General features: G+C 46.0%; 32 protein-coding genes and 1 riboswitch (1 of these 33 running past the window's edge). Of the genes, 11 read left to right on the top strand and 21 right to left on the bottom strand.

Going from position 1 to position 52,294, the window contains the following annotated elements; all coding sequences use genetic code 11:
- The 15 genes from BUB19_RS12430 to BUB19_RS12505 all read right to left on the bottom strand — a co-directional run.
- On the bottom strand, nucleotides 1–454 hold the 5' end (the start) of the coding sequence (locus BUB19_RS12430; protein WP_073094857.1) for a sulfatase family protein. It extends 1,172 nt beyond the left edge of the window; 454 of the gene's 1,626 nt are visible here — the first part of the coding sequence; its start codon is at nucleotides 452–454; its stop codon lies off the left edge, out of view.
- Between the two features lie 56 nt (nucleotides 455–510).
- Nucleotides 511–2,070, bottom strand: coding sequence for a sulfatase family protein (locus BUB19_RS12435; protein WP_073094858.1), 1,560 nt, complete (start codon nucleotides 2,068–2,070; stop codon nucleotides 511–513).
- Between the two features lie 223 nt (nucleotides 2,071–2,293).
- Nucleotides 2,294–4,243 carry an MBL fold metallo-hydrolase gene (locus BUB19_RS12440; RefSeq protein WP_073094859.1) on the bottom strand — a complete coding sequence of 650 codons (1,950 nt, stop codon included), beginning with the start codon at nucleotides 4,241–4,243 and terminating at the stop codon, nucleotides 2,294–2,296.
- 29 nt (nucleotides 4,244–4,272) lie between these two features.
- Nucleotides 4,273–5,613, bottom strand: a complete 1,341-nt coding sequence (locus BUB19_RS12445; protein ID WP_073094860.1) for a sulfatase-like hydrolase/transferase — start codon at nucleotides 5,611–5,613, stop codon at nucleotides 4,273–4,275.
- Between the two features lie 11 nt (nucleotides 5,614–5,624).
- Nucleotides 5,625–7,076, bottom strand: coding sequence for a RagB/SusD family nutrient uptake outer membrane protein (locus BUB19_RS12450; protein ID WP_178371488.1), 1,452 nt, complete (start codon nucleotides 7,074–7,076; stop codon nucleotides 5,625–5,627).
- Nucleotides 7,077–7,168: 92 nt separating this feature from the next.
- Nucleotides 7,169–10,534, bottom strand: a complete 3,366-nt coding sequence (locus BUB19_RS12455) for a SusC/RagA family TonB-linked outer membrane protein (RefSeq protein WP_073094862.1) — start codon at nucleotides 10,532–10,534, stop codon at nucleotides 7,169–7,171.
- Between the two features lie 148 nt (nucleotides 10,535–10,682).
- Nucleotides 10,683–11,720 (bottom strand): FecR family protein, encoded by a 1,038-nt coding sequence (locus tag BUB19_RS12460; protein ID WP_073094863.1) that lies wholly within the window; start codon nucleotides 11,718–11,720, stop codon nucleotides 10,683–10,685.
- A 360-nt stretch (nucleotides 11,721–12,080) separates the two neighbouring features.
- Nucleotides 12,081–12,626 carry an RNA polymerase sigma factor gene (locus BUB19_RS12465; protein WP_218588563.1) on the bottom strand — a complete coding sequence of 182 codons (546 nt, stop codon included), beginning with the start codon at nucleotides 12,624–12,626 and terminating at the stop codon, nucleotides 12,081–12,083.
- A gap of 1,027 nt (nucleotides 12,627–13,653) precedes the next feature.
- Complete coding sequence (locus BUB19_RS12475; protein ID WP_084097245.1) at nucleotides 13,654–16,368, bottom strand: family 78 glycoside hydrolase catalytic domain; 2,715 nt, start codon at nucleotides 16,366–16,368, stop codon at nucleotides 13,654–13,656.
- Nucleotides 16,368–18,572 (bottom strand): metallophosphoesterase family protein, encoded by a 2,205-nt coding sequence (locus BUB19_RS12480; protein ID WP_073094867.1) that lies wholly within the window; start codon nucleotides 18,570–18,572, stop codon nucleotides 16,368–16,370. Before BUB19_RS12480 ends, BUB19_RS12475 begins: the two co-directional genes overlap by 1 nt.
- A gap of 3 nt (nucleotides 18,573–18,575) precedes the next feature.
- On the bottom strand, nucleotides 18,576–20,450 hold the full coding sequence (locus BUB19_RS12485; RefSeq protein ID WP_073094868.1) for a sulfatase-like hydrolase/transferase: 1,875 nt from the start codon (nucleotides 20,448–20,450) through the stop codon (nucleotides 18,576–18,578).
- Nucleotides 20,451–20,681: 231 nt separating this feature from the next.
- On the bottom strand, nucleotides 20,682–22,271 hold the full coding sequence (locus BUB19_RS12490) for a sulfatase (RefSeq protein WP_073094869.1): 1,590 nt from the start codon (nucleotides 22,269–22,271) through the stop codon (nucleotides 20,682–20,684).
- Nucleotides 22,272–22,500: 229 nt separating this feature from the next.
- Nucleotides 22,501–24,033 carry a RagB/SusD family nutrient uptake outer membrane protein gene (locus BUB19_RS12495; protein WP_073094870.1) on the bottom strand — a complete coding sequence of 511 codons (1,533 nt, stop codon included), beginning with the start codon at nucleotides 24,031–24,033 and terminating at the stop codon, nucleotides 22,501–22,503.
- An 18-nt stretch (nucleotides 24,034–24,051) separates the two neighbouring features.
- Nucleotides 24,052–27,534, bottom strand: a complete 3,483-nt coding sequence (locus BUB19_RS12500) for a SusC/RagA family TonB-linked outer membrane protein (protein WP_178371489.1) — start codon at nucleotides 27,532–27,534, stop codon at nucleotides 24,052–24,054.
- 155 nt (nucleotides 27,535–27,689) lie between these two features.
- The gene (locus tag BUB19_RS12505; RefSeq protein WP_073094872.1) at nucleotides 27,690–28,640 is read right to left on the bottom strand and encodes a FecR family protein; all 951 of its coding nucleotides are present in this window, start codon (nucleotides 28,638–28,640) and stop codon (nucleotides 27,690–27,692) included.
- 186 nt (nucleotides 28,641–28,826) lie between these two features.
- Here BUB19_RS12505 and BUB19_RS12510 point away from each other — a divergent pair, with 186 nt between their 5' ends.
- Genes BUB19_RS12510 through BUB19_RS12520 form a run of 3 tightly spaced genes read left to right on the top strand, consistent with a single transcriptional unit; the run spans nucleotide 28,827 to nucleotide 32,510 of the window.
- The gene (locus tag BUB19_RS12510) at nucleotides 28,827–30,146 is read left to right on the top strand and encodes a peroxidase (protein WP_073094927.1); all 1,320 of its coding nucleotides are present in this window, start codon (nucleotides 28,827–28,829) and stop codon (nucleotides 30,144–30,146) included.
- Nucleotides 30,147–30,148: 2 nt separating this feature from the next.
- A complete protein-coding gene (locus BUB19_RS12515; RefSeq protein WP_073094873.1) occupies nucleotides 30,149–31,561 on the top strand; it encodes a Dyp-type peroxidase in 1,413 nt (470 codons plus the stop codon).
- Entirely contained in the window at nucleotides 31,554–32,510 is a 957-nt protein-coding gene (locus tag BUB19_RS12520; protein ID WP_073094874.1) for a catalase family protein, read from the top strand. Before BUB19_RS12515 ends, BUB19_RS12520 begins: the two co-directional genes overlap by 8 nt.
- Here the strand turns inward: BUB19_RS12520 and BUB19_RS12525 are convergent.
- Complete coding sequence (locus tag BUB19_RS12525; RefSeq protein WP_073094875.1) at nucleotides 32,505–34,424, bottom strand: D-arabinono-1,4-lactone oxidase; 1,920 nt, start codon at nucleotides 34,422–34,424, stop codon at nucleotides 32,505–32,507. The two genes, BUB19_RS12520 and BUB19_RS12525, sit on opposite strands and share 6 nt — an antisense overlap.
- A 160-nt stretch (nucleotides 34,425–34,584) precedes the next feature.
- A riboswitch (TPP riboswitch) is annotated at nucleotides 34,585–34,680 on the top strand.
- 67 nt (nucleotides 34,681–34,747) lie between these two features.
- Between BUB19_RS12525 and BUB19_RS12530 the strand changes: the two genes are divergently transcribed.
- The 5 genes from BUB19_RS12530 to BUB19_RS12550 all read left to right on the top strand — a co-directional run bounded on the left by BUB19_RS12530 (nucleotide 34,748) and on the right by BUB19_RS12550 (nucleotide 39,635).
- Nucleotides 34,748–35,470 carry a class I SAM-dependent methyltransferase gene (locus BUB19_RS12530; RefSeq protein WP_073094876.1) on the top strand — a complete coding sequence of 241 codons (723 nt, stop codon included), beginning with the start codon at nucleotides 34,748–34,750 and terminating at the stop codon, nucleotides 35,468–35,470.
- Between the two features lie 4 nt (nucleotides 35,471–35,474).
- Nucleotides 35,475–36,530 carry an AIR synthase family protein gene (locus BUB19_RS12535; protein WP_073094877.1) on the top strand — a complete coding sequence of 352 codons (1,056 nt, stop codon included), beginning with the start codon at nucleotides 35,475–35,477 and terminating at the stop codon, nucleotides 36,528–36,530.
- A complete protein-coding gene (locus BUB19_RS12540) occupies nucleotides 36,527–37,192 on the top strand; it encodes a thiamine phosphate synthase (RefSeq protein ID WP_073094928.1) in 666 nt (221 codons plus the stop codon). Before BUB19_RS12535 ends, BUB19_RS12540 begins: the two co-directional genes overlap by 4 nt.
- Complete coding sequence (locus BUB19_RS12545; protein WP_073094878.1) at nucleotides 37,173–37,439, top strand: Trm112 family protein; 267 nt, start codon at nucleotides 37,173–37,175, stop codon at nucleotides 37,437–37,439. Before BUB19_RS12540 ends, BUB19_RS12545 begins: the two co-directional genes overlap by 20 nt.
- A 234-nt stretch (nucleotides 37,440–37,673) precedes the next feature.
- Nucleotides 37,674–39,635, top strand: coding sequence for a CASTOR/POLLUX-related putative ion channel (locus tag BUB19_RS12550; RefSeq protein WP_073094879.1), 1,962 nt, complete (start codon nucleotides 37,674–37,676; stop codon nucleotides 39,633–39,635).
- Between the two features lie 395 nt (nucleotides 39,636–40,030).
- Here the strand turns inward: BUB19_RS12550 and BUB19_RS12555 are convergent, their stop codons facing one another.
- From BUB19_RS12555 to BUB19_RS12565, 3 genes are all read right to left on the bottom strand, one after another.
- Entirely contained in the window at nucleotides 40,031–41,425 is a 1,395-nt protein-coding gene (locus tag BUB19_RS12555) for an MATE family efflux transporter (RefSeq protein WP_073094880.1), read from the bottom strand.
- A gap of 102 nt (nucleotides 41,426–41,527) precedes the next feature.
- Complete coding sequence (locus tag BUB19_RS12560) at nucleotides 41,528–42,601, bottom strand: agmatinase family protein (RefSeq protein WP_073094881.1); 1,074 nt, start codon at nucleotides 42,599–42,601, stop codon at nucleotides 41,528–41,530.
- A gap of 46 nt (nucleotides 42,602–42,647) precedes the next feature.
- Nucleotides 42,648–43,124, bottom strand: a complete 477-nt coding sequence (locus tag BUB19_RS12565) for a SixA phosphatase family protein (protein WP_073094882.1) — start codon at nucleotides 43,122–43,124, stop codon at nucleotides 42,648–42,650.
- A gap of 169 nt (nucleotides 43,125–43,293) precedes the next feature.
- Here BUB19_RS12565 and topA point away from each other — a divergent pair, with 169 nt between their 5' ends.
- A complete protein-coding gene (topA, locus tag BUB19_RS12570; protein WP_073094883.1) occupies nucleotides 43,294–45,639 on the top strand; it encodes a type I DNA topoisomerase in 2,346 nt (781 codons plus the stop codon).
- Between the two features lie 175 nt (nucleotides 45,640–45,814).
- On the opposite strand, the gene BUB19_RS12575 is transcribed toward topA, so the two are convergent.
- Entirely contained in the window at nucleotides 45,815–46,741 is a 927-nt protein-coding gene (locus tag BUB19_RS12575; protein ID WP_073094884.1) for a ThuA domain-containing protein, read from the bottom strand.
- Nucleotides 46,742–47,229: 488 nt separating this feature from the next.
- On the opposite strand from BUB19_RS12575, the gene BUB19_RS12580 reads away from it, so the two are divergent.
- Complete coding sequence (locus BUB19_RS12580) at nucleotides 47,230–49,692, top strand: TonB-dependent receptor (protein ID WP_073094885.1); 2,463 nt, start codon at nucleotides 47,230–47,232, stop codon at nucleotides 49,690–49,692.
- A 15-nt stretch (nucleotides 49,693–49,707) separates the two neighbouring features.
- The gene (locus BUB19_RS12585; protein WP_178371490.1) at nucleotides 49,708–50,991 is read left to right on the top strand and encodes a PepSY-associated TM helix domain-containing protein; all 1,284 of its coding nucleotides are present in this window, start codon (nucleotides 49,708–49,710) and stop codon (nucleotides 50,989–50,991) included.
- 1,072 nt (nucleotides 50,992–52,063) lie between these two features.
- On the opposite strand, the gene BUB19_RS24365 is transcribed toward BUB19_RS12585, so the two are convergent.
- Nucleotides 52,064–52,294 (bottom strand): hypothetical protein (locus BUB19_RS24365; protein WP_218588564.1); only part of this gene is annotated, 231 nt, incomplete at its 5' end.

The following is a 52,294-nucleotide window of genomic DNA, read 5'->3' on the forward strand; positions in this document are numbered from 1 at the left end:
GAAATAAATTCATCTGCTCATCCGGAATGGGCCAGTCCCAGCCCAAATGCCATTTGCCAATGCAGGCCGTTTGGTATTCATGCTGTTTTACCAGACTGGCTATGGTTAACCTATCCTGGTTGATCAGTGGCTTGCCGTACAGCCCTACAATTCCCTTTTGCAGTCTGCTGCGCCAGTGATACCTACCGGTGAGCAGGGTATACCGCGAAGGAGAACATACTCCTGATGAAGAATGAGCATCTGTAAAAGACATTCCTTCTGAAGCCAATCGGTCAATATGAGGGGTAGAAATTTTTCCCCTCGCAGGATTATAGGATTGAACATCACCATAGCCCAGATCATCAGCATAAATAATTACTAGATTGGGAAGTTGGTTATCTTTATTTTCCAGGTTGCAAGACAAAAAACCTGTGGCCGCGAAAAGAAATAAAGCGAAGATACTTTTTTCTAACATTTTTGAGTTCTTAACTGGTTATCATGTTATATAAAACCACTTGCCTGCCAATCAGATCAATCCCCCATCCAATGGAGTTGCTTCCAGGTTTCCGGTCCATCGTTTTTCTGAAGTGCTCCCGGAGTACTTCTGCCATTTTGTATATAAGCAGTAAGAAGGGACTTCAATTCTTCCACTTTGTCAGGATGGTTCTTAATTAAATTTTGCTCTTCTCCCGGATCAGTGTCAAGATTATACAACTGCATGGATGGTAGCCCTTCTAATTCTTCAGGGGTTCTCGGAAAACTCCAACCACCGGATCCCGGGCATAATATAAGTTTCCATTCGGCTTTTCGGATGGCAAAACTTCCATCTATGGAATGATGTACAGTTGCTTCTCTCAATGGTAGGCGTGCATCAGTACTGGTCAATAGTGGTAAAAAACTAAAGCTGTCTTCTCCTGCCTGGTCTGGTAATTTGTAATTAACAAGGTCTGCAACCGTTGCCATCAAGTCGGTGGTACATATGGTAGCGGATGTGGTTTGGGCTTTTTGAGTTTTTTCAGGCCAATGTACAATGAAAGGGACCCGGTGCCCTCCTTCGTATATATCAGCTTTGTGGCCACGATAGATGTAGCTTGGATCATGGTTGACCTTTTCAAGTTCCGGGAAACTGGCTTTCGGGGAACAGCCGTTGTCGCTGGTAAATATAAGAATTGTGTTGTCCAGTTCTCCCTGCTCTTCCAACGCCTGCATTATCTGACCCAAGACATCGTCTACCTGTAACATAAAATCTCCATACATATTGGTATTACTTTTTCCCATAAATTCGGTTGTAGGCAATATAGGAGTATGTGGGGCAGGAAGGGCAAAATACAGGAAAAACGGTTCAGGGGCATTGGACTGGGTTTGGATATATTCCACTGCTTTTTGGGTAAGGTGGGGCAATACCTGCACATGGTCAAAATTACTCCCGGTTGGGCCTTCTCTCCAAAACCCTTTATCGTCAACATTGACAGTAACCCTATCCGGAACAGCGGTAATTCTGCTGTCTTCTACATATACATAGGGAGGCATATCCAATGACCCGCTAAACCCATAAGAGTAAGTAAACCCAAGATCTTTTGGACCATTTTTTATGGGTTTCGTGTAATCAACTTCAAAGTTATTGGCCAGGTTATCAATATTGCTGGTATTTTCCTCAAAAGCCCAATCCCATCCCAGATGCCATTTCCCCACAAAAGCCGTATGGTACCCTTTTTCTTGAAGCAACTTTCCCACGGTAAGTCTGTCATTGGGTATGAGTGGTTTGGAATAACCTCCCAAAACACCGCTTTTTAAGGTCGATCGCCAGTTGTATCTGCCGGTAATGATTCCATATCTGGTAGGGGTGCAAACCGCAGAACTGGTATGTGCATCGGTAAATTTCAATCCACCATTAATCAACCGATCAATGTTTTTTGTATGGATTTTTGAATCGGGATTATACCCAGAAACATCCCCGATTCCCAGGTCATCGGCTAATATGTATACGATATTGGGATGATCTCTCGAATTGGAAGTTTGGGCACGGGTCTGAAAAGAAACAACCAATAAAACAAATAAAAACAAAGTTTGGGGTTTTTCTATTATATGCATAGTTGATTAATTTAGTTTTAAGATTGTTGTTTTTAATTTTCCAGTCATTTCCTTTGGGATAGCAGGATATCCAATTAATTGGATTTTTTGGATTTTAATGGGACACATGATCCATAAACAACACCCAAATAAACGCGAACGGAAACATTGATTTTATTTTATACATTTTTTACGATCAGGGTTAAATTTTTCCTGATATAAAGGCATAGGTGAATCGTGGATATCATTCAACATAAATGATGGAATCAAACCACTCTCCAATCAGCTCCCCATTTAAGGTGAGATCAAAACTTATTATTCCGACCCCGGTTGCAGCTGCTTCCGTTGCCTCAAGTTCAACCGGAAAAGATTTATTTCCTGGGTCGGAAATTTTTACCTCAATTACCTCAGGATCTGAAATGATTCCTTTTGGTGTCCTGATGTGCACCTTATAGATTTGGTCCTGCTCCACAAAATTTCGGATGACCACATTAACTCTTCCTGGTTTTCCATTGGTCAGTCTTTTCCTGTATGGTTCAGCTTTCACCCAAAAAGGGTCAAACCAAAACCGATAATCGGGGAAATTACTCAGGCTTTGAAAGGCTTCCCGTAACTCATAGGACCATTGTCGGTATCTCTCTATTAAATCCCGGGGATGGTCGATTACCACCGAATGTCCCCCAACAATCCGGTCGGGATTAAGTTTTGCTAAATATTCTGCTCCATGAATATATCCTTCTTCTAAAACGGTACTGTTATGGGCCACAACAGCAGGATTTCCCCTGTTATTGGGGGCAGGACGGATATTGTCCCCGGTGAAAGCCACAAGTTTGCCATCAATCATACCTTGAAGGCACATGGCAAACTCAGTTTGTCCGGGCATCCAATCAACGGTAAAAGTAAATTCCTCCCATTCAAAGGTTTCTCCGTCTTTAAACTCCCGATCAACCTCTAACGAATGAAAACCTTTATTATATCCCGGAATCATTGCTGAATAATTAAAATCAAGCGGTCTTTCGATTTGAGGTACCATCCGATCCAGTGCCCAAACCTCTGCTCCATACTTTTCTTTTAAAAATGGTACCTGCAGAAAATGGTCTCCGTGCATATGGGAAATCAAAACGGCGTCAATTTTTTTTAATCCCAACTTCTCCTCCATCTGCCGAATTGCAGTTTCTAATAAACCTTCGTCGATCAATCCGCAATCGACGACCAATGCCCTTCCGCTATCAGCAATGATGATCGTGAAATTGGGGAAGAAGTTGGCATGCCCCTTGAATTTATACACATGCGGGGACACTTGATTCACATAAGGAATGATAGTAGGGACAGACACCTCGTCCTCGATAGACGCTGCATAGGTAAATAACGGATATCCCTGAACCAATAAATCGGCCATATTGGCCAATTTTGCCTGGTAATCTTCTAATTGTCTCACTGGATCCTCCACTATCGCACCATGCGAAGGAAGTAATAAATGGGGGGTGAATTGTTTGACCATGGCCGCGGCATTGTGCAGCGCAAAAATTCCAGATGCAAAACCATAATCCCAATCAGTGTCGAAAAAATTATGCATGCGCCCCCCATCCAACATCAAATCACCGCTGAATACATTCCACCCTCTTTCCGTTTTGAGGAAATATGACATGGATCCGGGACTGTTCCCTTTGGTTTCCATACACCGAAACTCAAAATTGTGCCAGGTAAACGTATCCATTTTTGCAAAAGAACGATCCACCTGAATAGGGAATAATGCAGGCCTAACATAACTAGCGCCCACCACGGAAAAGGGATCACTATTGGACGGATCCATTTTTCTAAATGAAGTAGGTTTTTCGAAAAGCAGGCGTTCTTCTTCGGGAACCGCAACCTTTGCTTTCCATTTCTTTAAAAGGGGGTATCCCTGGCTCTGTTCTCGATGATGATGGGTAAACAGGACCCAATCTACTTTTTCTATCCCAATGTCACTTAAATGATCGAGTACAGATCCGTTTCCCAAATCAATTAATAAAGCCCTGTTATTATCCTTTATTACGTAAACATTACTGACATCCCTCCAGAGGTAAATATGGGTATCCAACTGCTCAAACTTGCCTACAAACTGCTCATTATGGTAATTTTGAGCTTTCAATCCTGTTAGAAAAGCAAGGAAAAGAAATATTTTAGATAATTGAAATAAAATGAATTTATTCATTTTCAGAGGCAATTTCAAAATTAAAGGGATTAGGTCAGGATCGTCTCTTCATTTAAACCAAATTCCCATTCTTCATAGGCTCTATTTAATTCTTGAAAAACATCGGGAAATTCTTCTTTTACATCAGTTGTTTCCTTAATATCTGTTGAGAGATTATATAATTTTGCCTCTCCATCTATTTTCACCAATTTCCAATTGCCTTTTCGAGCGGCAGCTTGATTTTTAAATCTCCAAAATACAGTCCTTTCCTCATTTTTTTGATCCGCTTTTTCCTGGGCAAAAATTCCGGAAAAATCCTTACCAGACAAATCCTTTGGTACCTCTAAACCCATCAGGCTGGTAATGGTGGGAAACAAATCCATGGACATTGCCAATTCTCCGGATTCTCCCGGACTTATTTTATCCTTCCAGTAGAAAATGGCTGGAACTCTATGTCCTCCCTCATATACCTGGCTTTTATATCCGCTAAAAGGAGCATTTGAACCTAAATTTCTGGTACCTCCATTGTCTGAACAGAATATAACAAGGGTGTTTTCCGCCAGACCGTTCTTTTCCAGGTAATCCAATACACCACCTACACTCCTGTCCAGCGCCTCTATCATTTCCTTGTAGGCGTTAACTTTGTCTTCCCGGCTTCCTTGAATAGGGAAATCACCACCTACCGTTCGGTCTGCCTTGTCATTTGGACCCTGGTAGGGAGAATGGGGTGCCCCATGCGCCAGATACAAAAAAAATGGATTATCCTTATTTCTTTCCTCCATGTACTCAAGTGCCTTACCTGTGATCAAATCGGTCAAATAGCCAGCTTCCTTTTGCAGTTTTTGATTATTCCACCAATCCTCGTATCCTTCCTGATCTATATGGCTGAAATAATCCACATTGCCACTTACAAATCCTACAAACTGGTCAAACCCTTGCACATTGGGACCAAATTCCGGCTTATAACCCAGATGCCATTTTCCAAAAAGCGCTGTAGCATACCCGGAGTCTTTTAGATACTCGGCTAAGGTAAATTTGTCCGGATCCATCCCACGGTCTCTGTGGCCCTTTGCCGTTATTACGCCTTCCACACCCGCCTCCTGTGGGTAAAGCCCCGTCATTAGTGAGGCACGGGTCGGACTACAAACGACCCCATTTGAATGGTAGTCGGTGAGCCTGGTACCAAAACGCGCCATACGGTCAATATTCGGTGTTTTTATTGTGGTATTCCCATAGCAACCGAGGTCATTATAGCCAAGATCATCTGCCATTATAAGGACTACATTCGGCAATGTACCTACTGGTTTGGTATTTACTGCATTATTGGGTTGGGAATTGCAGCCCCAACCCAATAATGCCAAAAGCCCCGTCACCAAAATGAGATTTTTCATATTACCTGTGATTAATATCCCGGGTTTTGTTCACCCAGTTGGGCGTTATTTACAAATTCTATAGAAGGGAGCGGGTAAAGAAAATATTCCTTTCCTGTAATTGGATGGTCCACCAAGCGCTGCTGAGGAAAATTAAGTCCGGTAAATTCCATTTGGTTTTGAATGACATCTCTAAGGATCCCATATCGGTTCAAATCAAAATACCTTTTGGTCTCGAAGGCGAGCTCTATTCTTCTTTCATCCCTCAATCTATCCCTAAAGGCTGCTTGATTGGGAAGGTCATCGCCGCTGAGAGCGGGAAGACCAGCATTGATCCTGATTTCATTAAGCAGCTCAAAAGCCTCTCCATCAGACTGGTAACCTATTTCATTCAAAGCCTCAGCTCGATTTAATAAAACTTCAGCATATCTGATCAAAGGAAAATTCCAGGTACTCAAGGATCTTGGGTCTTCCGTATTGTAATACTTATTGATATAATTGAGGCTCCCATCCGGCATGGAAGGATCTATAAAATTAGCCAAACCATAATCGTCAACGATTACATCTCTGCGCATATCCCCAACTTCGAATAATTGCATGATGCCGTTCCCCGAGGACAATCCTCCCCCTTCTCCATTCAGATTATCATCAGTTGGCAAAAGGAAAGCCAATCCACTGAGAAAATCAGGTGGAGCAAAGGCCACACTCTTGGAAGTAGTGGTCTGCCCGATTACCCCACCATACTGGACCTCAAAAAAAGAAGCTTCGCTATTTTCCTGCGATCCATTGAAATTATCCGCATAATTCTCTAACAAAGTGCCAGCCTCTATAAGGCTATTCGTAACCTGTGATGCTTCATTCCACTCTTCCAATTCCAAATGTACGGCAGAAAGAAGGGCTCTCGCCGAATGTACAGTTGGCCTGCCATTTTCCATTCCAATACCACCGGAATAATTTTCTGGTAAAAGGCTGATTGCATCATTTAAATCAGATTTAATTTGAGTATAAAGGGTCGATAAGCTTTCCCGGGGCAATTCAGCGTCCTCTCTCGTTTGGATCTCATTGATAATTAAGGGTACCTCCCCAAATAACCTGACCAAATTAAAATAATACAAGGCCCTCATGAATTTAGCCTGGCCTTCTACTGCATTCTCCATGACCGGACCTGAAAAATCCTCTACCCTGGATATATTATCCAGGACAGTATTGGCACGAGTAATTCCCGTATAGTGCAAACTCCAGGTTGTTTCAATATAGCCTAATGTTGGATCTACGTTAAAGATATCCGGCTCAGTTTCTTTTCTCCAGGTCCATCCATCATCACTAGCCAGATCAGTAAGTTGAAACATAACATTTTGGTACAAAGGATTTAAAGGCTGGTAAACTCCATTCACTGCGGTAATGATATTACTTTCGGTGGTAAATAGGTCGGCCATTGGAACAAGGCCCTCGGGTGCGGGTTCCAGAATAGATTCGCAACTCATGGTTAAAGCAGTTAATACTATTCCTATATTTTTAAGAAACTTATTGTTTTTCATCGTATTTTTAATTTCAATTTTATGAAAAATTAAAAAATTTAGAAAGTCATCTGAGCAGACAAGGATACCAATCTGGTTTGTGGATAAGGCGTATAATCTATTCCCGAAGATAACAAACTAGTCCTGCTGGACGCTTCCGGATCCAGTCCAGAATAATTGGTGAACATTAATAAATTGGTACCTGTCAACGTTAATTTGGTGCTTTGAATGGATTTTCCAACAAACCATTCCATGGGAAAATTATAGGATAAACTAAGATTTTTTAAGCGGATAAAATCTCCAGTTTCCAAAAACCGATCCGACACCATGGTCACCAGGGTCGTGGTATTACCTCCTTGTGAAGGCCTGGGAATTGTGCTACTCGGGTTTTCTGGTGTCCAGAAACCATTTACCTCGGCAAAATTCTGAACAAAAGGCACTCCCCGGGCCAACAGGTTTCTTGCAGTATTATAAACCTGGTATCCGCCGGCAAAATCAAAAAACACCGAAAGATTAAAATTCTTGTAATTGAAAGAGTTATCTATTCCTCCAAAATATTTTGGATGGGGATTTCCCACAAAGGTTTTATCGCCTGCATCAAATACTCCATTTCCGTTATTGTCCTTGTACCTGGGGTCACCAGGTACTGCACCAGACCAGCTTTGCGCCTCATCTTCTTCTCCCAATTGCCAGACTCCATCATATTGCCACATGTAAAAGGCCCCAACCGGATGCCCTGCTCTGGATAAATTGGCAGGTTGATTAGAAAGAGGTATATTTTGTCCGGGGATTTCCAGAGACTCTCCAATGGAGTTGGTACCAATATCCAATACTTCATTTTTATTAAAAGAAATGTTGAAATTGGTACTCCAGGCTATTGCTCCAACAGTGTTTCTGGAATTGACCGAAAATTCAAAACCGGAATTCAAAACCGAACCCAAATTCACAACAGGATCCTGTGAAACACCTGCCGTTAGAGGAATGGGTGTGGATACCAATAAATCCTGAGAAACCCGGTTATAATAATCCGTAGTAGCATAAATCCTACCCTCTAAGATGGAAATGTCAATTCCTGCATCAAATTGTTTGGTACTTTCCCATTGTAGAAATGGATTACCTATATTCTGTGGAGAATTTCCGATTACCAGACTGTTTCCGAATACGTAGGGAGTGGAGGCAGCCCGGGTAAGGAAAGCGAAGTTTCCTATTTCCTGATTACCGGTTAGTCCATAACTGGTCCTGATTTTCAGATCATCAATAAAACCGGAAGATTTAAGAAACTCTTCCTCTGATAGCCTCCACGCTATGGATCCGCTTGGAAATACTCCAAACCTTGTGGACGGACCAAATTTAGAGGAACCGTCCCTCCTAACCGTTCCAGTCAACAGTAATTTTTCGTCATAGGAATAGTTTGCTCTGAAAAAAGAGGATATTAGTCCGGAGCTTACCTTGGATCCGTTGGCATTAAAATTAATCTGATTGGAGAGTTGGTTTAGGGAGTTATTGACCGTTCCTGAACCAGTTATTGAACTATTATTGAAGATAAACTGCTGGGCAGAAAACCCAGCTAATAATTTGAAATCATGATTATCTATTCGTTTCTCATAATTGACAGTTGCATCTGAGACCCAATTGATCTCTTGTCTATTAGGTACCGTCACGCTTCCTTCCGGACGGGTAAACCTCCCGATTTGATAAACCGGCATATAAGTATAACCGCTGCCCAATATCACATCACCTCCAATATTGGCAGAAATGGTTAAATCATCCATTGGCTTGAAATCAAACTTTGTATTTCCCATCAACCGGGTTACGTCCTCCTCACGGGTAGGTAATAAAAGATCAATCAGAGGATTATCATTGGCACCAAAATAGGGTGCAGCGGTTGTGTTGACGGCGGTCAAATTTCCATTATCATCGTAAGCAGGGGTGTAGGAATGTTGATAGGCCAAACTTCGGTATCCTGTTGACCCCCAATTGTCGTTGTTCTGAACATTTTGTTTCTGATGGCTTCCTGTCAGATTGGTAGAAACCTTCAACCATTTATTGATTTCAGAGCTTACATTCAATCTTAAAAACCAGGTTTTCAAGTCAGAATTAATGAGCGTCCCTTTTCTGTCCAGGTAAGAAACAGATCCGGAAAATTGAGTTCTTTCAGATCCGCCGCTGAAGCCGAGGTTGTAATTTTGCCTTACCCCTGTCTGAGTTCCCAGTTCCTGCCAGTCGTTATCGATTTGCCAGGAAGGGTGGCTGGGATCATCGTATACGGATATATTTCGGTTTGAATTTTTAAAAGCTTCTACAAACAACTCCCTTTGCTCCTGTGAACTCATTACATCAAACCTTCGGGTGATTTCTTCTACACCAATATCTGCATTGAATGTAAATTGGGTTTTCCCCGCCTGACCTTTTTTTGTTGTGATGATGACTACGCCATTTGCGGCGCGCGCCCCATAGATCGCCGTAGCAGAGGCATCTTTAAGAATATCTATGGCTGTGATGTCTTTCGGATTTATCGTTGAAAAATCCGAACTGAAAAGCGGTACACCATCCACGACAATTAAGGGGTCATTACTGCCAGTCACAGAACCAATTCCTCTGATATTGATGGAGAATTTCCCATTGAGATCTCCTCCTGTTTGTCTTACCTGGACCCCACTCGCCCGTCCTTGCAATGCATCCTCAAAATTGGCCACAGGCCTGGACTGTAGGAGGTCTTCTGATACCGAGGCAACAGATCCAGTAATGTCCGCTTTTTTCTGCGTTCCATACCCCACGACCACCACTTCTTCCAATGACGACTGATCCTCAACCAGTGTGACGGAAAAATCGGTTTGATTACCAACTGTAATTCTCTGAGACCGATAGCCGATAAAGGAGATCAACAAAACCGCACCCTCTTCTGCTTCCAGGCTGAAATTACCATCGATATCGGTAGCTGTACCCGAAGAAGTACCTTCTATCAGCACCGTGGCACCGGGAATCGGATCGCCGTTTTCGTCTGTCACTGTGCCGGTAACCGGCCTCAGTTCCATCGCTGGCATGGCCTGCACCTCAGTCTCGTTATTGGATACTACGTCTATGGTATGGTTCATCTGCCGGAAACTCAAACTTAACTGTTGGCCGGCGTCCTTAAGCCGCTCCTCCACCGTTCCGGACTCGTCCTTAAATTGAATGGTTTGGGATTTGTCAAGGCCGCGGTTTTCGTAGGCAAACTTAAAGGGTGTTTTCCTTTCTACTTCGTTAAAAAATTGTCGTAAACTAAGAGAAGGTGATGATAAACGTATGCTAACTTCTTCTATGCGCTTGTATTGGCCTTTTGCCTGGATGATGCTGACCACATTGACCAGTGAAATTTGTAAAATGAGGCCATATAAAAACCCTTTCGACAACATCAGGATTGCCTTTAGTAATTTATTTTTCATAATTTTGAATGTTTATTGGAAACTGATTTCAATAAGCCTGGTCTATTGATGGCCCCATTCCCCAATGTGCACCATCATCAGACCAGCCTCCAGCCGGTTGGTTTTGCCAACCGGCTTTTTTTATGGAGCATGTATGTATACCATCGTTTTAAAATTTTAAGTAAACTTGCTTTTCTTCTATGCTGAATTGAAAGTCCTGTATATACGCCATACTTTTCAATACCTCTTCCAGTGTCTGGCCTTTGTACTCCCCTGAAAATCGCCAGGATACAGGCTTCGGACCATTTATGTGCATTTCTACACCATACCAGTTTTCCAGCGTTTGCAACACCTCGTCCAGAGAGGCCCGGTCAAACCTGATCCAACCGTGTCTCCAGGCCAGCACCACATTGGAATCGAAATTCTTTACCTGATTTTTACCCGCCTGAGCATCATGGTGAAGGGCCTCCCCTGGCTCAAGCCAGACCGAATCCGCCTTCGCTTTTTCTGTTACAGTCACCGAGCCGGAAACCAGCGAAATATCGATATCCCCCCCATTCTTGTTGCGTATATTGAATGTAGTACCCAATACAGTAGTCACCAATCCATTGGTCTCTACCCGAAAGGGCCTTAAACTGTCTTTTTCCACCTCAAAATAGGCCTCCCCTATCAATCTGACATTTCGCTCCTGGAAGTCAAACCGCTCCGGAAAGAAGAGGCTACTATTGGCATTCAACCAAATCCGACTCCCGTCTCCCAGCGTCAATTGCAACTTTTCTCCTGCCTGAGTACTTTTTTCGATCCAAACGGTTTCATTGGCCGCTACTCTTGGTGCCTTATCTCCAGGCATAGGCGATAGCCACCAGGCCAATCCAAAAGAAAGAAGTAGAATGGCTGCAATGCGATGCATTGGCCCAATAGGTTGCCAACGGAAAGAATGTCCGCTTTTCAAAGCCGGTTTTTCAATCCCCTTTTGCAGTTCCGGTTCTCGCAATAATTCCTGCAAGACAGCCTCCCGGGCCCCTTTAGGAGCTTTGCGCTCCGGATACCGAACGCGGAGTAAAATTTCTCTGGCCTTTTTCAACTCTCCCACCTGACCGGGATTGGCGTCCATCCATTTTGACCAATAGCGATTCAACTGCTCATTAGGCTGCTTTACCCAGGCAACAAATTCCGGATCGGTCAGAAAATCCTCTTTGGCTTTCATGCAGTTTTTCTTACTCCTTTACCGTAAATGCGGGAGGCATCCAAAACAACACCTAAAAAGTTTACATTTTTTTAATAAATATTGTTCTCATCGAAAAAATCTTCTGCCACCTTCCAATACTATCGGACACAACGACCTGGAGACCGGGGACTGAGAGACGAAGAGATGATGTGAGGGGAATTGATGGATGTTGAATGAGATTGAGGGAGATTGATTGAGATTGAAGGAGGTTGAAGGAGGTTGAAGGAGATTGAGAGAGGTGGAGGGAGGTTGAGGGAGATTGAGGGAGGTGGATGGGGATTGGCTGATGTTGTGAATATAAGCGGAGATATGGGCGCTTGGAGGCCTGGTCCCTACTGATCAACCCAGGGCTTTTCTTAAAAAGGCCAGTGCTTTATACATCAGGTTACGTGTAGTGTGGTCGCTGTCCAATCCCAGCAAGTCCCGAATCTGGGCATAAGAAAGGCCTTCGTAAAAAAAATAATAAATGATTTCCTTCTTTCTGGGACTTAGTCCCGCTATGGCCCGGTTGAGTTCCTCAATTCGTTCGCCATCCAGTTGCTGATCGATAATGACCTGTTCATGAGACAAGACAAAATCAAACCCTTCTTCCCCTTGTAGTGGTTCACGGCGTTGCTCCCATCCGGAACGCTGCCGGAACAATTTCCGCTTAAGGCATTTCAACAGATAAAACCGGATATGATCCGTAGCCCCCAATTTCTTGCGGAGATTTTTTAAATCGAAAAACACCTCTTGAATGCCGTCCTTGGTAAGAGATTCATCGCCGGTCAATCGCATGCCGTAAGCGAAGAGCCGATCGAAATGCTGCTCGTAAATCTCAATAAAGGCCGCATCGCTGCCATTCCGGAATTGATCCCAAAGGGTTGCATCCGGAGTTTTTTCCACGGATCTGGTTTTGTTTCTTTCAGCAGGGAACTGCTTCAAAACGTTGAGATGAGAGAGCGGCATGATAGGGTTTATTGGTAATTACCAGTTAAATTTACCCATAAATAAGGCATTTCCTAATTTTTACCAATAAAAATAGCTCATTTTCCGATTTCAACCTATAACCTTATGTAAAACGGCATGCAAGCTTTTAATGTAAGGCGATCACTTTCCGGAAAGTGATCGCCTACTTTTACGCCTGATCTATTCTTTCGGCTTATTCTGGAATTTTTTAACGGTCCAGGCAACGGAAAAGGAGACAAATAAACCCGTAAATAGAGCCCAATAGAACCCAAAACTAGTCGGATCCACAGACCCCAATAAAGGAAATACAACAGTGCCTCCTGCACATTCAATTAAGTCTCCCCGGACAGCCCCATAACCACCATTGATAACAGCACTTCCCCATACTGCTCTCATGTCTACTCTACAGCGTAAATTAGAAGAATACCCTGATCCTTTAGCCAGCACAGTCATTTGTTCTCCAAACCTGTCCATCTGAAATGTTGGTTTTCATTGGTGAAATAGTTAAAAGTTTTGCCTACTCTAGTGACACCTTTTCGGCATCCGATGATAGCAATAGCAGGGTAGTTAAAAATAGAGGTTGAGTTTTATAGGAGTTAAATAAGATAATGATCTTATCAAAAACTGCAAAAGCCTGTATGAGCTTTTAGTTTGCAGTACCTGTAACTATCAAACAATACTAAAAGTGGAGCTGAAATAACTTATTAATTTAATAAAAACAACTAATTATTCTAAAATTTAATTTGAAAAAGTCATACCTTGAATATACATCCCGTTTGAAGCAGAAATATTGGTATATCATTGCCCATTTGATGCGACAATATCTCAATACATGTGACTTCTTTCCATTTTATCGTATAATTTTATTCGGTGAAACATTCCCAAATAGCAGACACAAAATCCATGCTGATTGCATTAAAACCATGGCATTTTAATTTGGAGAATATCTAGTTGCCTAAGGCCATCAAAACTCCAGCACATGCCTGCCACTACCCACAAGCAGCCCGGTATACGGGCCGGTGTTACCGGTATTCCCGAGCAAGTCAGCAACAGGTACCTGTTTCCCATTCAAAAGCAAGCCCTCTTCCAATCCCTCCGGCAAGCGGATCTCAGCCGAGCTGTTTGCCGGCACTTCCAATTCCAGGGTAACATCTTCTCCAACTTTCTTCCAATGAGATCTGATCCAGCCATAGGGCGACTGGTGCCCGGCCTCTACCCATTTCAGCTCATTGTCCAAATCCGGTTGGATCAGAATCTTTCCAAACCCGGGCTGGTCTTCCAGCGGACGTATGCCAGCCAGGCCCTTGTAAAAATAATCCCCAATGGTGCCAAACATGATATGATTCCGGGACTGGGATCCGTCCCAGTTCTGAAAAAGGGTAGTGGCTCCCAGTTCATCCACCCAATAGCCCCAACCGGGAAAGCTACGTTTATTGGCCATTTCATACAAGATTTTACCCTGCCCCTGATCCATCAAAACCTGCAAAACGGCTTTGGTTCCGACCACGCCCGCATCGATATGCCCATCTTTTGCATCGATGGCTTGTAACAATCCTGCCAAAACAGCCGCCTCCTGATCCTTTTCTACCAAGCCAACAAACAAAGGAACGGCCTGAGCTGCCTGGCCGCCGTGGTCGTAAATACCGGTTTCCAAATCATAGTAGCGACCATTGAATGCTGCCCGAATGTTTCTGGAAAGCCCGGAATAGGTATTCCGATCCTGCTCCTCTCCGGCGACTCCAGCCATTCGGGCGAGCATATCGCTGAAGTAGTAAAAAAAGGCCGAGGCCAGGAAAGGACCCTGGGTCTTGTTTTCCAATTGCTTGTGGTCGTCTATGCCAAAATTTAAGAGGTACCCCTTTGAATGGGCGTTCAGGTAATCCACATATTTTTTGAATGCCGGATAGTATTTGCGGATAATCGTAGAATCGCCTGTAAAGCGGTACAATTGCCAGGGAATTTCCATAAATGCTCCTTCCCATTGAGGTCCGTAGCCACGCTCCGGATCTTCGCTCCGGTTGTAGGTATAGCCCCATCCACTCGTGGGAATGATCCCAGGCAGATCTCCATCTGGGCGCTGCTCGTCTACAAAGTCATCTATCCACTTCAGGTAAGGCCGGGTCAGGTCAAAATTGTAGCAACCCGCTTCAGCCACGAGGAGCGCATCCCCGGACCAGCCCATCTTTTCCCGATGCGGACAATCCGTAGGATAACCGTGGTAATTGCCCAGAAAGGACCATTCAAAATTTTCCTGCAACTGGTTGAACATGTCATTTGAACTTCTGAAATAACCCTTTTCTGCCAGATCTGTATGGACCACATCGGCCTTAATATCCAGGATTTCTATTTTCGGATCACCGATTGTCACCTCCAGATACTGAAAGCCCTGGTAGGTAAAAATCGGATGCCAGGATTCCTCTCCCCCACCTTTCAGATAATACCGGTCTGTCTGGGTATCTCCGGTCCAGATAAAACGGCTGAGTTCTTCTACGTCCAGGGTGCTGTCTGCATATATACGCTCCCCGTATCTCATTTTGACACGGGATCCCGCCGGTCCTTTTACCCGGATATTGGCCCATCCGGTGAGGTTTTGACCAAAGTCCACCACTGTGGTACTGTCATTGACTTCCCATTGATTGTTTGCTTTCAGGGATTGGATCCGCCTGATTGGCGGCATAAGCTGAGCCGACATCTTCCCTTCAGGACCGGATATCTCTATGGCATCGTTCCATGAATGGTCAGCAAAACCAGTTGCTGCCCATCCCCGCATTTCCTTACGCGCATCGTAGCTTTCGCCATTGTGCACTCCGTCAAAAATGATTGGGCCATCCATGCTAAATTTCCAGTCCGTTCCGCAATATATCCAATGTTCCTGCCCTTCCTTATTCACTACCCTCAGCTGTACCCTGAGGGCAGGTGAAGCCCTCCAGGGTGCCTGATCAAAATCCCAGGCCTCCCGGGTATGCTGATTGTACCAGCCATTTCCCAATACCACACCGATAACGTTGCCGCCCTTTTGAAGCAACTGACTTACATCATGAATCACATACTTCACCCTTTTATCATACCGGGTCATGGCGGGATCCAGCACATGGTCCCCCACTTTCTCTCCATTGATCCATGCTTCGTGGTAACCCAATCCGGAAATATACAGTCTGGCAGATTGGATATCTTCCGATATTTGAAAGCTTTTGCGAAAAAAAGGTGCCGGTGTGAGGGGTGGCTCTTCTCTAACCTCCTCTAAATAGGAAATCCACGGTGCCACCCAGTTGCTTTCCTCCATCAAACCCATTTCAAACCAACTGACATCACTTTCCGAAACCTGATCCTGCTCATCCCATACCATCACCTTCCAATACAACCGCTGTCCTGCCTGTGGCTCCTTGCCCCGGTAGGCCAATCCCCGGGAACGGGTAGAAAAAACCTTTCCTGAATCCCAAAGATCTGACCTTCCTCTTTCCAGCTTTTCCGGATTGCTACCCACTAAAATCCGGTAGGCCGACTGTCTGAAACCGGATTCAACAGCTATTTTCCAGCTAAAAAAAGGATCTTCTTCCAGACCCATAGGGTTTTCCAGGTGATTGGTGGTTAGCTGGTGAACTTTAAAATTGCGCTTCTCCTGGCAGGCAATCAGAAGCGTCAGTGATAGCAAGAGTGTAATTAATTTATTGTGCATCATCAATGCTTTTTATCTGTGGACATGATGTACCTGTGCTCTCCGGCAATGTGCACAAATGGTTCGTACTTGTTCATCCACCACATTTTATCGTTGGGCATGGATTTGATTTTTTCCTGATTGACTTGGGATTCACCCAGCTGATCGGATAACCTGATATTGGAAAAATAGACTCCGAAACCAGGGCTGTTTCCATCGTTGACATGCCAGGTGCCCAGGTTGATCAGCAGCCGGTCCAAACCGGAGATATCCAGCCCCTGGTCCTGATAGTCAGAAAGCCAATTGAGCCGGGCTTGCTGCCAATACTCCAATTGATCATCCAGCTGAAAGTGGAGAAAGGGCACTTCTTTCTGATCGGTAAATCTGTCGGTGAGCTGGGTGGTACCCTTACCTACCCAATAGGCCATATTTAAAAGTTTGACACTTCCCTGAAAACCCTCCAGCCAGACGAAGCCCCCGGCCCATGCTTCTGTATGGCTTGGGGATTGCTTGTCCAGGCAATAATCCAGTACGATCATTCTTGGTTTTCCATCCAGTAGTATCCCCTGACACAAATGGTTTATGGTCTGCGGCAACCTGTCCTGGCCTGGAATATGGTATTTTCTTTTTGTGCTGTGCAGATACAAGGCTTTATAGTCCTGAAAGGTTTTTACTTCCATCTGATTGGAAGGTGCTTTGTCTTCCTGATATACATATCTGGTATGCCAATGGGCCAGCCCTGCAGAAAAGTCGCCATTTTTTATTTCTTCTCCGGCATCCAACTGCCATTTGTAATTTAACCAGAGGGGATATGCGGCTTCATTAAAATCCGGCAGTTTCTCCGGATAGGGATAAACTTCTTCAGTAACCGTCTTAAAATAAGCCCTGGCTTCATTACCCTGAATTTCAACTATCAAAACGCCCTGGGAAGGTCCTCCGTGCAGCTCTTCTTCACCAAAGGCCCTGGGCCGGTAACCTGCTGCCGGAAGATTGATCATTTTCATGCCCTGATAAGCCACGGCAGTTTTAAAAGAGGCTTTGACAGGAATGTGCACGTGCCCGCTAAATATAAATCTGACATTACCATGAGTAGCTAATCTGTCCAGAAGCATGCGCTTTACTACCACAGATTCCGCATAATTGATCAAAGGATCAATTCCAATGGGATGAGCAGGAACATGCTGAAAAAAAAGGGTGGGTTTGTCTTTGTTTTGCTCCAGATCCTCCTCCAGCCAGTCAAAATAATGGGGATGCGTCTCAAAAAAACCTGCTCGCAAAGGGTCTGGCCATATGATAAAATGCCATTCTCCGAGATCGAAACTGTAAAGTAGGTATTCCAAACCGTTAATTGCCTTTTGGGCGCTGAAAAAATTATTGAATTCACCCATGCGATAACCAGGTCTGAATTCGGCCTGATAGCGTGTTTCGTGGTTTCCAATGGCATAGAGAATGGGCGTTTGGATGTTTTTCAGGTACCTGTGCATGGCCTCAAAATGTGAGGCCTCGCCCTGATTGTCCACAACATCACCCAATACCAGGGTAAAGGCGGGTTTTGGATTCAGGTCATTTATTCTGTTGACGCTGTCTTCTATAAAGGCATTGTGGATTTTCATTCGTGTCGGATGTGCTTTGGGAGTGGTCGGATCCCCTCCCTGCGGATCTGCCATGACTGCTATGGAAAAAGCACCCTCCTGCGGTGAAATACCGATGCTTTTTGGATCGAAATGGCCGATTTCCTTGTCTAACAGGAAATTGCAACTTAGCTGAACACCATTCTGCTGAAAAGCCAACTGCTTACTATTGACCAGCTCATTCAACAAAAATTTCATTTGTTTACCATTCAGCAAAAAGGAAATTTCTGTATCCGGACCTGGATCAGCAATCCATATCGCAAATACATAGGGAAAGGATTTTCCTACACTGAAGGAGAAAACATTGTCTTGCCGCTCCGGACTATGGTTGGCAAATGGGTAAACGCCAATTCTACGCAGTTTTTTTTCAGGTATCTGCATCTCCAGGAGCACCTGTTGCGGTTCGACACATTCTACACCAAGTATTTCCAGCCGGACCATGAATTGGCCCGCCCGGTTGAGCACTTCAGAAAACTTGCCGGGATTGGGATAGGTGTATACCGGCAAAGCCGGTATATCGGCACGAATCGTGCCGGCTCCCCCTATAAATGCTGAGGCACCAAGGCCAATCCTGGAAATAAAAGACCTCCTCTTCATTGCCTACCAGTTCATGTCGTAGCCATGATCTGCGGGGTCTATGTCCCATTTGGTAAGCAATCCCTTCGCTGCCCGGAGATCGTAATGGCTGCGGTTAAATTCCCCCACCATGCCGATCATATCCAATACAGCCTGATGGGTAGCCTCCTCGTCATCTTCTATGCTGTCTATGGCATTCAAGGCATGTGTCCTGGCGAAGGAATTTGAGCTTTGCAAGACTTCATACAGCGCCTGCAAACCTTCTTCCTCATGGCCGAGTCGATACATTGCTTCCGCGGCCACCACTTTAACATTTGATGAGGGGTCAGCGAGCACATTTTTCAGTTCCTCAACGGCTTCTGCAGCCTCCCCTCCCAACATCAGTAAGCCAGTGGCGCCCCAATACCTGATGGCAGACTCCTCATGCTCCAACATTGCTGTAAGAAACGGCAAATCACCCTTCCTGGGATTTGAAGCCAGATTGGCGCCATCCACCAACTCGTTCAGATCCAGCTCAGATTGCCGCATGTACTCATAGGTAGTCGTACCTGCTGTCCGGTCTATCAACTCGGCCTCTGGAATAAAACCAGAATCCTTTATCTCCAGCATCCAGTCTTTGGTAGCCGTCCGCATTCGCTGAAGCACCTCCTCGTACCGGGGATCATAAGCCAGATTATTGACTTCCCAGGGATCATTTTGGGTATCATACAGCTCTTCTGCAGGCTTGGTATTCCAAAACCTGGACTGAACATCATTGCATTCTCCTGCCTTGTAAGCGGCCTCCCAGGACTGTATCGACGGAGCACGCCAGAGGTATTCCAGAAACTGCCCGTACACCCGGTAAGGCATATAATTTCGAATGTAACGGTACTTGCTGTCCCTGGCGGATCGGCTCATGTCATAGCGCTCGTCCATACGTCCGCGAAACATAAAGGCATATTCCGGATCTTCGGTTTTTTGTTCCCCCAAAAAAGCGTTGCCTTGCAGGTAATCGGGGATCTCTGAACCAATAATGCTCAATACCGTGGGTACCAGATCCACAAAACTGATCAGGCGACTGACTTCGCTTCCCGGTTGCTCTGCGGGGTAGAGGTGTCTGTATTTTTCCGGAATGCTGACGATAAAGGGTACTCTTGTGCCGGATTCATACACATACCTCTTGCTTCTTGCCAATACGCCACCATGGTCTCCGTAATAAAATACAATGGTGTTTTCTGCCTCACCACTTTCTTCCAGTTCACGTAAGAGCTCTCCGATCCTCTGGTCCATATCTTCCACTTTGTCATAATACTGCGCCCAGTCATGTCGCATCTCCGGGGTATCAGGATGGTAAGGAGGTAGAGTGACATCTTCCGGGCGGTGACGTAGCTGTCCGGAAGGAATGGACTGGTGAATGGAGCTTTCGTGAGAAATGGTGGTATTAAAAACAGCAAAAAAAGGTTTTCCCTCCGGTCTGTTTTTATAATGTGCCTTATTGCTGGATTCATCCCAGAAATCCTGATTTTGATCGGGATTGATATTGTAATCTTCTTTGGAATTATTGGTGCAATAATAGCCGGCCTCCCTCAGCATCCTGGGGTAGGGTTGGATCATTGCCGCTTTGTCGTAGTAGCTCCTCATGTGCTGGTGTCCGCCGGAATTGGCATACACTCCCGTAAGGATGGTATTTCTGGCCGGAGCACAAACCGGCACATTGGCATAGGCATGGGTGTATAAGAAGCCTTCCGCTGCGAGTGAATCCAAATGGGGCGTTGTGGCAAAATCATCTCCATAGCAGCCAAGAAAAGGGCTGTTGTCTTCGCTGGTTAGCCATAATATATTGGGAGGGGGAAGCTCTTCCTGGCGGGAATTGCAGGAAAATATCAAGCAAAGGCCTAAGACAATGATCGGGTTCTTCATTTTGGGTTGGGGTTTCAGTTTTTTATTTGATACCTAAAATATACCAAATAATTGAAATATTAAACCAATCTGACTTCTGATTGCGCTGCATGGTCAGTTTAAATCAGCTTCTATTCGGAAAGCCTCTCATTTATCGCATCTAACGAGGCCCTCGCCGGGTAGGGTCTCGGGCTGGCAAGAGCTTTGGAATGCCGTCTCCAATGCAGTAAAATATGACACCGGGATCCCGTATCAATTGTCCACCTCACTGCCCCACCATTGATTGCCGGGGTCAAAGTCTTTTGAAAGAAACTCCATGCGCTGTTTTTCCAGGGCAGGCATCCGGACATTTCGTACCCTATCCAGGTACTCTTCTTCCTTTGCCGGATCGTACCGGGGATCTTTTTCGGGGTACAGGGCGCCTACTTCATTCAGGTAGGCAAACAACTGTTCGCTCAATCTGCCAGCCAATTCTGGATTTTCTGCAGCCACATCATGGTTTTCTTCCAGATCCTGATCCAGGTTGTACAACTCCTCCCGGCCATCTTCATAATAATGGATCAGTTTCCATTTTCCCAACCGGATGATGGAAGAGGGTTCGCCTCCCTGATTGCCATAATGGGGATAATGCCAGATAAGGGGTCTTTCTTCTATCTCTCCCCCGGTGAGCACAGGCAAAAGGCTGACCCCATCCGGATGCTCTTCGGGTTTTAATTCCTCGCCGATCAGATCCAGCAGGGTGGGATAGAAATCCGTGCCCGTCACCGGAGCATCCGAAACTTTACCTGCATTTTCCAGAAAGGGAGTTTTGATAAAGTAAGGTTCGCGAATACCTCCCTCAAACTGATACCCTTTGCCTCCCCTCAAGGGGAGGTTAGAAGTGGCAAAGGCATCTCCTGCGGAAACTCCGCCATTGTCCGAGGTAAAAATTACGATGGTTTTTTCTTCCAAACCCAATTCATCGAGGGTTTGCAACACGTGGCCGACAGCATCGTCCATGGTCTCCACCAGACCGCCGTATACGGGGTTATCCTGTACCTGGCGGATAGGAAGAAAGCGACCCATTTCGAATCCGGTCTCTGCAATACCGGCTTCTTTGGCCTTATCTCTGTATTTGGACCATTTTTCTTTGGTCGTCTGAATGGGTGCATGCACCGCATAAAAGGAAAGGAAAGCGAAAAAGGGTTTCTCCTGCTCCTGCCGGATAAAATTGGCTGTTTCCCGGGCCAGACGCATGGTCAGGCTTTCTCCATCGGGACCACTTTCCAGGTAAGGATTTTCCCAGGGAGCATAAAATCCTCCCATAGGGCTACCCTTGTCCCAGCCACCCTTATTGATATCAAAACCATGGTCTTCAGGTAAAGAACCCTCTCCGCCCAAATGCCATTTTCCGGCAAAGAAGGTGGAATAGCCTGCTTCCTTCAACGCTTCCGGAAGGGTGGTATAATCCAGGTTCAGATGGTCTTTGTTTTCCGGTGGAAGCAATTTGTTGAACCTTCCTACTGCTCTCCAGTCCTCTCCTGTTTTGGCACCGATCCAATCGGTAATCCCATGTCTTGCCGGAAATTTGCCGGACATCAGACTGGCCCGGGAAGGGCTGCACACCTGGCAGGCGGCATAGCCATTGGTAAAAATCATTCCCTCATTGGCTATCCTATCGATATTAGGCGTCTCGTAATAATCGCTGCCCATGCAGCTCAGGTCCTGGTAGCCCAGGTCATCTGCGAGTATAAAAAGGATATTGGGTTTTTGTGTTGTAGATTGCTCCGCTTGATGCTGGCAGGACACCACTAGCAAAACTGCGATGGTAAAAAACACCGGAATATTTCTCTTTATTGGCATACATGAAATTATTTGTTTGTCTTCGCAAAGGCACACTTTTTTTTATAATAAAACCTTTTGTATGTCGATAGCATACTTTAAGGTCTTCAGGTATTTGACCTTGGTTTAGCCCTTAAATTAAAACAAAATCGTGTTAAAACCTTGAAAAAAGAAAAATCCTGGCAAATGAACCGAAAGGCAATTACCAGGATTTTTACATTTATGATTCAATAGGTTTGAATTTAATTCGTTAGTAACCTGTATTTTGATTCATGTTTTCATTTTCTATCACTTCTATTTCAGGTAAGGGAAAATTTACATGGTAATCCTCAAATTCGAGATCAATTCTTTTGCTGTCGAAATCCCAGATTTTGAGGTCTATTTCACCTGCCAGATGTCTCCTTCTCAAGTCATACCAGCGGTGCCCTTCCTCGCATGCAAGTTCCATTCTTCTTTCCTTAAAAATCCAATCCAGCACCGTGTCTCCTGCTGCTCCGGAAAGGGTGTAATCTGCGGGAACTGGTGAAACTCCATTTTCTTCGGACATCCTTGCTCTTTCCCGTATCTGATTTACAAGGGCAACCGCCTCCTGCAGGTTCCCATCGGAGCGAACGATGGCCTCTGCTTTAAGCAGTAAAATGTCAGCATACCGGAGTATTCTCGGATTATTACGACTGGATCCATTCGCTCCTCCCGGGTTGTTGGTCCAGTTTCCATCCCTAATGTACTTGACCACATTGGTCACCAATCCGGGATCCGGGTCAAAAATATAAGGCACTCGCGGGTCTCCTTCCTCATACTCGTTTTTGAGCGAGGAGGTAGCGGAATAAACGGCATTGCCTACCCAGCTAGGCCTTCGGACAAACTGCCCCAAATATGCCCCGATATCGCCTACCACCGCAAAACTGTCGTTGTCCAGAAATACATTGTTGATGGCGGCTTGGTTATTGGCTTGGAATTCGAATAGTGATTCATCGTTATTTTCCAAAGAAGCATCAAAATTATCCCCGTAATTGGGCATTAATGAAAGCCCGGAAATGGCATCAAAATTTTGAATGGCCATTCCAAAGTCCGCGTTATTTCCTGATACTGTTCCCCGGAATACCAAAACTTTACCCCTGAGTCCGAGTGCCGAATTTCGGGTAACCCTACCTTTGTTGACATCATCCCAGGATTCCGGCAAAAGCTGTGCTGCCTCCTCCAAATCAATTATTGCCTGATCCAATAGTTCAGTTCCCTGAGAATTTGGAGGAAAGGCATTTTCCAACACTGTAATCCGTTCCCGTACGAGTGGAGCAGTGCCATAGGTGTTCCATAGCCTGAAATACATCCAGGCCCTCAAAAACAATGCTTCGCCCCTGTGAAAATCCCTTAGCTCAGGCTGGTTTTCATAGGCCGTTGCTCCGTTTTCTTCAATTTTTTCCAGTAATGTATTCGCTCTGGCGATCAATTGGTAAGAAAACCTGTAAAATGCATTGAGCTGTCCATTGTTTCCATTCAACCCCGAAAAAAACTCATGGGGATGATTGGCCTCGGTAGTCAGGTCATCAGCGGGCAATTGCCAGATAGCCTGCAAAAAATTGTTGGGACCTCCCCTGAATGTGTAGAAAAAAGTTAGTTTTTGGTAAATACCCAATACTGCTTGTGTCATTTGTTCCTCTGTCTGAAAAAAACCCGCCTCTGTATCTCCTATTGGCTCCAATTCGATCGTAGCATCATCACAGGAATAGCCTATTATCCCAGTGATTATTAATAAAATGACGATATAATTTATATTTTTCATTTTGCGTCTCTTTAATGATTAAAATCCAAGATTTACCCCCAAAATAAACGTGGTCGGGGTGGTGTCATTTTCAGGGTCCAGCCCTGGAAAGGGGCTAAATACGAAAAGGTTCTGGCCCATCAGGTATGCCCGGAAATTACTTACGCCTAATCTCGAAAGCAGCTCGCCGGAGACGTTGTATCCCAACTGGAAATTTTGAAACCTAAAAAACCCTGCATTTGCGACATGGCGATCTGCAATCCTGTTGTTTCCGGAGGGATCATCGGTGATGGCTCTTGGAATCGTATTCGATGGGTTTTCCGGTGTCCATCGGTCCAGGTAATCCACCAGGTAATTGCCACCTCCGGATCCTACACTTTGCAAGCCATTGGTGAAAATACTTTGCACATCACCCATGCCCCTGAAGTCAATCGTAAAGTCGAAACTCTGGTAATTCAAGCCCAGATTAATGCCGTAATAATATCCTGGAATAGACTTTCCGATGTAGGTTTGGTCGAAGGCATCGATTCTACCATCAGGTTCCGGACTAAAGAAAGCATTATCGGCACCCTCAGCCGGAGGTCCCTGTACATCAACAAACCGAATATCTCCGGGAGATTTTTGAACCTGAAATCCTGGATCTTCGTTTTCCTCCAGCCAACTTTCTACCTGTTCTTCTGTCTGAAAAATGCCATCAGTGACATATCCCCATAGAAAATTGATGGGTCTGCCCTCTTCTATTCTGTTTGAATTGCCTCCGGATGGACGGCCCTGATAAAGATTGGATACCCGATTCCTCACCGTTGTGAGATTGGCACCCACCGAATAGGTAAAATCTCCAATTTGATCCTGAAAATTTCCCTGGAATTCAAATCCCCGATTGTCCACGTTTGCCAAATTGACTACCGGCTGAGACAATGCACCGATCACCTGCGGAATATTGATGGCCTGTAGGATGCCATCGGTGTACCGCTGGTAATATTCTACGGTCATGGAAAGCCTGTTGCTGAGGAGCATGGCATCCAAACCGATATTGGTGGTAGTGACGGTTTCCCAACTCATATCTACAATTGGAAAATCTCCCAAAGCAGCGGCCGATTGGATAGTACCGTCACCGATTGCATTACCACCCGATCCCAGTGCATACACAGGATTAAAATTGACCAGAGATAAAAATGCAAAATCACGGGTCTCCTGGTTTCCGGTCTGTCCCCAACCTACCCGTAACTTGAGGTCATCGATAATGCCCTGGCCAATGAAATCTTCAGAGGAAAGTCTCCATGCTGCACCGAAGCTGGGGAATGTCCCCCATTTAAAACCAGGTCCGAATTTTGATGTGCCATCTCTCCTCACTGTAGCATCAAGATAATATTTACTATCGAAATTATAGCTTAGTCTTCCCATATAGCCCTGCAGACCAGAGGGTGACCTTTCATACAGTAGGGCTTTATCTTCCCTCGGCCAGCCTTCGTCTATTCTGCGTTGATCCCAGGCGGGCAAGGGTGAGTTCTGGTCAACCGACAATTGGGTATTGTTCCATTGCACCTGCTGATCCATTGCGTTCAGAATCAGGTCAAAGTTATGGCGCCCAAACCTCCTGGTGTAACCAATCAAAAACTCCTTAACAATGTTAACATTTTCATTGATTCTCCTTCTGTAGGTATTGCCTTCACCCGTATAAGGCACGCCCTGGTTGGCCTCAAATATGCCACGCCTTTGGTCAAAGAATCTTTGCTGGGTATTTGTAAATTGGTCAAAACTGAATGTTCCCCGAAGACGTAAGCCCTCCAGAGGACTAGCTTCCGCATAAAAAGAACCAATGTTTCTGATCATGTCCCGTTGTACAGTGTTGAGGTCTGCAATCGCTAAAAAATTATTTCTGGTAGCTCCACCATAACCATTGCTCAGGAAAGCGTCCCCAACCATCCGGCCCGGCGAAGCATAACCCCGAAATCCGGAAGGGTCATACAAAGGCTGCCAGGGTGCAGAAAAAGCAGTATTTAAACCTGCACCAGAATCATCTGCTGTTTGAGAATACACAAAACGAAACGACTCACCAACTTTCAACCAGTTGGTTATCTGATGATCGGAATTGACATAGGCAGAATAGCGTTTGAAAGAGCTTGAGAACATCGCATTTTCCTGCCCCGAAAAACCTGCACCAACTGCATAGTTGGACATTTCATTTCCTCCCGTTATAGATACATTGTGATCCTGAATGACGGCATTCTCTACCCTGGCGGCTTCTAACCAGGCATCCGTATAATAGGGATTATCTCCTAAGTACTCGGTTGAGTTTCGGTCATAAAATTGAAAAAAATTGGGGTCTGGTGAGGCTGCGGGATTATTATTTAACGCATCCAGGTACGTGTCAATGTAATCTTTCGTGTTCATTACATCCCAATTGTTTCTCACGTTCTGTACCCCATACCTGGAAGAAATACTTACCTTGGGTTTTCCTTTAGCACCTCTTTTGGTGGTGATCAGGATTACGCCGTTTGATGCCCGAACACCGTATATTGCTGTAGCTGAAGCATCCTTTAACACCGAAATCGATTCAATATCATTCGGGTTGATCAAGTTAAATACATTTACATTACCCCGCTGATCCTGAGTCCTGGCATCTCCTGAGGCAGCCCCTCCTTCTACCAATGGGACCCCATCAATTACATACAGGGGATCATTATAACCCAGCGTACTTACGCCACGAATCCTAATAGATGGTCTTGCATTGGGATCTGACCCCGGGTTAGACACAAAAACACCTGCCATTCTTCCTTGCATCGCCAATTCCGGTGTCATACTCGCTGTTTTGGTTATTTCCTCCGAATCTATTTGGGAAATGGCTCCTGTAAGATCCTTTTTTTCTCGCGTACCATAGCCGATCACGACCACCTCGTCCAGGGAAGATTCGTCCTGAACCATTTGCACGTCAATTCCCGTCTGATTTTCAATGGTGAAGCGCTGCGATTGATATCCAATAAAAGAAAAAACCACAATCGAACCGTCCGGAACTGTAAGCGAATAGCTACCATCCAGACCTGTAACTGTGCCAATCGCAGTACCCTGGACTGAAATTGTTGCGCCCGGTAAAGGGTCTCCATTTTCATCCGTAACCTTGCCGGAAATGGTGATTTCTATTTCATCTGTTTCACTTTCCTGAACCCTTTTGGGCTCTTTTGCAGTTACTGATCTACCCCCAGGAGCCACATATATGGTTCTGTTCACCCTCTTAAATTCAAAATCTGACACCTGGGCCAGGTGTTGGAGAACTTCCTTTACATTGCTGTCCTGGTAGGAAAAGGTAAAACGCTGGTGATGGCGGGCCACCTTTTGATTATAGGTAAAACCAAATACCGTCCTTTCTTCTATCATTTCCAGAATCTCCTTCAGCCGCTGAGATTCTGCCCGGATACTGAGTGCAACGTCCTCCAGATTTTGGCTGTGAGATGGGGTTGCAATGATAACCTGCATCGCAAATACCTGTAGCAGGAAGGCATATAGAAGCCTTTTTGATGCCATGATCAATAGTTTAAGTAAATTAATTTCCATAATTTTGGTTGCTTTAAATTCTTTTCGAGTTTGTTGTTTGATTGGAATTTGGGCTTTGATCCGGCACTGTTGCCGCAGTGACCGGATCTTTTGATGGCTAGTTTTTTCTCATACGCTGTAGTTTTTTACTTACACTTCATGTTGTTGATATATATTGTTTTGGCATTCTTATCGGTTTCATAATCAAATTCCAACAGGTACTTCATACCGAGCAAAATGGCTTCTATGCGCTCCCCCTGGTAGGAACCAGTAATCAGACAGTCCGGGTCCTGGTCGGAAAAACGCAATTGAATACTTACCCCATAGGCCCTTTCCAATATTTCAAAAACCCGCTGTACAGATTCTTCTTCAAACGAAAGATTCCTGGTATGCCAGCCGATGAAATGATCAGGATTGACTTCACTAATGGCGATATCACTTCCGGTCAGCACCGCCTGCTGCCCCGGTTGAAGGACCTCCTGGTCCAGGGAATGCTTGTCGGCCACCCTCACCTTTCCGCTGGCTACTGTTACTTCAGTAGCCTGGTCGGTATTGACATTGAATGAGGTGCCCAATACCTGTACCTCTGCGTCACCCGTCTGGACAACGAAGGGTTTCTCCGGATTGGCTTTGATGTCAAAGAATGCTTCCCCATCCAGTTTGACCTGGCGGTAATCGCCGGAGAAAGACTCAGGAAACTCGAAACGGCTATTTTGATTCAGGCGCACTACACTCCCGTCACTCAAGGTAATGGCAGACCGCTGGCCTTCCTGCGTTTGCTTCACCTGCATTTCAGGATATTCAGTCCCCGAAAGTCCGAGCTGCCAGTAACAGAAGCCAACAAAGCCTGCCAATAGCAAAACTGCCGCATATCTACCAATCGCCCGGAGCCAGGCTCTCCTGCTATGTTGTTTGCTCGTATGCCGCTCCAAAACCTTCCATACCCGACGCTTTGAGTTCCGAAGCTGTTTTACATCGGGCGCAGCTCCATATCCGGCCAAATGGTCAAATAGCTTCCGGATAAACAATGCCCGATCTGAGGCCGGTTTGCCTTTGAGCCAGGATATCAGATTTCTTTTGGTTTTATTGGATTTCATTTCCGGTGTTTACCTTTCTGTAATGAAGTACCGCAAGTCAGCGGTGTCAGCTAGTCAAAGACAAAAAAAATCGCATTTTTTTAGAATTAATATCTGGAATTGATCAGAAAAACAAAGAATTTTATTCGCCTGTCTTGCGATTGGAAGACAAAATTTTTTAAATTGAGTAAAAATTTTTACCTGCATATGTCCACTATCCATAAAGGTCTCACAGTAACCGTCACACTGGATGAGGAAAAGATTTCCTATGTAAATGGCCTGCTTATGGAATACCGGAAAGACCTGAAGATCTATCAGGAAAAATTCAGCACATCCCTGCGGGGAACTTTTTTTCTAAGTTGGCTGACCTTACCGGCACAGGTATATGCGGAAAAGGAAAAACTGCCGGCGCGAATTCTGCTGATGAGCAGTTATGTGGGCAGCCAATCCAGCCACCTCCGGGAATTGGCAAGCTTCCTGGGTCCGCAGCTCAAACAGGTATTCGGACAAAGTCGGGAGTACCCTGAAAAAGAGCTTGACGAATCCGGACTGGTAGATTTTTTGAAGGCAAAAAGCATTCCCAATACTTTCTACTCGGGCTTCAAATTTATCAGTACTGAAGATGTAAACAGAGAAAAATCACTCAAAGCAGAAGTCTGGCAATATGGGCAGGGTTTGGATGGAGCCGGTAAGCGAACTTCTCCCCGGGAAATAAAGGAAAAAATAGAAACGTTTGTAAGGAATCAGCCGCAATTGGCCTGGGCAGCCAAAAAAATCCCCTACGGCCTAAGCAATAAAATCCAAATGCTTTGGCCACTGGCCCTTTTTGGGCTGATCATGCTTGCGTCCCTGATATCCCTGATTCTATGCCTATTCCTGGATCTGCTGATTCTTAAAATCCTGGCCTTTATTTTTCCCATATTCATCCTTGTGATGGGTTTTTTGTTTCTGCTGCTACGCCTCAACGAAAATATCCCCCATTCTCCCAGTCCGGAACTATCAGATGAAAAGGTGAGAGAGATCGTGGCCCTGGAAACCAATCCGGTCATCAACGAAATGACAGTAATCGCGCCACTAAAAAAAGGCTGGATACGACGGATTTTTCTCGCAATTACCTTAAAGCTCGTCGGACTGGTTGCTTATTTCGCGTATATACCAACGGTACATACGGCACGCTGGTTACAGATGGACCGGGGAAAACGCCTGGTTTTTATTGCCAATTTTGACAACCTTTCAGAAGCATACGCCCACGACTTTGTCGACAGCGAGCGGCGTGCCATGAACATGGCAGTTATTTTTAGTCATGCCTTTGGTTTTCCAGCGACCCGCTGGCTAATCCACAAACAATACAACCACCGAAGCAATTACATGAAAGGCGTCAGGGCCCACCAAAAGGTGACACAGTTTTGGTATGCTTTCCAGCACGAGCTGAGTGTGGAAAATCTAAAGCGAAACCGGACCTTCCGGGAGGGCCTGAATAAAAAAATGAATGATGCTGAAATCAGAGAATGGTTGCTAACCCTATAGATATGACGGTACTTGAAAAAGATGACATACAAGGATTGTTACTCAGGGGCCACGGCCAGCTCAGCAGTGCAAGCTATTTATTGTACGCTTTTACCAATCCTGCAAAAGCGAGACATTTTTTACAAGTCCTTGTTCCAAAAGTCACGACCGCAGCAGAAAAACCTGAGGATACAGCCATTCAAATCGCACTTACCTATGATGGGATGGCTTATCTGAACCTTCCCGACCCGGTTATGCAGAGTTTTTGCCGGGAGTTCAAAGAGGGCATGACAGCAGCCCACAGGCAGTTTATATTGGGAGATACGGGAGAAAACGCGCCTAAAAACTGGAACTGGGGTGAGAAAAGTCCGCATTTCATGTTGATGGTATTCGGAAAAAGCCCGGAGGCACTGCAGCTTGCCTTGGCAGAAGTCAATGCGCTGACATCAAGTCATGGTATCACTGCACTACACGTGTTGCCCACTGGTATGCTGCACAACAGAAAAGAACACTTCGGATTCAGGGACGATATTTCCCGGCCAGTCATACGCGAACTGCTCAAAAACCCCGAAAATGCTCAGGAGGAGACCTTCCCTGCCGGAGAGTTTATTATGGGGTATAAAAATCTTTATGAGGAATATGCTTCCTGCCCGACGGTCCCGGCAGCTATGGACAAAAAGGGGGATTTGCCGCCACACCCTGATGACAGCAATCTGAAAGACCTTGGAAAAAACGGAACTTACCTGGTTTTCAGACAAATGGAACAAAAAGTACATGCATTCTGGCAATACATGAAAGCCCAAAGCAAGGACAACCAATCCGCCATTGCACTGGCTAGCAAAATGGTGGGCAGGTGGCCGGACGGCTCTCCTTTGACCCTTTGTCCCGCAAGACCAACGCCCAGCCTTTCCGAAGCCAATGATTTTGGATTTTGGCAGGATGATAAAGCCGGATTAAAATGCCCCATCGGATCCCATATCCGGCGTACCAATCCCAGAGACCATCTCGTGACCGAAACCAGCCAAAAGGATTCTACCGAAATGGCTGCCAAGCACCGCATGATCAGAAAAGGAAGACCCTATGGACCGCCTTTCGTCCCGGACCTAAACCCGGAAAAAATGATAACCAGGAAAGAGGATAACCAGGAAAGAGGACTACATTTTATCTGTATGGTAACTGACATCCGCAGACAATTTGAATTTGTGCAGAACAATTGGGTCAATTTCCACAAATTTGGAGGTCTGGAACATGATGCAGACCCCATCATTGGCAACCACTACCATAATGAATCCAGGAAAACCGATGAATTCAGTCTACCTCAATATCCGGTAAGACGAAAACTGGATCAATTGCCCAATTTTACCCTCATCAAGGGGGGCGCCTACTTCTTTTTTCCGGGCATTAAGGCTTTACAATATATGGCAGACCATGACTGAAACCTATACACCAGGAGAGCAGAAAGACATTGACGAACTGATCGGGGTAATGAAAGATTACCTGAAAAAACAGTATCCGACAGGCAGGATTCTGAGAAATTTTCACCCCAAAATGCACGGCCTGTTGAAGGCCCGATTGAGCATTCGTGAGGATATTCCGGAATCGCTGCGCGTTGGGATCTTCGATCAAGCCAAACAATACGATGCCTGGATACGACTTTCCAATGCGCCTCCCAAGGTACAATCGGACAAACCGGCCTCCGGCAGGGGGCTTGCACTAAAAATCGTGCAGGTAGAGGGGGAAATGCTGGAAGAGGACCCTTTGGGAATGCCCAGTCAAAACATATTGATGACCACCAGCCCCATATTGTCTACCTGGACCATCCGTTTGTATAAAAAAGCCATCCGAGCAGTACTGTTTGGATTCTGGGAAAGGCTGCGTTTCGCTATCCACCCGGCTCACTGGCGCAGTATTTACCTCACTTTCAAATTTGCTGCCAAACATGATAACCTGCTTTCGCAGACCTATTTCTCGGGAGGGGCATTCAGACATGGCCCGGACCATTTTGTGAAGTATGTACTGACACCTAATAATCCGGCATTGGGTTATACCATTGGCGGCCCACGCTCAGACAACTTTCTGAAGGAGCAACTGAGGGAAGATTGCCAGAAACGGGAACATGCATTTACCCTCAATGTGCAGCTTCATAGAAACGAAAGGAAACAGCCCCTGGAAAATACCTCGAAAGTATGGGAAGCCGACCTGATCCCGGTTGCCAACCTGCATATCCCCAAGCAGGATTTTGATACTGAAGAAAGAAGAACTATGGGGGAAAACATGGAGTTTTCTCCCTGGATAGGGCTGCAGGCACATGCCCCTGTAGGTGGCATCAACAGGGCCAGGAGGAGGGTATATCAGGAGCTGGCCGCCTTCAGGAAATCACTATGATTGTCGTATTCGCTCTAAGAAAGCGTTGTAAAAAGTACTGCCTCCGAAAAATTCCTGCTCCTTTTCCCAGTCCCTGAACCGCGGAAAGGCCTTTTCTACCATTGGCCGGTGCCAGGGCTCCACAGATAGGCCCCAGTGGGGAACAGCCCCCAATGCCAGCAATTCCCGCTCCAGCCGCATGAACAAGGGATAGCTGCCAGTAACGTCCTTTACACTCACCAACTCTATCATACACATATCCGACTGGTTCATCATGGACAAATGAGCCGGGCATTTTTTTGCAAATCGCAAAGCAAACGGCGCCGCCAGCAACTGATCATATTCCTGTGAGGCTTCGCAATTTTTGATGATCAAATCCACTGCATCAAAGACCTTTTCCAGCGGGAATCCAAACTCAATCGCATAACCATAAAATTTCAGTTCACCCAGGCCCTGATCCAGTACATTTCTGGCCAGATCCTCAAATCCTCCGCCGGCATCCTCCTTGTGATCCACCAATCTTTTAAGAGAATTATTGGTCATTCTGGGAATGGACAGGTGGTTTTTATTGAACACCCAGGGGGAAAGCCTGCCGGAAATGGCAATGCCGGAAATGAAAGAGGAGATATAGTTTCTCTCCCTTCCCGCATGGTGGGAACCGGATTCCGATTCGCTGTAATTGCGCGTGGTGACCAGGCATTTCCTCTTTTTACCTTCTGCAGTAGCCGCCTCATGATCGCAATAAGGATTGATTAGCACCTCAAAATGCCGGTGCGCATTGATATAGGCATACATACCTTTTTCCATCATTTCCTTTTTTACATCCTCCCAATTCCTCAAAATCCGCTCTTCGAACAGCCGGTAGTCTGGCTGTGCTTCCAGGATCATCGAAAAAACTATCCCTACTGAGCCGATACCGACCATTACTGCATTGAACTTATCGTCGTCCTGGATCAGTGTGATGCCATGTTTTTTTACCTGCTCATCTTTCTCAAAAATATCGGGGTCGGTGATGCCGTCTGCGGGTTCTACTCTAAATATCCTTCCCCCTTTTCCCACAATGGTCATGGATTTGGCAAATGCCGATACTGGTCCTATCCCGATACCTGAGCCATGGGTAGATGTGGCAATGGCGCCAGATATGGACTGAATGCTGGATCCGCCCTGATTGATCAAGGCCAGACCGTGGTGGCTGAGGGCCTGGATCAGGTGCCGTATCTTTGTACCTCCGCCGGTTTCAAAAAGATAGTGGATTTCCGTTTCCTTTCGGTTACAATAATTTACCTCCACATCAAATCCATTCCGGTATTTCTCTTTGATCCATTCCCGGGCTGGCCTTTGGGTCATGTTCATGTCCTGGGTACAAACCATGTAATCCTCACATTGGGCCACGGCCGTGAGGGCATGGCCTGACCCAACGGCACGGATTTTCCGGCCGTTTTTTTCGGCGAGCTTCACGAGTGAACAGACTTCTTCCAGTCCTTCATAGTCATAGGCCTCGCAATGCGGTGCTGTTGGTGAAAAATCTTTGTATTCCCCGTTACCAGGTACGAAAAACTGGAGAGGCTCCGAAAAATGGTTGCCAAACCAATTGGTCCACTTCTGGCGTTTTTGCTTTTCCTTAGGAAAAAAATCTTCTTTCGTCAACTCTTTATCAAGCGACAAAATCACCCTTTCGTGGCTCTCCATGTTCCTATTGAGCCGATTTTCTACCAGTCTGCGCACAAACCTGGGGCGGATTATAAAATTGATGACCCCCACCCAACGATTTCTTTTGATCCTCGAACAGTGGTCGGTCAATGTGTCATCCAATAGCTCTATGTGTTTGGGTACATTGTCCCGGTTAAAAATAACCTGAAACACCAGACGGGCAAGGACCCAGGAAATAATGGTATTGCCCTTTTTCCAGGATAAAAATTTGGATAAAGCTGTCATCTAAGTTAAAGGTTTTTGTTCCAACAAGTTAGGAATATATGGGAAATTTCCGAAAAGTTTCAAAGAAATTTGGTAATCTTTTAAACTGCCTGGCTGGAAAGAATCCGGCTGATCGGGTCTTTTTGATTTGTTACGGGAATTGGATAGCTTTGCAACTGAAACAGAACGCACGGGGTGCTGGAATTTATTCCGGCTGAGATCATACCCGAAACCTGATTTGGATAATGCCAACGTAGGGATGCAGGCCGGAATTCCATTTGTAATCTGTAGCGCCATTCCTCAGGCAGCCCCGCGCGCACGACACTTTTATACAATAAATTACTATGGAATTGGAAAAAACCGGGGGTGAACTTATTCCCCAGACCCAACAAAACTGGCAAAACAGACCCGAATGGTTCTTCAATCGCAAACATACCGATACCTACGAGTTGTGGTATGAAGGCCGGTACAAAAGGGCAGAAATCTGGCAAAAGAAAGTCATGGAACAGTTGGTGGCCAGGGACAGCAGGATCAAAACGCTGCTGGAGTTTGGTTGTGGCACCACCCGTTTTACGCGCTGGTGGAAAGAAATTGGCATAGAAGCTTTCGGCGGCGACATCTCGCCCCTAATGCTTTCGCAGGCAATTCACCTGTTTGAGGGAGATCTCGTAATGGCCGATTCGCACCACATGCCTTTCAGGGACCAGAGCTTCGATGCCCTGGCCTTTATTACCACCTTTGAATACTACAAAGATCCGGTAAGGGTGATCCGTGAGGCAGCCAGGGTAGGAAAATATGGTATCGCCATGGGCATGATGAACAGAAACTCTCCCAAAGTACTGCGCAGAAGGGTTCAGCAGCTTTTCGGAAAAAACCCCTTCTATGTCACCGCCACCTTCTACACTCCACAACAATTGATAAAAATTATTCAGGAAGCCTTAAAAGGCAGGACTTACTCGATAGAATGGTCCTGTACTGGCCTGCCCAGGTGGTTTCCGGTCCAGCAATGGGGGCTGCCCTATGGCGATTTTTTCGGGCTGTATGTTCAACTTCATGATGTAACTTAAAATTATGACAGCTTTACTCGGTAAAATAGATGAGGATTTGATTGAGCACTTTATTGCGTCAAAATGCGGGGCACACAGGGCCGAGGTCTTGGTGAAACCAGGCTTTGGAAGGGACGTATCGCTCGTACAGCTTTCAGAAAACCAGGTAATGGCCCTGTCCAGCGATCCCCTTTCACTGATACCATCCCTGGGCCTGCAGGAATCTGCCTGGCTGTCTGTGCAACTGATGGCAAACGATATGGCCACCACCGGCTTTGCGCCACAATATGGGCAGTTTGTATTGAATCTACCTGCAGGTTTTTCCAGAGAGGCATTCCGGGAATATTGGGAATACATCCATAACTTCTGCAAGGACATTGGAATGGCCATAACCGGTGGCCATACCGGTTTTGTCGAGGGACAAAATTCGACAATAGCCGGCGGCGGGACCTTCGTCAGCATCATTCCAGGACATCAGGCACTCACTGCAGACAAAGCCCGGCCGGGAGACCGGCTGCTGGTTACCAAAACGGCTGCCCTGTCCTCATCAGCCATATTGGCCATGAGTTTTCCGGAAACGGTACGGGATAAATTGGGGAATGAGACTTACCAAAAGGCCTGCGCCTCATTTTACGAAAGTTCATCTTTGAAAGATGGGCTGTCCGCAGTCGGTGATTTCAGCGAAAAATCCGTAACCGCCATGCACGATGTTACCGAAGGGGGTATTCTCGGAGCGATTTACGAGATGGCCGCAGCTGCAGGATGTGGCGTGAGCCTTGCCAGGGAGCAGCTTCCCGTAGCGCCGGTCCAGGCCGGTATTTGCAAGTTCTTCGAACTGGACCCGCTGTACTGTATAGGGGCCGGCTCTATGATCATCGCCTGCCAGAAAGCTCAGGCTGATCTGGTGCAGGAACGGGTGAGGGCCCAGGGTATCGCATGCACTGCTGTAGGGGAATTGACAAATCACTCGGATGGTATGGTTCTATTGGAAAAAGATGGCAGGGCACTACCGCTGGAATACCAAAAAACCGATCCATACTGGGCCGCATTTTCGAAAGCATTCAAACAGGGATGGAAATGAAAAAACTAAATCTTCAACAAAGAAAGGGAATTTACCTGATTATTGATCCTTCATCCGGGCCTGAAAAGGAAATTTTCCGCCTCATGGAAGAGCTATGCCGGTATCCGCTCATGGCCTTGCAGATATGGGATCATTTCAGGCCTGATCAGGATCAAATTGGTTTTATCCGAAAAATATGCCAGATTACCCGGCATCATCCCTTTCCCGTACTGATCAATAACCAATGGGAATGGGTAGCGGGTACCGGTCTGCACGGGGTGCATTTTGACGATCTCCCGGAAGACCTGGAAAGCATACAACAAAAATTACCGGAAAACAGCCTGCTCGGTATCACCTGCAACAATGACCTTGACTTTGTCCGAAAGGCTGAAAGAAAAGGTTTTGATTACCTGTCCTTTTGTTCGGTTTTCCCCTCCCCTACAGCCAATAGCTGCGAGCTGGTTTCCTTCGAAACCATCCGGGAGACCCATAAAAACTGCAAGCTGCCTTTTTTTCTGGCGGGAGGAATTGACCTGCAAAATCTCTCGAAACTTGAAGACATCCCCTTCTCCGGCATAGCCGTGGTATCTGGCATCATGCAAGCCGAAAATCCCGGAAAGGCCATAGAAAACTACCTTAAAAAATTAGAAAAAATCTCCAGAAATGAAATTAACAACTATTGATAAATTGTGTTGTCCCTTTGATCACGCTGACCTGGAATTGACCCGGATAACTGAAGACACCGGGGGAAAAATTATTGAGGGCTGGTTGTATTGTCCGGACTGTAAACGGATTTATCCCATTGTCAAGGGTATTCCTATAATGAGCCCGGATGCATACCGGGAGTTTGAAATGGAAAAGCCCCTGTTTGAAAAATGGCAAAAGCAGCTCAAGGGGAGAAAGGTGAAAAATTTCAGGCTGATTGAATGAAGGGAACAGTATTGTGATCGACTTATTATCCATCTGAAGCTCCGGAGATCTCCCATCAGGCGCCCCGAAATGTTTGGCTGAGAGCATGGACCTGTTTAGCCATCAGGATAGCGGGTTATAAAACGCATTCAGCCGGTCAAGGAGGTAATTATCCGCTGAAGCCATGAAATAATTTCTGGCTTATTCTTGTGAAATGGCTAAATTGAGAAAGTTTTCTTTTTTTAAACATCCGATATGCGCATAAAAAGACCCCGGATCCGGCAAAAAATAATATTCACGCTGGAACGGCAATTGGTAAAGGGAGCCCATTATCAGCTATTGTTGCTGGCAGCGCTGATCGGCCTGATCTCGATTGTCGGGGGCATACTGGTGATGCCCTCAGGAGAACCTACCAGCACTTTTGGAGAATCGGTATGGTGGGCATTTTTACGGCTTAGTGATCCGGGATACCTGGGAGATGATCAGGGCAATTGGCGGAGGTTTATCTCCACGCTGATAACAGTGGCCGGATATGTAGTTTTCCTGGGCTCCCTGGTAGCAGTAATCACCACCTGGATGAACCGGAAAATCAGGCATCTGGAACAGGGATTGACGCCAGTTACAGCCAACAACCATATCCTGATTCTGGGTTGGTCTAACCGGACCATCCATATTGCTGCTGAAATTTTCCAGTCAGTAGGTCGGATCAGGCGATTTCTGGAAAAATACGATGCCAAAAAGCTACAATTGATCATTCTCTCCGAGGAGGTTAGCTCTTTTCAGATGCAGGAGCTCAAAGACCATCCCATGATCGGCACCCGGGCCCATGAAATTGTGTTGCGCACAGGCCTGGCCATTGACCGAGAACATTTGCGCCGGGTGGATAGCCTCAATGCTTCCTGCGTCATTGTACCCAGCCTGGCCTACGGACGGAAGGAATTGATCAGTCCGGATATCGAAACCATCAAATGCCTGCTTTCATTGAATGCAGAGGCCCAGGCCCAAAACAACCAGGACCTGCCCTACGTGGTAGCAGAAATTCAGGACGAAAACAAGATCAATGCTGCCAGACGATCCTATACCGGCCCTTTGGAAGTAATAGGCAGCAATACCATCATCAGCCGCCTAATGGCCCAGAATATTCGCCACCCGGGGCTTTCAGCGGTCTACAACGAAATCCTTTCGCAGGTAGACGACAACAACCTGTTCTCACAGGTTTTTCCGGAGTTAACCGGTCAGCCCATGGGACGCCTGAAGAGGGCGTTTACCAGGGCTGTAGTTCTGGGCATTGTTAAATCCGAAGGCGAACATTTCTCTCCTCAGTTAAACTTGCCGGATGACTATCTACTGGAAGACGATGTTCTTTTGGTGTTGCTTGCCAAAAATTCCACTGATCTGGTATGGAGAAAAGACCGGATTTCAACCGATTATGCACCGATGCCCTTTCTGGGAATGCTTCCTGTAGAAGAATTGGAAAACAGGATTAACATTCTGGTATTGGGCTGGAATGAGCATGTCCCGGCGCTGATCAGGGAATTGTGCACCTACGAGGATGAAAAATACTTCATTCGCCTGGTAGGCTTGCGCCCAATCGCCGAAAGGGAAAAGGAACTGGCTTTTCTCAGTGAAAACGGTGATCGGGTGGTAGTGGAAAATGTAGTCGCAGATTTTATCCGGGAATCTGAGATCAGGAAATTAGCAGCGGAGACTTTTGACCATATCCTTATGGTGAGCAGTGACAGGATGGAAGAGGAAGAGGAAGCCGATGCAAGGACGATGGTGGGTTATGTACTTCTTGAAGAGGTACTGGAAAAAGCCAGTAAACGGCCGTCCGTGTTGCTGGAGCTTTCGGATCCCAGTAATGAATCCCTTATCCGGCGTTTTCAGAGTGAAGTCATCATCAGCCCTATGGTATTGAGTCATCTCCTGGCCGGTATTGCCCTACAGCGCGAACTCAACAGTATTTACAATGAACTTTTTACGGTGGGCGGCGCAGAAATCATCTTCCGTAATTTACCGGAATATGGCCTTTCGTCCGGAAAGAAACGTTTCGATGAACTTGAATCCCTGGCAAGTGCCCATGGTGAGACTATCCTGGGCGTCTACCTGGATCGTCCTGATGCGTCTGGCAATCACCTGTTGCTAAACCCCGCTAAAAGCCATGAAATCGGGCTCTCTGACAATGATCGGTTCGTGGTACTAACGACCTTTTATTGAATAAAACGTCTTTTTTTTTAATCCGATCAGCCAAAAATCCCTATCTCCGGATGGCGATCATCACTTTTAACATTTTATACCCATATTGGTTACATATGGGTACCCAGTGCTCTGACGGATCCATGTATCTTTGAACGAGTCAAGCATAAAGAAAACATTTTATCTTATCTTGCCTATCAAAACCTAACTCAACTACCGGTTTCTCTCATATACCGGTAGTTTTTTTTATTGTATCACGGCAAATGATCCGGTATTCCGGTATAAATCCTGCCCCACCATCAAAACTGCTATTGAAGTTTCCCGTGTATTTTAACCTGCGCTGTCCGGGCAAACCGATAGGTTTTTCCACTGGCCCACTTTACCTAAAATACAAAACCACAGTACCCTGGTCCAAATCAGGCTTTGGCAAATTTCCATGCTCCCTTTCTGAAAAACCATAGGGCGATCATGGCATGCAGAGAGTGACAAATCGCAATGCTGATAAAAATCCCTTTGGTTTCGAGTCCGTAGCTAATGGCCAGCACATAGGCCAGGGGAATTTCCAACAGCCAGAAGACACCCACGTTGATGTAGGCTGGGGTTTTGGTATCGCCGGCACCATTAAAGGCCTGCACCATCACCATCCCTACCGCGTAAAAAATGTAGCCGAGAACCGTAATCTTTAACCCTGTAGCTGCAATATCCCGGACACCCGCTTCGGCAGCGAAAAATCCGGCCAGATCATCGGCAAACAGTAGGTAAATCATCGTCACTGCCGCCAGAAAGATAAAATTGTACCGGGCCGTGAGAAAGGTGGATATTTCCGCTCGAAAGGCTTTGCCTGCACCCAGGTTCTGCCCTACCAGCGTAGCAGCAGCCGCAGAGAGGCCCCAGGCCGGCATCAGGCTGAACAACAATACCCTGAAGGCAATGGTATAGCCAGCCACTGCGACACTTCCAAATTCGGATGCAATTCTGGTCAGAATAATCCAGGCTGCCGAATCCACCAGAAACTGTCCCATACCTCCGGCAGAGATGTGTATGATTTTCCTGAGGGTCTCCCATCGAATCCTGAGGTTTTTTTGTTTGATCACCAAACGGTGCTTGCCATTTAGCAAATGGTACAATTGATAAACCACACCCAGGCTTCTTCCCAGGGTGGTGGCCCATGCTGCCCCTACCAGACCGAATCCTTCGAATGATCCCCAACCAAAAATCAATAGCGGATCCAGGAGAATATTCAATCCATTGGATATCCACAAAGCCCTCATGGCAAGATGAGGTGAACCAGCCCCCCTGAAGATACCATTGATCAGAAATAGCAGCATGATGGCCATGTTGCCCAGAAAAATGATTTCGGTATAGGCCTTTCCCGTTTTCAATACCTCGTCTTCGGCTCCCATGACCGAGAGGATATCTCCGGCATAGATGTATCCTCCCGCTCCCAGCAGAATGGAGGCCACCATCCCTACAAAAAGCAACTGAAATGCAACCGTTCCGGCCCGTTGAAATTTCTTCTCGCCGAATCTTCTCGCCACCATGGCCGTACCAGCCATACTGATCCCGACTCCCAATGAGTAAATGATGGTCAATACAGCCTCCGTAAGGCCCACAGTGGCTACCGCATGTTCTCCCAGCCGGCTTACAAAAAAAATATCGACTACCGCAAAAAGGGACTCCATGATCATTTCCAGGATCATCGGCACTGCGAGCAGAATGATACCCGATTTGATCGGGATCCTCGTGTAATCCTGCTCATCTCCCCGAAGAGATTCGGATAACAATTGCCAAAATTGAGTTCGCTTTTTCATCAGGAAAAATCAAATGGCAAATATCGGAAAAATAGGGTTAATTGTGTGCCCACCCTATGTTAACTTTTCCAGACTTCTAAACTCTGGAAAAGTCATATCAAATTATAGCCACTTCAACTTTCCCTGGGAGACGGCAGCCAGATTGACCAACCGGTACAACAGACGCGCAGCAACATTCGCATCCCAATCGCTTCCGTCCGGACCGGGAGCGACCTCCACCAGGTCAAAGCCAATAATTTTCCTGCCTGATAGCACCAGTTTTTTGAGCAAAAAATCCACCTGTTCAAAATCCAGTCCACCAGGCACGGGGGTACCGGTATGGGGACAAAGTGAAGGGTTCAATCCATCGATGTCTATAGTAAGGTATACCTTATCGGGCAATTGGTCCAGGATATCCGCACATACAGAGGCCCAGGTACGCCCTTCGTACATTTCTGCCTTCAGGTATTTGTCGCTATACAGCCAGATGCGCTCGTCTGAGTGGATCAGGTCATATTCTTCTTCGCAATAGTCCCGGATGCCCACCTGCACAAGCGATGAGACCTGATGCAATTCAAGGAAATTGGCAGCAATGGACGCATGCGAATAGGTAAAGCCCTCGTAGGCCTGCCTGAGGTCGGCGTGTGCGTCGATCTGCAATATGCCGAAGGAAGTATGATGGGCTGCATTGGCCCTGATCGCCCCCAGGGGGCTGCTGTGGTCTCCACCCAGAAGTCCAAATAGCTTCCCTTTATCCAGGTACTGCTTTGCCTGCCGGTACACCCAATCATTCATCTCTTCACAGGCCTTGTTGACGATATCGGGAACAGCTGCAAAGCGTTCTCCCTGGACATCTCCGGCACCTTCCTCGAGCCATTCTATGTAATTTCCAGCCAACAAGCGGTATTTGTTGTTGTCTGCCTGCAGATTTTCATCAATAGGCAACAGCGATACGCCAAGTTTCCAGGCATCTTTGATGTCCTCCTGAAAAAGGTCAACCTGCCGGGAGGCAGCCAGGATTGCTTCAGGGCCGCGGGCGGTGCCGGAGTGATAGGAGACTGTGACTTCCCAGGGGACTGGAAGGACGACTACCTCACTTTCTTCAGTTGTGAAGGGAAGCCCAAACAGCTTTCCGGCGACACCAACCCCATTGGGGTCAAAAGTTGGATAAATTTGATTGACTTTCGAATTACTCATGATGATAACCTGGGGTTTTAAACGAATTGCATGGTGTAGTATTGGCTTATTGAAGAATTTCTTCCAGACTGCCGGTATTTTTTGACACCGTATTCCATTCCAAATCCTCAAAATGCAGGCGTGCTATCATACCAGGTGAAAACATCAGGTGTCCCTCTCCTGTTAGATAGGCAGCGAGCATGCTGATGGCTGGGTTATGTCCTACCAGCAAAACCTGATTTGTTTCCGGTGAAATATCGTTGATCAGCTCAAGGAGTGTATCCCTGCTGGCGCGGTAAATGGAAGGTACTCCGACACTGTTGCCTGGATGCAGGTGTCTGCCGAGTATTCGGGCAGTCATCTGGCAACGCCTCGCGGGGCTGTAAAGGAGCAATTCACATTGCTGCCCGTTGATGGCCATCAACCGGCCGAGCCTTTCTACCTGCTGCATTCCTGCGGCTGTGAGGCTACGATCAGCATCAACGGCCGCAATGTCAGGAGATACAGCTTCACCGTGACGGGCAAGTAAAAGTTCCTTGTGCATAAACCAAAATTCATATCTGAAATGAAAATTAAATATCCTGATTTTATACCGGCAATAAAAATTGCTTGGGTTGAATATTTGGAAGAGAATTATATGACATCTATTTTTAGGCCAAAATAAGGGGATAATTCCTCGGCCCCACATATTTTTATTTCAAAACAAGCAAACCATGCCAAAGAATTTAGTCATTGTCGAGTCACCCGCAAAAGCCAAAACCATAGAAGGTTACCTGGGAAAAGACTATAAGGTCACTTCCAGCTACGGGCACGTGCGGGACCTTCCCAAGGGAGAAAATGCCATCGACATAAAAAATAAATTCAAACCCACCTATGAGGTCAGCCCGGATAAAAAGGAGGTTATCCGGGAATTAAAAAAACTGGTCAAAGAGGCGGAAACCATTTTCCTGGCAAGTGACGATGACCGGGAGGGAGAAGCCATTTCCTGGCACCTAAAAGAAGTGCTTGGCTTAACGGATGAAAATACCAAACGCATTGTGTTTCGTGAGATCACCAAAACTGCTATTACCAAGGCCCTGGAATCCCCCAGGAAAATAGATCTGGACCTGGTCAACGCCCAACAGGCAAGGCGAATTTTAGATCGCCTGGTGGGCTTCGAATTGTCCCCGGTGCTGTGGAAAAAAATCAAGGCCGGTCTTTCGGCCGGCAGGGTGCAGTCCGTCGCGGTCCGCTTTATAGTGGACAGAGAAAGAGAGATAGAGAAATTCAAACCCAGTTCCTCCTTCAAGATCACCGCCCTTTTTGATGTGGAAGGCAAGCAACTTCAAGCCGAACTGCCGAAAAAATTTGAAACCAGGGAGGAGGCCGAAAACTTTCTGAAAAATTGTCTCCAGGCGGAATTTTCCATCAAATCCCTGGAAACCAAACCGGCAAAGAAAAGCCCGGCTGCTCCATTTACTACCTCCACCCTGCAGCAGGAAGCGAGCCGCAAGTTGTATTTTTCTGTAGCCCAGACGATGAGTATAGCGCAGAAACTATACGAATCCGGCAGGATCACCTACATGCGAACCGACAGTGTGAATCTGTCGGAAGACGCCCTGAAAGGCGCGGAGAAGGAGATCAAAAATGCTTTTGGCAATGACTATCACCAGAAACGAAAATACACCTCCAAGTCTGAGGGTGCACAGGAGGCACATGAAGCCATTCGCCCGACCGATTTTTCGGTTACCGAAGCCGGTAACGACCGGAATGAACAGCGCCTGTACGAACTCATCTGGAAGCGTGCCATTGCTTCTCAAATGGCAGATGCTCAACTGGAAAAAACCAATGTTTCCATAGCCATTTCAAATGCAGATCAAACGCTCAGTGCCAGTGGGGAAGTGATCAAATTTCAGGGCTTCCTGAAAGTCTATCTGGAAAGTACCGATGAGGACGAAGAAGAAGAGACTACCACTAAAGGACTGCTTCCTCCCCTGAAAAAAGGCCAGGTACTGGACCTTACAGAAATGAAAGGCAGGCAATCCTTTACCCGGCCGGCACCCCGATACACAGAAGCATCGCTGGTGAAAAAACTGGAGGAAATGGGCATCGGTCGTCCTTCTACCTATGCTCCTACTATTTCTACGATACAGAAACGAAACTACGTACTAAAGGAATCCAGAGAGGGTAGTCCGAGGAAGTATACAGAGATGCTTATCCGCAAAGGAAAATTTGAGGAGGCGGAAAAGACAGAAACCACCGGAACAGAGAAAAACAAACTCTTTCCGACCAATATTGCTATGGTTGTCAATGATTTTCTCGTAGAACACTTTCCCAATGTCATCGATTTTTCTTTTACAGCCAAGGTGGAAAAAGAATTTGACCACATTGCTCAGGGAGGGCAGCTCTGGGAGGAAATGATCGAAAACTTCTACGGCGCCTTCCATTCCAAGGTAGAGCAAACTGAAAATATCAAGCGCACAGATGTAAACAGCTCAAGGGAGCTGGGGGAAGACCCCAAAACGGGCAAAAAAGTCATCGCAAGGCTGGGGAAATTTGGCCCACTGGTACAGATCGGGGAGCAAGAGGACGAGGAAAAGCAATTTGCCAGCCTTCGGAAGGGCCAATTTATAGAAAGTATCAGCCTGGAAGAGGCGCTGGAACTTTTCAAATTGCCACGGGATGTGGGGTATTTTGAGGACAAGAAAATTGTGGCTGCCATAGGCAGGTTTGGACCTTATATCCGGCATGATGGCAAATTTGTATCCCTGGGCAAGGAGTATGACCCGCATTCCGTCAACGAGGAAGAGGCCATAGCACTGATCAAGGCAAAAAGGGAAGCAGACGCCAAAAAGCACATCAAATCCTTTAATGAGGATCCGGAGGTGCAGGTACTAATGGGCCGCTGGGGACCCTACATCAAAAAAGGCCGCAACAACTATAAAATACCCAAAGACAAGGAAGCAGAAAAACTCACCTTTGCCGAGATCACGGAGATCATAGAGAGCCAGGGAGATGGTAAAAAGGGTAAGGCAAAGCCAAAAAAGACTGCGGCGGGGAAAAAGAAGGCGAAGAAGTAAGAAAATCAACAGCGGGAACAAACGCGCCTGTTCCCGGCTGAATACAATTTGCCAGCAATTCCGGAAATCAAAAGATGTGAGCCAATAAAAAATCTTCCTCCCTGCCGTCAATACAAAAGACTGCGGGGATTGATTTTTTCCGCAGTCTTTCGCATTGTCTTATTCAATCTCAAATCTATTCTGGCTTGATTCCCTCCATAGTACTGTCATCGGCCTTCAAATCTCCGGCGACGTACTGCAGGCCATCCAGGAAAAACTGCAGCAGCTCAGGCTGATCCATGCTCTGCGCGTTGTGTGAGGGGGAGCTGTAAAATACCCGGCCTTTTCCATGCTTTTTGATCCAGGCTACGTAGATGGTATTGTTATCGACTTCCTTTCTTTTACCTTCGATTTTGTCGGCTTCTATGTACAAGAGCGGACGGAAATTGTAATCGAAATAGGCATTTTTGAAGAAATAAGGTTCGTCCACATGGGTAAAACCCTTGCCGTCAAATGCCTGCACCAGGGGGTGCGAGGGATCTACCTCCTTCAGATGCATCTCCTGTTGCCTGGGATGGTAATCAAAGCTACCGCCTACCATAGCACTGAATTTCTCAGAATTGTTTTGCACTGTGATGGCACCATGCATGATCATCAAACCACCGCCCTTGGCCACATATTCCATCAGGTTCTCCTCATACATGGCCGACAATTCCGCGATTTTTGCTTCTCCCAGGCTGCTGTTCTGCCTGAGTAGGTCAGCAAACAGATCCCGGTCCGGGCCTGAAGGATTGGAATTGTTCAGTATGATTGCGTCATACTGCTTTAAATGCTTTGCATCAAAGCTATCTATATCCCGGGAAATGGTAATGTCAAAGGCTCCTGTCTTCTTGGCCAGTATTTTCAACATTTCATTGTTGTGGGGGATGATCCAATGGTAAAATCCGGTATGTTGGGAAAAAACCAGGACCTTTCTTAGGGGAGCATCCACCCTGGTGTCTGCAGGTGCTAGCGATTCAATTTTCTCCAGCCATTCCTCGCTGACAGGAAAATCCTTCATGCTTTGGGCAAAAGTGCTGCACGACAAACAAATGATCACTAGGGTGTAAATTACTTTTTTCATTATTGTTTTGTAGAAGATAATAAAATTAATAACCGATCCCCAAGGCCAAAAGGAGGACATACAGTTCGCCATTACCGGGATTTGATATGAGCTGCTTCAGGTACTCCGGGATTTATCCGGGTTGAATATAGGGCAAAAAGTTGATCGTTCCAACGCATTATCCAGCTCGCCGGTAAAATCAACTATTACCGGAAAAATTGTCAAAATTAACTATTTTCTCAGGCAAGGTATCAGATGCATGACCAGCCATCCAAATAGTAGCTACTCCACTTGCGAAAAAAAACAAATTTTTTCCATTCTTGCCCCTTTGAATCAAGTGATTTATCTGTATTGTAGAAGCACTGGCTATTGATAGTCATGCACAATTTTTAGGGAAAATAATTTACCATAGAAAAAATCAATCTGGATTTAGTCTAAATCATTTTTTCTTTTCTGAAGCATGTTGCAAATTTGCTATTATTTTAAATCAATCTAAATAAAACTCTGTGATGAAAGCTATACGTATTTTCGGGTGCCTTCTACTGTTTATGGCCACCGGCTGCCTAATGGCTCAATCTGGATCCATTAACGGACAGGTAAGAAATACCACCGGCGATCCGCTAGAATTTGTAACCGTAGGGATTGCCGGAAGCAGCGGTGGAGATGTTACCGATGCCGAGGGTCGATTCGCCATTCAAAACCTGAACGCAGGCCGATATAACCTGATATTTTCTTCCATGGGGTACGAAACGCAAAACAGGATGGTCAGCCTTGCATCTGACGGTCAGGCCAGCCTGGATGTGGTCTTATCGGAAGGCCTGTTTGGTCTGCAAACGATAGAAATCACCGGTAGAAGAGAAACAAGCTATGACAATAAGGAGACGTTTTCTGCCACCAAAACAGCATCTTTGATCAAAAATGTACCCTCCACCATTAATTTTGTAACCAAGGAGCTGATGCTTGACCAGGTAGCGTTTACTGTAAATGATGTGGTCAAGAATGTGGCTGGGGTAAACCAGTTTTCTTTTTACAATGACATTTCTATACGTGGTTTTCGTGTTCAGGGCCAGCAGAATTCCGGCACCTTGTTGAATGGCATGCGGACATTTACCAGCTTCTGGAAACCCCAATTGGTTCCGCACATCGAGCGGGTGGAAGTAATCAAAGGACCTGCATCTGCCCTGTTTGGCAATGCATCCCCGGGTGGGGCCATCAACCGGGTTACCAAAAAGCCTTTGGCAGAATCGAGAAAATCCATATCCACCTCGGTAGGAAGCTTCAATACACTCCGGACTTTGGCAGATTTTACCGGCACGATGACCGAAGACAAAAAACTACTTTACCGGCTCAACCTGGGCTTTGAAAACTCAGACGGATTCAGAGATCTTCAATTTAGCAGAAACCTGGTCATCGCCCCTTCCTTCGCTTTTTTGCCTTCCGACAATACCAGCCTGAATTTTGACATTGTCTACCAGGATTCTAAAGGCCGACTGGATCGGGGACAGGCCGCCTTTGGCAATAGGGATCTGTATTCCACTCCCATCACCACTTCTTTAAGTGCAGTAAATGACTATCTGGACGAAACCACCATAAACGCAACCCTGTCACTGCGGCACCAGTTTTCTGAACGGATTAGTTTTAACAGCACCTATCAACTGTCCAGTTACAATGAAGATCTGCTGGAGCACCGCACCTCCAACAGATTCGCCTCTCTTGGGGATGGCTCATTTGACGAAAGTAAGGTGGCCATGCGGGTTTTTATCCGTAAGAGATCCTGGAACAACAACTCCATCAACAATTACCTGAACATAGATTTCGATGCGGGATCAATAAAAAACACTTTGCTTATCGGTCACGACTATTTCAGACAGGAACAGTTACCAGGCGGTTCTCAACTTGAAGCCCGCTCCTACCTGCTCCAAAATGGAACTGCCACCAACGTCTACAATCCTGCTAATGCAGTGAATTATGTACTGGATGATGCCGGAAACCCCGTCACCAATGTAGACCATTTTGATCTGAGCTCGCCTATAGGAAATGGCATGCGGGATATGAGTAAATACATTTACAATCAGGTGACCTACAATCAGTTTATGCAGGAATCCCATGGCCTTTATCTTCAAAATCAATCCGAAATTGGTCCGTTGAAGATATTACTGGGACTGCGTCAGGAATATTTTACCGACTACCTGAATTACAACAGCCCCGGCGAAGAGATCGTGGACCAGCAGGCCTTGCTTCCGAGGGTCGGCCTTGTATATAGCCTGCTTCCCAACACCAATCTCTATGGCACCTGGGTACAGGGATACCAACCGCAGACAGCAGCAGCCTTTATCAACCCCGAAGCAGGAGGTCCCTTCGATCCGCTTACCAGTGAAATGGTAGAGATCGGCGCCAAGTCGGAATGGTTTAACAAGCGCCTGAGTGCCACCCTGTCGGTTTATCAAATAATAGAACGGGGAGGCCTGTACAATGCCAATGATCCCAACAATCCGGAAAGACTGGAACAAATCGGAGAGGAACAATCCCGGGGTATTGAAATGAACCTGAGTGGCAACATCCTTCCCAACTGGTCCATCGTTGCCGGGTATGCTTTTAATGATGCCAAAATCACTGCATCGGATATAGAGGGAATAATCGGCAGGCAAAAACCAAACGCTCCCCGCAATACGGCAAATTTCTGGACAAAATACATTTTCGAATCGGGTGCCTTCAAAGATTTGGGTATTGGCCTGGGCTACAATCATGTTTCGGATCGCTTCGGGTCTATCGTATCTGCTACCGAACCCGACATATTCCCATCGTACGGGATATTTGATACAGCACTTTATTACAAACTGAGCAAGGTGCAGTTTCAGATCAATGTCAATAACCTGTTTAACGAGACCTACTGGGTTGGCGGATATGACGTGATCCGGGCCTTTCCCGGCAGCCCCAGAAATATCATGACTACCGTTTCCTATACCTTCTAATAAAAGAAGTTGCTGGTGAAACTGAATAAGAAAACGCTGTTTCAGCTACACAGCTGGATAGGTATCAAGTTAAGCATACTATTTTTTATAGTATGCTTTTCAGGTACCCTGGCCACCCTGAGCAATGAGATGGACTGGCTTTTCTACCCTGCCATTCGCGCATCAGGTGAGGGAGAACGGGTACCTTATAATCAACTGGTAGATCAATTACAGGAAGCATATCCGGAAGGAGCCATCAGCTACTGGTTGATGCCAAAGGAATCCTATTTGAACGATATCGTTTATATAGACCTGCAGGGTCAGCGGTATTATGTATTTGTAGATCCGCTCAGCGGCGAAGTAAAAGGAGATACCACCGTCACTTTTCAGCGTTTTTTTCGTGACTTCCATTATTATCTCTTCATGCCCTTTTACCAGATCGGCTACTTCATGGTACTGATATTCTCCTTTTTTCTGGCCATTTCATTGGTCACGGCAGTTATGTTTTACAAGAAATGGTGGAAAAAACTTTTTGAGTTAAAATCGGGTAATGGAAAACTGATGTTTTTCCGCAGCCTGCACCGCCTTATTGGACTTTGGTCCTTACCCTTTGCCATACTGTTTTCACTGACGGGTATTTGGTATTTTGTAGAAAGAACCAACCTGGGAAAGGTATCAGACATCTCCAATCCGGTACCCCCAGGACTGGATAATTCGGGCGAAAATCAAACCGGCCGGTTCGCCTTTTCCTACCAGGTGGATTATGACAAAGCTGCGCAGGTAGCTAAAGAGGCGATCCCGGGGCTACAGATAAGGGGGATCGTTCCCACAAACGATGTGAACAAGCCCATTTACTTTCGTGGTACAAGTCATGTTCCACTGGTAAGAAACCGTGCCAACCGGGTATACCTGGATCCTCTCAGCTACCGGCCGGTGATGGTTCAGAAAGCGGAAGATATCCCTACAGTGATGTACCTCAATGACATCGCTGACCCGCTGCATTTTGGCAATTGGGGAGGGTTAAGCACCAAAATCCTATGGTTTCTTGCCGGCCTCTCCCTTTCCGGCCTGGTTTTGACGGGCATTTGGATTGCCTTAAAGCGGCAGGTAAAAAAAGCAGGTGTCAAACCTATGGGCAGGTGGAAATACGTCAATTGGATTATCGCCCTTGTTATTACCGGCTTTATGTATTCATTTATGATCCTGCGATACTCCCTTTCCTGGCAGCCGTTGGTTGTCGTAGGTTTGCTATTGGGGCTGATTAGCTGGTTAAGCTGGTATATTTTTGTTTTCAGACTGCAAAAAACATCCCGGCTCTAGCGCAAGAAACCAGACCAATTCATTTTACGGAGAAGTGAGCTACTTTGGCCTGGCAGGAACAGCGGATCCTTAAGCCTTTATTTCACAAAAAAGCCATATCAAACTGATAAAACCTTTATCTGCCTTCCTCACGAACCAACCTGGCAATGCCAACAGGCAAGGCGGGCAAATTCCGGCCGGGAAAGGTCTCTCGGTGGGCTGCCCAGGATTGAGACAAGCACACATTGCAGCCTACATTCAATCGGCAAAACTCGCCAGGTACCGTATCACTCCCGGAACTGCGCAGGCAGCATATGACATTGTCCCGGCCAGGGATAAGTATGGATACAAATACCCTTCAAATGACCTGCAAGGTTTAATTTAGTTTAATTACAAACTATTATCTTTCTTTTGACATGGGAAACATTTTCTTATTCTTGCAGTATATATAGTATAACCAAAAAGGATACATGTTATGGATAAAGTTTGTTCAAATTGCAATCATTGGGAACCAAAGGCTCCCGTTGTAGCTGACAAGAAAAATTATGGTGAATGCAACAAATTAAGTCACCTTGAATCAAAAATGGACCCTGATTATATCATTCCGGTGTTGAATAACGGCAAACCTATCGATCAGAATACCAAGTCGATAGAGTTCATTACCGGCGCAGGTTTTGGATGTAACCAATTTGCCAGCGCTTAGAAAATAAAAAGCTCTATGGTTAACGTTTTGACTGTAGAGTTTATTTTTGCAGGTATATTTAGATTTGATCTATATATAATATGCAGTAAATTTCTTCTCTGCTTATTTATTTTTAATATAAATTGATCCTGAATTTTATATAATATTTTTCCTTTTTCGATTTAAATAAACAAGCTATTTGATCTATCTGCATTTTCCCTTGCACATTGTCCCGTAATTTTCAGTGCTCCGACTATGCCTGAATCCTATGAACTCCGTGTAGTGGATTGATGGCATCAGCAACCAATGCTATTAAGTTAAGAAAAAAATGGCCTCTTGAGACAAAATAAGCCGATTTTCCTTATGAAAACCGGCCTACTTTAGGTAAATTATGTTGTCTTAAACATATAGCTATGAAGGTACAAAATACCAACCAAAACACGACGGATATATCTTGCGAATGTCCGAAAAAAAATCTTTGATAAAATACAATATACTGAAAATCAGGACAGTTACTGTTCTGATCCTGCCCATTTTTCCAGGTCTTCCCCACTCGACTTCCAAACTGTAGTACTTTCGGTGCTCCAACTGTTCAAAGAATCCGCTGATTCTGATACTGAAGACGTCCTTTCCAAGCTGGGG

This window comes from Cyclobacterium lianum, from assembly GCF_900143075.1.
Lineage (GTDB): Bacteria > Bacteroidota > Bacteroidia > Cytophagales > Cyclobacteriaceae > Cyclobacterium > Cyclobacterium lianum.

Bases quoted from the DNA above. Each gene is read 5' to 3' on its own strand.
- BUB19_RS12435 (WP_073094858.1), bottom strand. From the start codon at position 2,070: ATGCATATAATAGAAAAACCCCAAACTTTGTTTTTATTTGTTTTATTG.
- BUB19_RS12440 (WP_073094859.1), bottom strand. From the start codon at position 4,243: ATGAATAAATTCATTTTATTTCAATTATCTAAAATATTTCTTTTCCTT.
- BUB19_RS12445 (WP_073094860.1), bottom strand. From the start codon at position 5,613: ATGAAAAATCTCATTTTGGTGACGGGGCTTTTGGCATTATTGGGTTGG.
- BUB19_RS12450 (WP_178371488.1), bottom strand. From the start codon at position 7,076: ATGAGTTGCGAATCTATTCTGGAACCCGCACCCGAGGGCCTTGTTCCA.
- BUB19_RS12455 (WP_073094862.1), bottom strand. From the start codon at position 10,534: ATGAAAAATAAATTACTAAAGGCAATCCTGATGTTGTCGAAAGGGTTT.
- BUB19_RS12460 (WP_073094863.1), bottom strand. From the start codon at position 11,720: ATGAAAGCCAAAGAGGATTTTCTGACCGATCCGGAATTTGTTGCCTGG.
- BUB19_RS12475 (WP_084097245.1), bottom strand. From the start codon at position 16,368: ATGATGCACAATAAATTAATTACACTCTTGCTATCACTGACGCTTCTG.
- BUB19_RS12480 (WP_073094867.1), bottom strand. From the start codon at position 18,572: ATGAAGAGGAGGTCTTTTATTTCCAGGATTGGCCTTGGTGCCTCAGCA.
- BUB19_RS12485 (WP_073094868.1), bottom strand. From the start codon at position 20,450: ATGAAGAACCCGATCATTGTCTTAGGCCTTTGCTTGATATTTTCCTGC.
- BUB19_RS12490 (WP_073094869.1), bottom strand. From the start codon at position 22,271: ATGCCAATAAAGAGAAATATTCCGGTGTTTTTTACCATCGCAGTTTTG.
- BUB19_RS12495 (WP_073094870.1), bottom strand. From the start codon at position 24,033: ATGAAAAATATAAATTATATCGTCATTTTATTAATAATCACTGGGATA.
- BUB19_RS12500 (WP_178371489.1), bottom strand. From the start codon at position 27,534: ATGGCATCAAAAAGGCTTCTATATGCCTTCCTGCTACAGGTATTTGCG.
- BUB19_RS12505 (WP_073094872.1), bottom strand. From the start codon at position 28,640: ATGAAATCCAATAAAACCAAAAGAAATCTGATATCCTGGCTCAAAGGC.
- BUB19_RS12510 (WP_073094927.1), top strand. From the start codon at position 28,827: ATGTCCACTATCCATAAAGGTCTCACAGTAACCGTCACACTGGATGAG.
- BUB19_RS12515 (WP_073094873.1), top strand. From the start codon at position 30,149: ATGACGGTACTTGAAAAAGATGACATACAAGGATTGTTACTCAGGGGC.
- BUB19_RS12520 (WP_073094874.1), top strand. From the start codon at position 31,554: ATGACTGAAACCTATACACCAGGAGAGCAGAAAGACATTGACGAACTG.
- BUB19_RS12525 (WP_073094875.1), bottom strand. From the start codon at position 34,424: ATGACAGCTTTATCCAAATTTTTATCCTGGAAAAAGGGCAATACCATT.
- BUB19_RS12530 (WP_073094876.1), top strand. From the start codon at position 34,748: ATGGAATTGGAAAAAACCGGGGGTGAACTTATTCCCCAGACCCAACAA.
- BUB19_RS12535 (WP_073094877.1), top strand. From the start codon at position 35,475: ATGACAGCTTTACTCGGTAAAATAGATGAGGATTTGATTGAGCACTTT.
- BUB19_RS12540 (WP_073094928.1), top strand. From the start codon at position 36,527: ATGAAAAAACTAAATCTTCAACAAAGAAAGGGAATTTACCTGATTATT.
- BUB19_RS12545 (WP_073094878.1), top strand. From the start codon at position 37,173: ATGAAATTAACAACTATTGATAAATTGTGTTGTCCCTTTGATCACGCT.
- BUB19_RS12550 (WP_073094879.1), top strand. From the start codon at position 37,674: ATGCGCATAAAAAGACCCCGGATCCGGCAAAAAATAATATTCACGCTG.
- BUB19_RS12555 (WP_073094880.1), bottom strand. From the start codon at position 41,425: ATGAAAAAGCGAACTCAATTTTGGCAATTGTTATCCGAATCTCTTCGG.
- BUB19_RS12560 (WP_073094881.1), bottom strand. From the start codon at position 42,601: ATGAGTAATTCGAAAGTCAATCAAATTTATCCAACTTTTGACCCCAAT.
- BUB19_RS12565 (WP_073094882.1), bottom strand. From the start codon at position 43,124: ATGCACAAGGAACTTTTACTTGCCCGTCACGGTGAAGCTGTATCTCCT.
- topA (WP_073094883.1), top strand. From the start codon at position 43,294: ATGCCAAAGAATTTAGTCATTGTCGAGTCACCCGCAAAAGCCAAAACC.
- BUB19_RS12575 (WP_073094884.1), bottom strand. From the start codon at position 46,741: ATGAAAAAAGTAATTTACACCCTAGTGATCATTTGTTTGTCGTGCAGC.
- BUB19_RS12580 (WP_073094885.1), top strand. From the start codon at position 47,230: ATGAAAGCTATACGTATTTTCGGGTGCCTTCTACTGTTTATGGCCACC.